This window comes from Lentzea sp. NPDC005914 (assembly GCF_040629405.1).
Classification (GTDB): Bacteria; Actinomycetota; Actinomycetes; order Mycobacteriales; family Pseudonocardiaceae; genus Lentzea.
This window is the reverse complement of the sequence record NZ_JBEXVQ010000042.1, coordinates 1-56,520: the sequence shown is the minus strand read 5'-3', so window position 1 is coordinate 56,520 and position 56,520 is coordinate 1. Positions and strand designations below refer to the sequence as shown.

54 protein-coding genes, 1 tRNA gene and 1 other RNA gene (1 of these 56 only partly in view) are annotated in these 56,520 nt (G+C 67.9%); 28 read left to right on the top strand and 28 right to left on the bottom strand.

Annotation, left to right across the window (positions count from 1 at the left end; genetic code table 11):
- The 4 genes in view from ABZ345_RS39935 to ABZ345_RS39920 are tightly spaced (at most 19 nt apart) and all read right to left on the bottom strand, a layout consistent with a single transcriptional unit that may run on beyond the window.
- A protein-coding gene (locus ABZ345_RS39935; protein WP_359860161.1) for a hypothetical protein crosses the window boundary here: on the bottom strand, positions 1-714 show its beginning. 1,155 nt of this gene lie to the left of the window's left edge; the window shows 714 of its 1,869 coding nt (coding positions 1-714); the start codon lies at positions 712-714; the stop codon falls past the left edge of the window.
- The gene (locus ABZ345_RS39930; protein WP_359860187.1) at positions 711-3,521 is read right to left on the bottom strand and encodes an ATP-binding protein; all 2,811 of its coding nucleotides are present in this window, start codon (positions 3,519-3,521) and stop codon (positions 711-713) included. The genes ABZ345_RS39935 and ABZ345_RS39930 overlap by 4 nt, the downstream gene beginning before the upstream one ends.
- 19 nt (positions 3,522-3,540) lie before the next feature.
- The gene (locus ABZ345_RS39925) at positions 3,541-4,011 is read right to left on the bottom strand and encodes a hypothetical protein (RefSeq protein WP_359860160.1); all 471 of its coding nucleotides are present in this window, start codon (positions 4,009-4,011) and stop codon (positions 3,541-3,543) included.
- Positions 4,012-4,014: 3 nt separating this feature from the next.
- Complete coding sequence (locus ABZ345_RS39920) at positions 4,015-4,293, bottom strand: hypothetical protein (RefSeq protein WP_359860159.1); 279 nt, start codon at positions 4,291-4,293, stop codon at positions 4,015-4,017.
- A 425-nt stretch (positions 4,294-4,718) separates the two neighbouring features.
- Here ABZ345_RS39920 and ABZ345_RS39915 point away from each other — a divergent pair, with 425 nt between their 5' ends.
- Positions 4,719-4,982: a hypothetical protein gene (locus ABZ345_RS39915; RefSeq protein ID WP_359860158.1), complete on the top strand. Its 264-nt coding sequence runs from the start codon at positions 4,719-4,721 to the stop codon at positions 4,980-4,982.
- Between the two features lie 39 nt (positions 4,983-5,021).
- Positions 5,022-6,506 carry a hypothetical protein gene (locus ABZ345_RS39910; protein ID WP_359860157.1) on the top strand — a complete coding sequence of 495 codons (1,485 nt, stop codon included), beginning with the start codon at positions 5,022-5,024 and terminating at the stop codon, positions 6,504-6,506.
- Here ABZ345_RS39910 and ABZ345_RS39905 read toward each other — a convergent pair.
- Together ABZ345_RS39905 and ABZ345_RS39900 are read right to left on the bottom strand one after the other, a co-directional pair.
- Complete coding sequence (locus ABZ345_RS39905; protein ID WP_359860156.1) at positions 6,503-8,086, bottom strand: DUF6345 domain-containing protein; 1,584 nt, start codon at positions 8,084-8,086, stop codon at positions 6,503-6,505. The two genes, ABZ345_RS39910 and ABZ345_RS39905, sit on opposite strands and share 4 nt — an antisense overlap.
- Positions 8,087-8,241: 155 nt before the next feature.
- Entirely contained in the window at positions 8,242-9,366 is a 1,125-nt protein-coding gene (locus tag ABZ345_RS39900) for a threonine synthase (protein ID WP_359860155.1), read from the bottom strand.
- Positions 9,367-9,480: 114 nt separating this feature from the next.
- Between ABZ345_RS39900 and ABZ345_RS39895 the strand changes: the two genes are divergently transcribed.
- Entirely contained in the window at positions 9,481-10,677 is a 1,197-nt protein-coding gene (locus ABZ345_RS39895; RefSeq protein ID WP_359860154.1) for a S8 family peptidase, read from the top strand.
- A 44-nt stretch (positions 10,678-10,721) separates the two neighbouring features.
- On the opposite strand, the gene rnpB is transcribed toward ABZ345_RS39895, so the two are convergent.
- Positions 10,722-11,102, bottom strand: an RNA gene (rnpB, locus tag ABZ345_RS39890) — RNase P RNA component class A.
- 175 nt (positions 11,103-11,277) lie between these two features.
- On the opposite strand from rnpB, the gene ABZ345_RS39885 reads away from it, so the two are divergent.
- Entirely contained in the window at positions 11,278-11,799 is a 522-nt protein-coding gene (locus ABZ345_RS39885) for an NAD(P)H-dependent oxidoreductase (RefSeq protein WP_359860153.1), read from the top strand.
- A 3-nt stretch (positions 11,800-11,802) separates the two neighbouring features.
- Here ABZ345_RS39885 and ABZ345_RS39880 read toward each other — a convergent pair whose 3' ends face one another.
- Entirely contained in the window at positions 11,803-12,915 is a 1,113-nt protein-coding gene (locus tag ABZ345_RS39880; RefSeq protein ID WP_359860152.1) for a bifunctional RNase H/acid phosphatase, read from the bottom strand.
- 61 nt (positions 12,916-12,976) lie between these two features.
- Between ABZ345_RS39880 and ABZ345_RS39875 the strand changes: the two genes are divergently transcribed.
- Positions 12,977-13,062, top strand: a tRNA-Leu gene (locus ABZ345_RS39875).
- Here ABZ345_RS39875 and ABZ345_RS39870 read toward each other — a convergent pair.
- Positions 13,041-13,907: a zinc ribbon domain-containing protein gene (locus tag ABZ345_RS39870; protein WP_359860151.1), complete on the bottom strand. Its 867-nt coding sequence runs from the start codon at positions 13,905-13,907 to the stop codon at positions 13,041-13,043. The two genes, ABZ345_RS39875 and ABZ345_RS39870, sit on opposite strands and share 22 nt — an antisense overlap.
- Here ABZ345_RS39870 and ABZ345_RS39865 point away from each other — a divergent pair.
- From ABZ345_RS39865 to ABZ345_RS39850, 4 genes are all read left to right on the top strand, one after another.
- Complete coding sequence (locus tag ABZ345_RS39865) at positions 13,806-14,096, top strand: Scr1 family TA system antitoxin-like transcriptional regulator (RefSeq protein ID WP_359860150.1); 291 nt, start codon at positions 13,806-13,808, stop codon at positions 14,094-14,096. The two genes, ABZ345_RS39870 and ABZ345_RS39865, sit on opposite strands and share 102 nt — an antisense overlap.
- Before the next feature lies 1 nt (position 14,097).
- The gene (locus tag ABZ345_RS39860) at positions 14,098-14,997 is read left to right on the top strand and encodes a DUF5753 domain-containing protein (RefSeq protein WP_359860149.1); all 900 of its coding nucleotides are present in this window, start codon (positions 14,098-14,100) and stop codon (positions 14,995-14,997) included.
- A gap of 272 nt (positions 14,998-15,269) precedes the next feature.
- Positions 15,270-16,109, top strand: a complete 840-nt coding sequence (locus ABZ345_RS39855; protein ID WP_359860148.1) for a DUF6602 domain-containing protein — start codon at positions 15,270-15,272, stop codon at positions 16,107-16,109.
- Positions 16,110-16,372: 263 nt separating this feature from the next.
- Positions 16,373-17,782, top strand: coding sequence for a pentapeptide repeat-containing protein (locus ABZ345_RS39850; protein WP_359860147.1), 1,410 nt, complete (start codon positions 16,373-16,375; stop codon positions 17,780-17,782).
- A gap of 198 nt (positions 17,783-17,980) precedes the next feature.
- Here the strand turns inward: ABZ345_RS39850 and ABZ345_RS39845 are convergent, their stop codons facing one another.
- The gene (locus tag ABZ345_RS39845; protein WP_359860146.1) at positions 17,981-19,405 is read right to left on the bottom strand and encodes a hypothetical protein; all 1,425 of its coding nucleotides are present in this window, start codon (positions 19,403-19,405) and stop codon (positions 17,981-17,983) included.
- Positions 19,406-20,229: 824 nt separating this feature from the next.
- Between ABZ345_RS39845 and ABZ345_RS39840 the strand changes: the two genes are divergently transcribed.
- Positions 20,230-20,982, top strand: coding sequence for a LuxR C-terminal-related transcriptional regulator (locus tag ABZ345_RS39840; protein ID WP_359860145.1), 753 nt, complete (start codon positions 20,230-20,232; stop codon positions 20,980-20,982).
- Positions 20,983-20,991: 9 nt separating this feature from the next.
- On the top strand, positions 20,992-21,795 hold the full coding sequence (locus tag ABZ345_RS39835) for a methyltransferase domain-containing protein (RefSeq protein ID WP_359860144.1): 804 nt from the start codon (positions 20,992-20,994) through the stop codon (positions 21,793-21,795).
- A 4-nt stretch (positions 21,796-21,799) separates the two neighbouring features.
- On the opposite strand, the gene ABZ345_RS39830 is transcribed toward ABZ345_RS39835, so the two are convergent.
- The 5 genes from ABZ345_RS39830 to ABZ345_RS39810 form a co-directional block, all read right to left on the bottom strand.
- On the bottom strand, positions 21,800-22,792 hold the full coding sequence (locus ABZ345_RS39830; RefSeq protein ID WP_359860143.1) for a hypothetical protein: 993 nt from the start codon (positions 22,790-22,792) through the stop codon (positions 21,800-21,802).
- A 103-nt stretch (positions 22,793-22,895) separates the two neighbouring features.
- On the bottom strand, positions 22,896-23,633 hold the full coding sequence (locus ABZ345_RS39825) for a C4-type zinc ribbon domain-containing protein (RefSeq protein ID WP_359860142.1): 738 nt from the start codon (positions 23,631-23,633) through the stop codon (positions 22,896-22,898).
- Complete coding sequence (locus ABZ345_RS39820; RefSeq protein ID WP_359860141.1) at positions 23,630-24,457, bottom strand: Nif3-like dinuclear metal center hexameric protein; 828 nt, start codon at positions 24,455-24,457, stop codon at positions 23,630-23,632. The genes ABZ345_RS39825 and ABZ345_RS39820 overlap by 4 nt, the downstream gene beginning before the upstream one ends.
- Positions 24,454-25,449: an Rv2231c family pyridoxal phosphate-dependent protein CobC gene (cobC, locus tag ABZ345_RS39815; RefSeq protein ID WP_359860140.1), complete on the bottom strand. Its 996-nt coding sequence runs from the start codon at positions 25,447-25,449 to the stop codon at positions 24,454-24,456. Before cobC ends, ABZ345_RS39820 begins: the two co-directional genes overlap by 4 nt.
- A 36-nt stretch (positions 25,450-25,485) precedes the next feature.
- Positions 25,486-25,692: a hypothetical protein gene (locus ABZ345_RS39810; protein ID WP_030472678.1), complete on the bottom strand. Its 207-nt coding sequence runs from the start codon at positions 25,690-25,692 to the stop codon at positions 25,486-25,488.
- Between the two features lie 64 nt (positions 25,693-25,756).
- Here ABZ345_RS39810 and ABZ345_RS39805 point away from each other — a divergent pair, with 64 nt between their 5' ends.
- Positions 25,757-26,209, top strand: coding sequence for a low molecular weight protein-tyrosine-phosphatase (locus tag ABZ345_RS39805; protein WP_359860139.1), 453 nt, complete (start codon positions 25,757-25,759; stop codon positions 26,207-26,209).
- 15 nt (positions 26,210-26,224) lie between these two features.
- Here ABZ345_RS39805 and ABZ345_RS39800 read toward each other — a convergent pair whose 3' ends face one another.
- Positions 26,225-27,526 (bottom strand): hypothetical protein, encoded by a 1,302-nt coding sequence (locus ABZ345_RS39800; protein ID WP_359860138.1) that lies wholly within the window; start codon positions 27,524-27,526, stop codon positions 26,225-26,227.
- A 67-nt stretch (positions 27,527-27,593) separates the two neighbouring features.
- On the opposite strand from ABZ345_RS39800, the gene ABZ345_RS39795 reads away from it, so the two are divergent.
- The 4 genes from ABZ345_RS39795 to ABZ345_RS39780 are packed head-to-tail and all read left to right on the top strand — an operon-like array spanning position 27,594 to position 30,106.
- Positions 27,594-28,193: a DUF1349 domain-containing protein gene (locus ABZ345_RS39795; protein WP_359860137.1), complete on the top strand. Its 600-nt coding sequence runs from the start codon at positions 27,594-27,596 to the stop codon at positions 28,191-28,193.
- Between the two features lie 59 nt (positions 28,194-28,252).
- On the top strand, positions 28,253-28,711 hold the full coding sequence (locus tag ABZ345_RS39790; protein WP_359860136.1) for a helix-turn-helix domain-containing protein: 459 nt from the start codon (positions 28,253-28,255) through the stop codon (positions 28,709-28,711).
- Positions 28,712-29,266, top strand: a complete 555-nt coding sequence (locus tag ABZ345_RS39785; protein ID WP_359860135.1) for a PIN domain-containing protein — start codon at positions 28,712-28,714, stop codon at positions 29,264-29,266.
- A gap of 21 nt (positions 29,267-29,287) precedes the next feature.
- Positions 29,288-30,106, top strand: a complete 819-nt coding sequence (locus tag ABZ345_RS39780) for an SURF1 family cytochrome oxidase biogenesis protein (protein ID WP_359860134.1) — start codon at positions 29,288-29,290, stop codon at positions 30,104-30,106.
- Here the strand turns inward: ABZ345_RS39780 and ABZ345_RS39775 are convergent.
- Positions 30,014-30,946 carry a cobalamin biosynthesis protein gene (locus ABZ345_RS39775; protein WP_359860133.1) on the bottom strand — a complete coding sequence of 311 codons (933 nt, stop codon included), beginning with the start codon at positions 30,944-30,946 and terminating at the stop codon, positions 30,014-30,016. The genes ABZ345_RS39780 and ABZ345_RS39775 overlap by 93 nt on opposite strands.
- A gap of 72 nt (positions 30,947-31,018) precedes the next feature.
- Here ABZ345_RS39775 and ABZ345_RS39770 point away from each other — a divergent pair, with 72 nt between their 5' ends.
- The 3 genes from ABZ345_RS39770 to ABZ345_RS39760 are packed head-to-tail and all read left to right on the top strand — an operon-like array spanning position 31,019 to position 37,751.
- Positions 31,019-32,491, top strand: coding sequence for a DUF2397 domain-containing protein (locus ABZ345_RS39770; RefSeq protein WP_359860132.1), 1,473 nt, complete (start codon positions 31,019-31,021; stop codon positions 32,489-32,491).
- Positions 32,488-33,678 (top strand): TIGR02678 family protein, encoded by a 1,191-nt coding sequence (locus tag ABZ345_RS39765; RefSeq protein WP_359860131.1) that lies wholly within the window; start codon positions 32,488-32,490, stop codon positions 33,676-33,678. Before ABZ345_RS39770 ends, ABZ345_RS39765 begins: the two co-directional genes overlap by 4 nt.
- Positions 33,675-37,751, top strand: a complete 4,077-nt coding sequence (locus tag ABZ345_RS39760) for a TIGR02680 family protein (protein WP_359860130.1) — start codon at positions 33,675-33,677, stop codon at positions 37,749-37,751. The genes ABZ345_RS39765 and ABZ345_RS39760 overlap by 4 nt, the downstream gene beginning before the upstream one ends.
- A 43-nt stretch (positions 37,752-37,794) precedes the next feature.
- On the opposite strand, the gene ABZ345_RS39755 is transcribed toward ABZ345_RS39760, so the two are convergent.
- The 4 genes from ABZ345_RS39755 to ABZ345_RS39740 are packed head-to-tail and all read right to left on the bottom strand — an operon-like array spanning position 37,795 to position 40,090.
- A complete protein-coding gene (locus ABZ345_RS39755) occupies positions 37,795-38,688 on the bottom strand; it encodes a hypothetical protein (RefSeq protein WP_359860129.1) in 894 nt (297 codons plus the stop codon).
- A gap of 57 nt (positions 38,689-38,745) precedes the next feature.
- Positions 38,746-39,132 carry a hypothetical protein gene (locus ABZ345_RS39750; protein ID WP_359860128.1) on the bottom strand — a complete coding sequence of 129 codons (387 nt, stop codon included), beginning with the start codon at positions 39,130-39,132 and terminating at the stop codon, positions 38,746-38,748.
- Positions 39,129-39,485, bottom strand: coding sequence for a maleylpyruvate isomerase N-terminal domain-containing protein (locus ABZ345_RS39745; RefSeq protein WP_359860127.1), 357 nt, complete (start codon positions 39,483-39,485; stop codon positions 39,129-39,131). The genes ABZ345_RS39750 and ABZ345_RS39745 overlap by 4 nt, the downstream gene beginning before the upstream one ends.
- Positions 39,482-40,090, bottom strand: coding sequence for a TetR/AcrR family transcriptional regulator (locus ABZ345_RS39740; protein WP_359860126.1), 609 nt, complete (start codon positions 40,088-40,090; stop codon positions 39,482-39,484). Before ABZ345_RS39740 ends, ABZ345_RS39745 begins: the two co-directional genes overlap by 4 nt.
- Positions 40,091-40,153: 63 nt before the next feature.
- Here ABZ345_RS39740 and ABZ345_RS39735 point away from each other — a divergent pair, with 63 nt between their 5' ends.
- Positions 40,154-41,173 (top strand): DUF2399 domain-containing protein, encoded by a 1,020-nt coding sequence (locus ABZ345_RS39735; protein WP_359860125.1) that lies wholly within the window; start codon positions 40,154-40,156, stop codon positions 41,171-41,173.
- Here ABZ345_RS39735 and ABZ345_RS39730 read toward each other — a convergent pair.
- Complete coding sequence (locus ABZ345_RS39730) at positions 41,162-41,629, bottom strand: MarR family transcriptional regulator (RefSeq protein ID WP_359860124.1); 468 nt, start codon at positions 41,627-41,629, stop codon at positions 41,162-41,164. The two genes, ABZ345_RS39735 and ABZ345_RS39730, sit on opposite strands and share 12 nt — an antisense overlap.
- A gap of 56 nt (positions 41,630-41,685) precedes the next feature.
- On the opposite strand from ABZ345_RS39730, the gene ABZ345_RS39725 reads away from it, so the two are divergent.
- Both ABZ345_RS39725 and ABZ345_RS39720 read left to right on the top strand, forming a co-directional pair.
- A complete protein-coding gene (locus ABZ345_RS39725; protein ID WP_359860123.1) occupies positions 41,686-42,891 on the top strand; it encodes an FAD-dependent monooxygenase in 1,206 nt (401 codons plus the stop codon).
- Positions 42,888-43,649, top strand: a complete 762-nt coding sequence (locus ABZ345_RS39720) for an NmrA family NAD(P)-binding protein (protein WP_359860122.1) — start codon at positions 42,888-42,890, stop codon at positions 43,647-43,649. The genes ABZ345_RS39725 and ABZ345_RS39720 overlap by 4 nt, the downstream gene beginning before the upstream one ends.
- Here ABZ345_RS39720 and ABZ345_RS39715 read toward each other — a convergent pair.
- Together ABZ345_RS39715 and ABZ345_RS39710 are read right to left on the bottom strand one after the other, a co-directional pair.
- On the bottom strand, positions 43,618-44,043 hold the full coding sequence (locus ABZ345_RS39715; RefSeq protein WP_359860121.1) for a PaaI family thioesterase: 426 nt from the start codon (positions 44,041-44,043) through the stop codon (positions 43,618-43,620). The genes ABZ345_RS39720 and ABZ345_RS39715 overlap by 32 nt on opposite strands.
- 4 nt (positions 44,044-44,047) lie before the next feature.
- Positions 44,048-44,662 carry a LysE family translocator gene (locus ABZ345_RS39710; protein ID WP_359860120.1) on the bottom strand — a complete coding sequence of 205 codons (615 nt, stop codon included), beginning with the start codon at positions 44,660-44,662 and terminating at the stop codon, positions 44,048-44,050.
- 82 nt (positions 44,663-44,744) lie between these two features.
- Between ABZ345_RS39710 and ABZ345_RS39705 the strand changes: the two genes are divergently transcribed.
- The 3 genes from ABZ345_RS39705 (at position 44,745) to ABZ345_RS39695 (ending at position 46,809) form a co-directional block, all read left to right on the top strand.
- Positions 44,745-45,197 carry an Lrp/AsnC family transcriptional regulator gene (locus ABZ345_RS39705; protein WP_359860119.1) on the top strand — a complete coding sequence of 151 codons (453 nt, stop codon included), beginning with the start codon at positions 44,745-44,747 and terminating at the stop codon, positions 45,195-45,197.
- On the top strand, positions 45,194-45,490 hold the full coding sequence (locus ABZ345_RS39700) for a hypothetical protein (protein ID WP_359860118.1): 297 nt from the start codon (positions 45,194-45,196) through the stop codon (positions 45,488-45,490). Before ABZ345_RS39705 ends, ABZ345_RS39700 begins: the two co-directional genes overlap by 4 nt.
- A 71-nt stretch (positions 45,491-45,561) precedes the next feature.
- Positions 45,562-46,809 carry a hypothetical protein gene (locus ABZ345_RS39695; protein WP_359860117.1) on the top strand — a complete coding sequence of 416 codons (1,248 nt, stop codon included), beginning with the start codon at positions 45,562-45,564 and terminating at the stop codon, positions 46,807-46,809.
- 63 nt (positions 46,810-46,872) lie between these two features.
- Here the strand turns inward: ABZ345_RS39695 and nudC are convergent, their stop codons facing one another.
- From nudC to ABZ345_RS39675, 4 genes are read right to left on the bottom strand one after another with little or no spacing between them, the layout of a single operon-like run.
- The gene (nudC, locus tag ABZ345_RS39690) at positions 46,873-47,820 is read right to left on the bottom strand and encodes an NAD(+) diphosphatase (RefSeq protein ID WP_359860116.1); all 948 of its coding nucleotides are present in this window, start codon (positions 47,818-47,820) and stop codon (positions 46,873-46,875) included.
- A complete protein-coding gene (locus tag ABZ345_RS39685) occupies positions 47,817-49,205 on the bottom strand; it encodes a pitrilysin family protein (RefSeq protein WP_359860115.1) in 1,389 nt (462 codons plus the stop codon). The genes nudC and ABZ345_RS39685 overlap by 4 nt, the downstream gene beginning before the upstream one ends.
- The gene (locus tag ABZ345_RS39680; RefSeq protein WP_359860114.1) at positions 49,202-50,485 is read right to left on the bottom strand and encodes a pitrilysin family protein; all 1,284 of its coding nucleotides are present in this window, start codon (positions 50,483-50,485) and stop codon (positions 49,202-49,204) included. Before ABZ345_RS39680 ends, ABZ345_RS39685 begins: the two co-directional genes overlap by 4 nt.
- Before the next feature lie 10 nt (positions 50,486-50,495).
- Positions 50,496-52,121, bottom strand: a complete 1,626-nt coding sequence (locus ABZ345_RS39675; RefSeq protein ID WP_359860113.1) for a DUF2207 domain-containing protein — start codon at positions 52,119-52,121, stop codon at positions 50,496-50,498.
- A gap of 339 nt (positions 52,122-52,460) precedes the next feature.
- On the opposite strand from ABZ345_RS39675, the gene ABZ345_RS39670 reads away from it, so the two are divergent.
- The 3 genes from ABZ345_RS39670 to ABZ345_RS39660 all read left to right on the top strand — a co-directional run bounded on the left by ABZ345_RS39670 (position 52,461) and on the right by ABZ345_RS39660 (position 55,795).
- Entirely contained in the window at positions 52,461-53,516 is a 1,056-nt protein-coding gene (locus ABZ345_RS39670; protein ID WP_359860112.1) for a neutral zinc metallopeptidase, read from the top strand.
- A gap of 328 nt (positions 53,517-53,844) precedes the next feature.
- The gene (locus ABZ345_RS39665) at positions 53,845-54,888 is read left to right on the top strand and encodes a neutral zinc metallopeptidase (protein ID WP_359860111.1); all 1,044 of its coding nucleotides are present in this window, start codon (positions 53,845-53,847) and stop codon (positions 54,886-54,888) included.
- A gap of 13 nt (positions 54,889-54,901) precedes the next feature.
- Complete coding sequence (locus tag ABZ345_RS39660) at positions 54,902-55,795, top strand: neutral zinc metallopeptidase (RefSeq protein WP_359860110.1); 894 nt, start codon at positions 54,902-54,904, stop codon at positions 55,793-55,795.
- Positions 55,796-56,520: the final 725 nt, after the last annotated feature.

The following is a 56,520-nucleotide window of genomic DNA, read 5'->3' as shown; positions in this document are numbered from 1 at the left end:
TTGCTCTTCTGGCGCCTCGATGAACCCCGCCTGGATCTCTGATGTCTTGGAGACCAGCGTGTTGTCGAGGAGGTTGTAGAACTGCGGCAAGGCCAAGGTGGACGTCGCCAGCCACATGCCCGCCAGCGCCCAGAGCCCGCGTTTGGAGATCGTGGCGAAGTCGCCGGTCCAGATCTGCCGGAACATCATGATCGCCAGGATCAGCGCGACGAGCCCGAACCAGCGCAGGTAGACGTTGTCGTAGACCTTCTGCACACCGTTCTTCACGGCGTCGTCCAGCGGGACCAGCAGGCCGCGGCCCATCACCGTGTAGTGCAACGCGTTCGTGGCACCGACGATGTTCTTGCCGATGCTGAACAGCTCGTTGCCCGCCCACGTGTCGATGGTGGCGTTGGCGTCCGGGACGACATTGCACTTGGTCTGGTAGACGTGCCAGACCATGCCCGCGTAGCCGTACTCGAGGTACGGCGAGCCGGGCAGGCCGTTGCCGACGGGCGGGTCGAGCGCGCCGACCATGCCCGCGCCGGGCCGTTCCGGATTTGGTGGGTCGCCGCAGGATTGAGCGTGCGCCATCGGGGCACCCAGTACCACCTGCAACGCCAGGATGGCAGCCACGACGCTGACCGACCTGGTGCGCGCTGACATGCGCACGTCGAACCGCCGCCTCGCCCAGAGCAAGGCGGCGATCGCGAGCACGATCGTCAGCGCCGTCATGCGGCGCCGTCCCGGTGGCGGTTGGTGCCGTCACCGTGGCCCACCAGATGGGCCTCGTCCTCCGTCAGTCCGAGCTCCATGTCCGCCGCCAGTTCGTCGTCGATCTCGTCGGGCACGTAGGCGGGCGGCTGCGGGGCCGCGTTGTCGTCGTCCGTCTTCGCGAGCGCGTTGGACTCGCGCTTGGCGTCCGGGGTCGTGTCGAGGGCGTTGCGCAGATGTTCGAGGTGCGGGCCGCTGAAGTCGATGCGGATGCGCTCCACACCGCCGGCACCGTCTCCGAAGATGAACTGCCGCGGCGCGCGGTCGCGTTCGGTCGCCGTGCGCTCGCCACCGGGGCGGCGGCCGAGCGACGCGATCACCTGCTCGTACCCGGCGTTGACCGGAACCTTGAGCAACCGCAACGCATCCGCCTGCGCCTGGTCGTCGTCCAGACGCCCGACGAAGACCGAGTCGAGCAGTGTCACGAAGCCCTGGATCTTGAGGAAGTCCGCCGGGATCTGCGACGACAGCAGCACGCGGACGTTCCACTTTCGCGAGTCACGCGCGAAGCGGTTCATCAGCACACGACCGGTCGGGACCTCCGAGAGGAAGAACGCCTCGTCGATCCAGACGCCCTTGCGCTGGTCCTTCGGCCGTTCGTAGATCGAGCGCTGGGTGAGCCACGCGGCGAGGTTCAGCATCTCGACACCGAGCGACTCCGCGTCCGTCCAGTGCTCGCGGCCGACGCCGTCCTTCGGCAGGTTCAGCCCCGCCATCGTGAGCACCGTGAGCCGGTCGTCGCGCACCTCGTTGTACGGGTCCTCGTTCTCCTCGGGGATCAGCAACGACATGCGCTCGCGCATCTCGTCGAGGAAGTCCGCGACGACGACGGCGTGCTCGTGGTGCTCGGACGCGTCGCGGCGCAGTGCCTCGAAGACGAGACCGGGGTGCGCGTCGAAGCGGCCACCGACCGTGCGGACGGCACGCAGCAGCACGATGCGCGTCTGCGGCAGGCGCGCGACCTCGTACGGCAGCAGACCCGTGAGCACGTCCAGCACGAGACGACGACGGGTCGCGGCCGCCAGCGCCTTCTCGCGGCGCCAGGCCCGTTCCGGGTCGTCCTCGTCGAGGAAGTGCTCGATCATCGGCTCGGCGACCACCCGGTACGGGTTGAGGATGCCGGGCTGGGCGTTGAGCAGGTTGATCGGCCGCGCGTACGGCCTCAACTCAGGCAGGTCGCACAGCGCCGAGAGCGGACCGGACGGGTCGAGCAACGTCCAGTGCGCGCCTGCCCGCAGGGTCTTGTAGACCATGCCGCCACCGAGGAACGACTTACCGGCACCCAGGCCCGCGACCATCGCCGTCAGACCCGAGGCGTCCCGGAGCTCCTGCGCCATCCACGGGTCCCACGCGACCGGGCGGCGGGTGGCCGTGACGGTCTCGCCGAGCAGGATTCCCCGGCGGTCACCGACCTCGGCCGTGGCCGTCGGAACCGCTGAGGCGGCCCACAACACGCTGCCGCGACGCAGGTACGCGCCGTTCGAGAGCGGTTCGCCGGGAATGAACTCGCGGGCGATCGCGTACTGGGCCTCGGGGTGCTCGATCGCGACCTTCGGCTTGTAGAGCTCCAGCAGCGACTGGGCGAGCCGCAGCGCCTCGCGCTCGGTCGGCCCGCTCACCGCGAGACGCCACCAGCTGCGCACCCGGGTGCCCAGCGCGGTGAAACCCGACGTCATCTCGTCGTCGATCTCCAGCACGCGACCGGCCTGGCGGGCCAGCGACTGCGGCGGTTCCAGCTCGTGCTCGTCGGTGTAGTGGCGGACCTGCGAGCGCACCTTGCTCATCTGCCGCGACAGCTCACCCGACACCTCTTCGGGCTTGCGCACGTAGATGCGGGCGGACCACTCCACGGAGGCGGGCAGCCGGTCGGCTCGCTGCACCCACGGGTCGTCGACCTCGGGGATCTGCAGGCCGTGCATCAGCCCGACGGTGAGCACCGCGACGTGCCGCTTGATGCCCGCGTTCGAGCCGGTGCGGCCGCGCACGGTCACCGTCGGCGAGTAGGGCTCCTGGTGGAAGTCGGCGGCGTCGGTGAAGGACGCGAGGTCTTCCGGTTCCCACGCGGCACCCGGCACGGCGGGCAGGTTGCGCGGCGCGGGCAGGCCCAGCGAGCACGACCTGTGCATCAGCCAGGACATCTCCTCGGCCGTCGCGGGACGGCCTTCGAGACCCGCGGAGCCGATCACCTGGTCGAGGTGCTCGACCTCGGAGTCCAGTGCGACGAGCTCGGCGTCGACGGCGTCCGGGAAGACCTTGCGCAGCACGGGGGCGGCGCGTTCGACAGCGCGGTCCATCATGTTGCGGGTCTGAACCTGGACGCCCAGGTAGACCTCTTTCTCCGCCATCGAGCGGCCCATGAGCTGCTGCTGCTCGCCGACCATGTAGTCGTCGAACGACAGCGTGCCGGGCGTGTCCGGCAGGCGCTTGACGGCGTTGTGCACGTGCGCCTCGGCCCACATGCGGATCGGGTACGGCCGCGTCGTCACCCGCAGGTGCATCCAGCGGCCCTGCAGCTCGGCGTACTGGCCGGCGATCGCGGCGATCAGGTCCTGGCGCTGCGAGTCGCTGCGGAACGACCAGCGCTGCGGCGCGAGCCGGTACCAGGCGTAGACCTCCTGGCCGGTGCGCAGCAGGTGCCCGTCGATGCTGCGGGCGGCGATCGACGGGGTGTAGCTGGGCACGGACTGCTCGCCGGGCAGGCGGCGTCCGCGCTTGGAATATGCGGCTCGGTCACGCTCACGGGGGTCGGCCGCGGCGTGCTGGGCGATGTGCTGGGCGGAGCGACGGTCACGGTCTCGCCGGCGTCCGAACACCGCGAACCTCCTTCTTACGGCTGGCTGACGTCCGGCGGGGCTGCGCCTGCTGTCTCGCCCGTTGTTTCCTGCTCAACTTGGGACGAGGCCGCTGCGGACTGACCCGGATCCGGGCGGCGCTGGCCGCTCCGCCGGTGCTTGCCGTGCGCTCTCGAGGTGCGGTGAGCTCGCGGACCCACATCGACGCCACGGCCGTGAGCGGCCGTTCGTGGCTGATCCGCTGAGTGATGAAGCGAGTGAGGATGATCGTCCCGACGAGGGCCCACGCGGTCGAGAAGAACCCGAACCCGACGCCCACCTGCCGTTCGATCGTGAGTACGACGAGAAAAACGACGATCCCGACGCCCCACGCGACGTATCGCGCGCGCCAGGGAAAAGTCGCTTTGGGCGGGCCGAGCCAGACGGCGTCGACCCGGTAGACCTCGTCGTCAGTGCGAACCCGCACGTGTCAGCCTCCGACGAACAAGCCGGCGAGCCACTTGCCGATGTTCGACCCCGCGTCGGTCGTGACCGCGAGGCCGATAATGGCCAGCGCGACGATCACACCGCCGAGGCGACGCATCACGCCCGCGTTGTCGCCCTTGCCACCACCCAGCCAGAGCAGTAGTAGCGCGACGGTCAGCAGGAGCAACGGAACGATGTTGCCCAGGATCCAGTCACGGACGTTGCTTGTGCCCGGGGCCGGCGGCTGCTGCTGAGCGAGTGTCACCAGGTCCATGGCGGTCATTAGGTACTCCAGAGTGCGCTCGGGCTTGCGCTACGAGTAGAACACGAGTTCGTCACGAGGTGTGAAGCTGTTGGTGCGGGCTGTAGATCATCTGGCCGTTCCCCCTGGGAGGAATTACGTCTAATCTGGCCGACACATCATCACTGAGGAGACGTCAGTGGGGAACACCCGGACCAAGATTCTCTCCGTCGCTGGCAATGTTCACCCGACTGCGAACGCCCTGGTCACCCACAGTGCGTGGGCCTCAAACACGCGCACGCGTACACCCATGTGAATGCCCTGATCGGCCGGTTCGCGACCCCTCCGGAACACAGTGCGGGCGCGGTCCGGAGCGACGACTCCGAGGAGATTCGCCCATGCTCGAACCTGACCTCGTGCCGGACGGAAGTGTGGACGGAATCACAGCCTCCCCTAGTGCTCCAGGCGTGATCGAGCCTACCGGGGAGGCTCCGCAATCGCGGCGCCGGGTCCAGCGGACGATCAACTTCGACCGGTCTGTGCTCGAGCGTGCGCGTGCGGCGGCGACCCATCTCGCTTCCTACGAACCTCAGGCAGGGGTCCGTTCGCTGGCCGACATCGTCAATCCGGCGGTGCTGGCCTACGTGACCGAATTGGAGGAGCTCTACAACGCCGGGTTGCCGTTCCGGCCCGTCCTGAGGATGCCCTCTGGGCGCCCGTCCAAACAATGAGCATTCACAAAATTGTGAATGCTGTGTAGCTTCTGAAGCATGTTGTGGTTCCTGCTGCGTCGTGACCGCGTGCTGTTGCCCAGCTGGGTCCTGCTCATCGCGGGCGTGGTCCTCAGCGTCACCGGGCAGTACGGCCGCATGTTCCCCACTCCCGAGGCCGCTCTGTCCTTCGCGCGTGACCTGGCGGGCAACACCGCGCTGACCGCGTTCACCGGCCAGCTGACCTCGCCGACGTTGCACGGCCTGATCCTCTGGAAGATCGGCGACGTCGCGTTCACCCTGACCGCGCTGATGGCGATCCTGATCGTGCTGCGGCACACCAGGGCGGAAGAGGAGTCCGGCCGCCAGGAACTGCTGCGCGCGACGCCGGTGTCCCGCCACGCCCCGCTCGCGTCCGCGCTGGGCCTGGCAATGGGCGCTTCGCTGCTGGTCGGCGTGCTGGTGACGATGATCGGCGGGCTCCGGTTCGGGCTCGCGACGCTCGCGCCCGGCCTGGTGTTCGCGGCGGTGGCGGGGGTCGCCGCCCAGCTCACCGAGCGGTCGTCGACGGCTCACCTGATCGCGTGCGGCACGTTGGGCGTGACCTACGGCGTGCGGTTCGCGGCGGACGGCAGCGGCGTGCTGTGGGCGCGCTGGTTCTCCCCCAACGGCTGGAGCCACCTGTTCCTGGTGTCGGGCTGGGTGCTCGTGGTGCCGCTCGTGGCCACCGCCGCGCTGACCGCGGTCGCGTTCCGGCTGAGCCGGCGCCGTGACTACGGAGCGGGTGTGGTGCCCGCACGGCCTGGGCAGGCCGGTGGTGAGGTCAGCCTGCCGTGGCGGGTGCACCGGACTCAGCTCATCGGGTGGGTGACGGCGTTCGCGCTGGCCGGCGCCACGATGGGCGGTGTCGCTGCGGGCATGCGCGGCACAGTCGGCGGCACCTCGCCGGCGATGGCCGAGTTCGTGCACCGCTACGGCGCCGGCGACATCGGGGACACGCTGATGTGGATGATCATGATCAGTCTGGGCGGGGCGGCGGCGATGTTCCCGGTGCTCGTGGTGCTGCGGCTGCGGGCCGACGAGGTCTCCGGGCGGGCGGAGCTCGTGTTGTCGACGGCGGTCGGCCGGGTGCGGTGGGCGTCCGGGCACCTGTTCGTGGCCGTGGCGGGGACCCTGGCGATGATGACCGTCGCCGGGCTCACCGCGGGCCGTGGCGACCTCCGGGTGCTGACCGCGGCGTTGCTCCAGGTGCCGGCCGTGCTGGTGGTGGGAGCGGTGGCGGTGCTGGCCGTCGGTTTCGTGCCCCGTGCCGCCGCGGCGATCTCCTTCGCGGTGTGGCTGGTGGTCAACATGTTCGGGGAGATCGTCGGCCCGTCCCTGGGCGTCGGCTACGACGTGGCGAACCTGGTGTCGCCGTTCCACTTCCTGCCCCGCGTGCTGACCGGGGAACAGCTCACCGCCGCGCCCCTGCTCGGGCTCGCGGCGGTGGCTGTGTTCCTCGGTTCACTCGGAATGGCGCGGTTGAGGGTGCGGGACCTCGGTTAGCTCGCGCCGGAGATCCGCCAGAACACACCGGTCGAGGTGTAGTCCGGGCCGACGGAACCCTTGCCCCAGAAGTAGTCGTTGAAGTTGCCCAGCGCGCCCGACGACGTGACGGGGCCCATGGTCGCCCAGCGGACGGAGGCGGGCTGGGTGTCGATGCTGGCCTGCGCCCACGCGTCGCGGACCTTCATCGGGTTGTTCCACCACAGGAACGGCGAGCGCCACATGTAGTGCCCGAACTTGCCGCCGTGGTCGGCCGAGTTGTAGCTGACCGTGGTGAAGCTGTTGATCTGGTGCAGGCCGCGGAAGGCCTGGCCCCAGCGCTGCGCCCACGTCTGGCCGCCCGTGACGTCCTCGAGGATCTGGCAGGTGAAGAGGCTCATCCACTCGACGTCGTTGTTGCCCCAGCGCGCCTCGGTGTTGGCGAGCTTGGTGTCGTTGTGGCTGGAGCAGCCGGAGAAGTAGAAGCCGGTGCCGGAGCCGTGACCCTGCCAGTAGGTGAGGTCGACGTCGTCGGCCCAGTTGGTGTCGTCACCACCGGCGGACGCGGGGTCCTTGAAGTCGCTCTCCCACGCGTTGCCGTCGAGCCAGCTGAAGTCGCGGGTGATGCCGTGGCTGCTGGCCTCGCTGTTGAAGGTGCCGATGTTGGCGGCGGTGTTGGGCAGTCCGGCGCAGACACCGGTGCCCTCGCTGCCGACCTGGGTCCCTGCGGCCTGCATCTTGAACTGCGCGTCGGGCCTCGGCGGCTGGTTCTCGCCCGGCTGCGGCAGTTCCGCGCCGACCACTGCCGGCAGCGTGATGGCCTGAGGCGCCGCGCCGTCCTGGGTGCGACCGGCGCAGCGGAACGACGGTTCGATCCTGTCGGTCTTCTCCTCGAGCGGCGGGGCCACGTAGACGTAGCTGACGTCCGGCTTCACCTCGGCGCCCAGGTACTTCTGGCAGAGCTTCGCACCGGTCGCGAGGTCGTGGACCTTGGCCGTGCCCGCCTCGCCGTAGGTGCGTGCGGCGTGGCTGACCGACGTCACGCCTTGCGCGTCGAACGACACGCGGATGTTCGCGCCCTCGCCCTCCAGCGGGATGCCGCCGAGCTGGAACGTGTAGGAGACGCTCGTGTCCAGGTTCGCCGTGAGTGCGTTGCGCCCGTTGACATCCGACAGTTCGAACGTCGTGTACTGCGCGGTGGGTGACGCGTTGGCGGGCAACACACCTGCTTCGCGCAGGCCTTCCTGAGCGCGCTTCGCCGCCTCGTCCGCGGGGATCGTCTTGATGCGCTTGATCGCCTCGAGGTCGAGCCCGGTCTGCGTGGTCGCGTTGCCGTCCTCGTCGGGTCTCCCCTGTCCTTTGTCGACGGTCGGCAGGTACTGGTAGCGCTGCTCGTCCGCGAAGGACACCGCGCCGTACTCGGATCTCTGGACGTCTTTGAGCCCGAACGCTCGTTGCAGCTTCTGAGCCTGCTCCTGGTCGAGACCGGAGCTCTTCACCCCGTAGACGGGGAGCTCCGTGGCGTCGGCGGTCGCGACTCCGACCGCACCAGCCGTGACGAGGCTGGACAAGGCCAGCACCACGGTCAGCTTGCGTTGCATGTGTCTTCCCTCCCTTGGGGACGACCGGCTGCAGGGGCCGGCCGTCTGACAGGAGGATTTGGTGTGCTGGGCCGTGATACCGAGAGTGGCTCGTTGGGGTTGCGGCACCACTCGAACGGCCGAAATTCTGTAACGCCCTAGAGGATTGCACGTACCTAGAGGCGGACACTTGGGTATTTGATGCCTGCTCCGGTGTTCAGCACGACTACTTCGTCGTTTTCGTTGAGCCAGCCGTCTTTGCGGAGTGTCCGGACGGCACTGATGGTGGCGGCGCCCTCCGGGCACAGGAAAACGCCTTCTGCCCGCGCGGTTTCGGTGCGGTCTTCCTGGATCTGCCCATCGTCCACGGCTATGGCTGTGCCATCGGTTTCCCTGATGGCCTGCAGGATGATGAAGTCCCCCAACGGTTTCGGCACGTTGATCCCGAACGCGCTCGTGAAGGCGTTGTCCCAGAACGCCGACTCGGCCGCGCCCTCGTCGAACGCCCTGACGATCGGCGCGCACCCAGTGGACTGAACCGCGACGAGCCGCGGCATTTTCCCTGTGATCCAGCCGAGTTCGCGCATCTCGTGGAGCGCCTTGTGGATCCCGATCAGACCGACGCCGCCACCCGTCGGGTAGATGATCACGTCCGGGACGCGCCAGCCGAGCTGTTCGGCGATCTCGTAGCCCATCGTCTTCTTGCCCTCGATGCGATAGGGCTCTTTCAGCGTCGAGGCGTCGAACAGATCGAGGTCCTTGATGGCCTTGGCGGCGTCGGCGATGGTGCCGGGCACGATCCTGAGCTCGGCGCCGCTCGCCTCGACCTCCTCGCGGGTGATCAGCGGGGCGTCCTCGGGCATGGCGATGACGCTGCGGATGCCGGCGCGGGCCGCGTACAGGGCCCAGGCGGCGCCCGCGTTGCCGTTGGTCGGCATCTTGATGCCCTGGATGCCGAGCTCCTTCGCCCGCGCGACTCCGACGGCCGCCCCGCGGGCCTTGAAGGAGCCGGTCGGGATGAGCGACTCGTCCTTCATGAGGAGCCGAACGCCGAACTGCCGGCTCAGCGCGGGCAGCGGGACCAGCGGGGTCATGCCCTCGCCGAGGCTGAAGTTCGGATCCGGGTTCCGGACCGGGAGGACGTCGCGGTATCGCCAGAGGCTGTTGTCCTGGGTGGGCCTGCGGACGTTCGTGAGGTCGTAGCGGGCCAGCAGCGGGCTCGCGCAGTCGTGGCAGAGGTTCTGCGGCTGGTCGGCGTCGTGGCGCAGTCCGCAGCGGGCGCATTCCAGATGGGAGAGCACACACCCATCAATACAGGACGGCCCACCCATCCGGATTACACCCGAACGGTCTAGCGCATATGGCCATTCGGATGCGAGCATCGAGGTCCCTGCTCAAGCCCCTTGAGGAGAGACATGCGACGACTCACCGCAAAAGCCCTGTTCGCGGCCGTCCTGCTCGCCGCCGCACCCCCCGCACCTGCTTTCGCCTCCGCCCAGACCAGTGGCTACATCGTGCTGCTGAAAGACGGCGTGGGTGTGCAGAGCGTGACGAACCTGGCGGGCGTCACCGTCGAAAACGTCTACGAATCGGCGGTTCGTGGTTACTCAGCGCAGATGACCCCCGCCACGGCGGCGCGGCTCGCTCGCGACTCCCGGATCGCGCTGGTGCAGCCGGACGGCGTGGCGTCGATCGCCGCGCAGACCCTGCCGACCGGCATCGACCGCATCGACGCCGAGAAGAGCCCGACCGCCAAGATCAACGGCACCGACGAACGCGTGAACGTCGACGTCGCCGTGATCGACACGGGCGTCGACCTCGACCACCCGGACCTCAACGTGTACACGGCCGGGGCGAAGAACTGCTCCACCGGCCGCAGCGCTGACGACGGCAACGGCCACGGCACGCACGTCTCCGGCACCATCGGCGCGCTCGACAACGGTTCCGGCGTCGTGGGCGTCGCGCCCGGTGCCCGCATCTGGCCGGTCCGCGTGCTCAACAACCAGGGCAGCGGCTCGTTCTCGGCCATCATCTGCGGCATCGACTACGTGACCGCGCACGCGAACGAGATCGAGGTCGCGAACATGAGCCTCGGCGGATCCGGTAGCGACAGCGCCTGCGGTTCCAACAGGGACGCGATGCACGAGGCGATCTGCCGCTCGGTGTCCGCCGGCGTGACCTACGTCGTGGCCGCGGGCAACAGCGCGGCGAACTCGTCGACCTTCGTCCCGGCCACCTACGAGGAAGTCATCACGGTCAGCGCACTGGCCGACTTCAACGGCCGGCCAGGCGGCGGCGCGGCGTCGACGTGCCGTGCGGACGTGGACGACACGTTCGCCGACTTCTCCAACTACGGCGCGGACGTGGACATCATCGCGCCCGGCGTGTGCATCCTGTCGACCTGGAAGGGCGGCGGCTACAACACGATCTCCGGCACGTCGATGGCCAGCCCGCACGTGGCGGGTGCGGCGGCGCTGTACAAGGCGACGCACCCGAGCGCGTCTCCCGCGGCGGTGAAGTCCGCGTTGCAGGCTGCCGGAACCACCGACTGGAACTCCACGACCGACCCGGACGGCACGCACGAACGACTGCTCAACGTCGCGTCGTTCTGATCGCGGCGAACGGTGCCTGGTAGATCGCCGGGCACCGTTCGTGGCGGATGAGCCGGCATGTAAGCCGGATCCTGTTCATGGGACCGGAGTCCCACTTGGCGGCCATCCATCTCGGCCTGCCGTTGCCGACAGGCTCTAGCGGCCTACCCGCGAGCATCGGGCGGGCAGCCCTCGAACGCTCGCGCAGGCCCTTTCGGGCCCTCTTGGCCTTGCTCCGGGTGGGGTTTACCTAGCCGCCCCAGTCACCTGGGGCGCTGGTGGTCTCTTACACCACCGTTTCACCCTTACCCCGGCTCGCGCCGAGGCGGTCTGTTTTCTGTGGCACTGTCCCGAGGGTCGCCCCTGGTTGCCGTTAACAACCACCCTGCCCTGTGGAGTCCGGACTTTCCTCGACGGTCTCCCGCCGCGGCCGCCCTGCCGACTCATCCGCGCCCACCAGGATATCCCAGCGTCTGGGACTGGTTGTTCACTGGTCCGGACGTTGGTTCACTTTGGGCATGACACGACGTCGCCACGTCGACTACGGCCGCGTGGCAGCAAGCCTGTGTTGCCTCCACTGAGTGCGCTTTCTCTCACCCGAGACCTCAGGGAGTGCTTGCCATGTCCGATCTGCTGATCATCTCCGGCGCACCGTCCCACACAGCGCCGACCGGCGTCGTGGTGTCGCACGTGTCCGCCGTGCTCGAGGCAGCGGGACATCACGTCTCGTTGCTCGACGTGCGCGCGTTGCCCACGTTGTCGCTGCTCACCGAGGACCTGCGCGACCCGGCGATCGCTTCTGCGGTGAACGCTGTTCTGTCTGCGGACGGCATCGTGGTCGCCTCGCCCGTGTACCGCGCCGCCTACAGCGGGCTCGTCAAGGCGTTGCTGGACCTGCTGCCGAAGAAGGCGCTGCGAGGCCGCGCGGTTCTGCCGTTGGCGACGGGTGGCAGCCAGGGCTTCCTGGTGGCGATGGACTACGCCCTGAACCCGCTGCTCGCCGCCAAGGGAGCCGACCAGGTGGTGCGCGGCGAGTTCGTGCTGGACAAGAAGGTGGGAACTGCGGAGTCGACCGCCCTGTTGAACGCGGCGGCCGACCGTTTCACCGCAGCCTTGACCCCCCGGTTGCGCCGCGCGTCCTGATCGTCAGCCGAGGTGCGAGGTGTCGTTCACGAGCTTCACCGACGCGGGACCGTCCGGGTAGAACTCGGCGATCGACACGCCCGTCAGGTCCAGGTGCATGCGGAACAGGAACTGCGGCCCGACGTCCAGCGCCTGGCGGAGAAGCGTCTTGATCGGCGTGACGTGGCTGACCACCACGAGCGTCTTGCCGCCGAACTTCGCGATGATCTCGGTCCTTGCCTTCCTGACCCTCGCGTTGACCTCGTCGAAGCTCTCACCGCCAGGAGGCTTGACGCTCGTGTCCCCGAGCCAGCGCCGGTGGATCTCGGGGTCCTGCGCGGCGGCCTCGGCGAAGGTCAGCCCTTCCCAGGCGCCGAAGTCGGTCTCGATGAGCCCCTGATGGGTGACGACCTCCAGCCCGGTCCGCTGCCCGAGCGCCTGCGCGGTCTGCGTCGCCCGCTGCAGCGGCGAGGAGATGATCCCGGCGATGCCGTCCATTTTGGACAACCGCTCCGCGGCCTTCTCCGCCTGCTGCAGCCCGAGTTCGGTCAGCTGGTGGTCCCCGCGCCCGGAGTACCGTCGCTCGACGGACAGCTTGGTCTGCCCGTGCCGAAGCAGGATCAGCCGCGTGGGGTCCCCCGTGGCGCCACTCCAGTGCGGCTGCTTGTCGCCTTCCTTGCTCGCGTCCGCCGTGGCCTCGTCTTTGGGCTGGTTCGCCTTGGCCTGGTTCGCCTTGGTCTCGCCGTCCATGGCCTCGTTGGCGAGCCGGTCGGCCTGCCGGTTGCGTTCGCGCGGAATCCACTCGTAGCTGATGGCACCGAAAGCCCTGGCCAGCCCCTGAGCCTCGCGCGCCAGCGGCTGCATGGAGGGGTGCTTGATCTTCCAGCGCCCGGACATCTGCTCGACGACGAGCTTGGAGTCCATCCGCACGACAACGCTCTCGGCGTTCAGTTCCTGCGCCGCCCGAAGCCCGGCGATGAGCCCCTGGTACTCGGCCACGTTGTTGGTGGCGACCCCGATGAACCCCTTGCGCTCGGCCAGCGTCTCGCCGGTGAGCTTGTCGCGGACAACGGCCCCGTAACCGGCCGGCCCGGGATTGCCCCGCGACCCGCCGTCAGCCTCGACGATGACCTTCACCGGCCGATCCTATCCCCGGTGCGCGGGCCCGCAGACCGTGTGCTGTACGATCAGTCCATCAGTCTGGGTGGCGGAATGGCAGACGCGCTAGCTTGAGGTGCTAGTCCCCGAAAGGGGGTAGGGGTTCAAGTCCCCTCTCGGACACCAGCTTTATCCCTAACCGAAGGCCGGATGCTCGCATCGAGCATCCGGCCTTCGGCGTTGTAGACCGTCTCCAGGCCGAGCTTCTCGTACAGTTTTTGCAGCTCATCAGGCTCGCCCCGACGTGTCATGCTCCTCACATCGCCGAGCGAATCGACCATCGCGAAGATCGCCGCGACGCTCCGTCGTCCTCCCTGCTTCGGCATGCCGTCCAACTCGGCTTCTGCCGCCGCGCGCTTCTCCTCCGCTTCGTTGATCGCCCCGACGAGCGCTTCTGGATTCACACCAGCCGCGATGGCGTCCTGAAATCGGCGCAGCTTCGCTTCTGCCTCGGTGAGCCGCTTCCGTGCGGCGGCCTGATCACCCGAACCGGGCTTTTCATCGTCCTGAGAAGCCGCCAGTGCCGAAACCGTGCTGTCAACGTTCTCGGGAGCGAAGAGCCGATCAAGCCACTCGTTGATTCGGTCGAGTGCCGCATCCTCGGGGAGGTAGACGTTCGTCGGATGCCCGTTCAGTGCGGGCGACCCTGGGACCATCGTCCGAAGTGCGCATCGGTAATAGGTCTTGCGACCGGTGGGCGTTCCTTCCATCCGTCGCGCGCAGTACCCGCACTTCACACGCCCGCGAAGCGGGTAGATCCGCTTCGTTCGCTTCGATCCACGCACCAGCTTCTTTCCGGCCGAGAACCCTCCAGCCGCTCGCGACCGCCGCAACAACTGCGACTGGACGAACTCCTCGACCGCGACGATGTGCGGGTGTGCCTGCTTTCGAGAACGCACCACCCGATCAGGAGCAGAGCGACGAAACCGAACCACGTGCCCCGCACCGACGTCATCGGGATCGAGCAGCATACGGCGAACGTGTTCGTTCAAGACAACTACTCTCTCGGGCGATGCAGGTCCGTATTCGCAATGCTGGACGCCGCAGCGTTGGATGCGACTCAATCGCGAGATCTGCTGACCCAGATACTTGCCGAAGATCATGCAGCACGGACAGAACGAGGGACCGCTGCAGGCGCCCCTTCCGAATGGTTGGGTTGAGATGTCAAGGAAGGCAACTCCGTTTCCCTACAAAGGGTTCAAGTCCAACCTGCAACATCGCGCAGTCGCGCGAGCCCTCGCGTCGTGGCGAGACAAGTCCGAGAAGGGCCTCAAGGAAGCCAGCGACTCGGCCAACTGGTCAGTCGCGAAGACATCAATGTTGCAGAATGCCGCATGTCCGATCTCCGAGTTCGACGTGGCAATCCTGGCACTCGTCTACCGCGTAGACAATCAAACGCGAGCAGCCGTTTATCATGGAGCGCAGCGCGCCCGCGACCCACAAGCCTACGACCGGCTACCCGGCGCCGAGGAGTGCGTCGGATGGACTTACGGAGATGTCGCTGCTGAGGCGAGCCATATCCGCATTGTTGCCACTGACGCATTTCCGCATGTCGTACGCACGGCGGGTTACACGGACGCGCTTCAGAAGTACTACTCAGACAACACCGCGCTAAGGCAGTGCCATCAATACAGCGGCGCCGCCCACGACCACATCACCCGCAACCTATTCCAGCAAGCGTCGCTGAATCTACACTTGGTCATCAGCGAAGCACTGCTCCGATGCGTGGTCGGCAGCGCACCTGTCGTGGTCGACCAGCTGGTATGGCTCATGGAGTTGGCCCACCGTCCGAATATCGAGATACAAGTCGTGCCCAACTCCGCTGGCCGGTTGGCGGCGGCGAGTTCGTTCAGCATCATGACGTTTCGCGAAGACAGGTTCGACGACGTCATCTACATCGAGAACCCTCACGGCGCGACGTGGCTCGAAATCGAGGAGGTGCGGGAACCGTACGCAATAATCTTCGACAGAATTGCCGAAGGCGCTTTATCCACCGAAGACACTCTGGAACAGATCGCCGAGGCCGTGCAAGCTCTCCAGGCGACGATCGCAGAGACGTAGACCGTCATAGTTTCAGCAGAGGCTGAGGCCGTGCGAACGTCGGACTTTATCCCCATGCGAAGGGGATGCTCGCATCGAGCATCCCCCTTCGCCTGTCAGCACCTACAACGAGTAAACCCGACTGCCATCCGGCGAGCCTCAACAGCGATGGCCCACTCACTGCGAGACACTTGGACTGACCGCGCTCGTACGCACCGGACAAGCTTCAAATCGCAAGCCCCCGCCAGCCTGTCGCGCCACAGACGCTCAGGTCGGATCACCTCGGAGGATCTATGACCAACCTGACCGACCGGTTCAGAGCATACGAAGCCGAACTTCAAGCCTCCTTGGCGCGAACCCGGGCCTCGTTCCAACACGCCGGAGTAAAAGGGGGTGAAGTTGAATCAAGTTTTCGAACGTTTCTTTCCCAACACCTACCTAGAAGGTGGACCGTCGGAACAGGCGAGATTGTTGATCGCCAGTCGCGTAGGTCCCCCCAAATGGACGTCGTAATATCCAATCAAGACCAACCGTTTCGGAGCGAGCAGGATACACCCGGACTAATGGTAATCGAAGGAGTAGGAGCCTCCTGCGAAGTGAAAACACGCCTGAACAAGAAAGAGCTCGCAGATTGCATAGAAAAAGGGCGCAAGCTAAAGCAGCTCAGAAACCAGCATCTAGCAGGCGACATGATTCATTCCAATGAAAGCGACCGCGCTCGCTTCTACGACCGACCGCCATATTTTGCAGTCTGCTTTGAGAACAGTGTGGCGATCGACACGGTCGGGGAAATTCTCTCGGATCTAGAACCAGTCGAAACAACCAATGGCGTCGCAATTCCGCCCATCGACGCAATATTCTTCCTTGGACTGGGATGCTTGATTAACTACGGCGACGGCGAAGGAGCGCTTAGGATACATTGGAGCGAAGAGGGAAAGAAGGCGACCGGCAGTGATATCGCAAAGGGCTGGGTTTGGATGGAATCCGACCATACCCTAGTCAACCTTCTTCCATGGCTCGACTCCTCAATGCCTATCGTCCAACGACTAAATTCAATCGCGGTCAACTACTACCAAGAGGCCGCGAATCCTATAGCCTCAATGAAGCAGTACGGCTGGCGCGCTGTCGAGTAAAGTATTGTCTAGATCAAATATCATTACTAGATCGCACAAGTGAGGATTTGTTCCACCTGTTCTCATCTTCGGGCATACGTTGGGCCACGACCCCACGGAACCACGGAGAGCAGTTCGGCCCAGTCAGGCCGGCTGCGAAGTTGTGACGTTATCGATAGTTCCACTCGACTCGCGGGCTTCAGCTCCAGGTCACACCACCACGACGCTCATCCGATACAGCGTGGCGCCACAATCGTTCATACACAGTCAGCGATGATGGGCGTATGGGTGACACACAGGATCGGCCTGTCTATCGAGTGTTATCGACGCGTGCGATCGTCGTAGCGGCATTTGCGCTGTTGCTTGTTGGCACAGGAACCGCAGCGTGGCTTCTGCTGACGTTCGGTGGTGGCACTGAGGCCGATCGGGCACGACTTGAAGCGATCAAAACTGCAGGCACAATCGTTGTGGGCACTGGCGGAGCAGCGGCCTTGTGGCTTGCCGCACGCCGACAGCAGACCACAGAGATCGCACTCCGCCAGCGGGACATCGATCAAGCCCACCAAGAGCAGGTGGCCGCGGCCACCCAAGCCCATCAGGACCGTGTTGCCACCGCGACCGAAATCGATTCGGCCGAGCGGCGCGTGACCGATCTGTACATCAAGGCAGTCGAGCAACTCGGTTCAGATAAGGCTCTAGTGCGACTAGGCGGAATGTATGCATTGGAGCGCCTCGCCCAGAATGTCCCCGACCAACGTCAGACCATTGTAAATGTGTTATGCGCATACTTACGGACACCCCATTCCTCACACAAACAATTGCCCACTGAGATCTCCAGCAATTCGCCCTCGGTGGACTCGATCCCCATTGCGGCCAACCGGCCAGAGGAAACGTCAACCACTGAGGCCGGGCAATACGGACAGGACCATCAGGTTCGCCTGACCGCCGAGAGGATCCTCTTCGCACACCTAATAGAGCGGGACTACGAACAAGAACGACCTCGTGAAACATACTGGAAAGACATCGACCTTGATCTAACGGGCGCTACACTATTCGAGGCCAATCTTGCTTCGTGCCACATCAGATCGGCCCGCTTTAATGGCGCGCACTTCGCTGGCCAGACTAGGTTCGACGGAGCGAAGTTCGACGACCAGACCGAGTTCAACGGTGCAAAATTCATGAAAAGCTCCTCCTTTGAAATGGCGAAGTTTCTTGGTGCCACCTTTTTTAGGGGAGCAGAATTCCACGGAGAAGTCGACTTCGGATGCGTGAAATTCGACCGAGAGGCAGAGTTTGACGGGTCTGAATTCCGGGCTACCGCAGACTTTCATCGGTCCAGCTTTAACGACGACGCATTTTTTTCTGGCGTTAAATTCGATGGAAAGGTCGACTTCAGCGATGCCAATATAGATGGGAACGCCTGGTTCCATGGAGCAACGTTCGGTTCTGGCGCAAGCTTCAACCGAGTTATATTCGAATGGGTCGTCCACTTCGATGGCGCCAAATTTTCCCAGAAGCCTGGGTTGAACGACGCACGAGTGCGTCTTGATGTCAACGCAGGCGACAGGATCTGGCCGGATGGCTTCACTATATCGGAACTTGGCGCCAACGAAGACTTGCAGGTTCCTAATCGCGTGGGCAGGTGGGGTCGCCTGACAGCCATTGATGGCGCCGTCACAGCTACTGATCCATAGCCGATTACTAACTCGGCGACACGCACTCGCCGTCACGGTCCAGCGATGGAATCCGTAGACTTTCGCAATCGCAGCTTCAGCAAGTCCTCCCGCTGGTGCGACTGCCGCAAGTGCCGATAAAGCCGGTCAACTAGGACTATAGACTTGTTGCGTAACCAAAGTCAGCACGATATTTCTGCCCAACCAGATACCATTCCCTCAACTTCGACCATCCTCCCCGGCAGTCGTCGATTCGGAACTATTCGAGAGACCTGCCGACCTCAAAGCTTCCTCCAGCGCAGGATAGCGATAGTAGCTATCGCCCTCATCTGCAAGTGCCTGGACCGCAGCAAGGAAGTCGACGAAAGCCTTACCTCTTGCGGGACCGAGGTGGCCGGTATTTCGATACAACGCCACCGCCAGCTCTGGCATTTGAGCTGCCTCGCGACACTGGTTGTTCGACGCCCATTTATCCAGCGCATCCTCGACGTCGCTGACTGTAAGGAACTGTGCATGCTGAACCAGGAGCTGGCCGGATTGCTCGCCAACACGATATGAACTTGCGGCCGCCAGGAACTCAATCACGATTGTCACGAAGTACGGATCTGGCCGAATCGAAACAACACTCATGCGGTGGAACTGGGACAGCTTCGAGTAAATCTCCGCTAGGGCAGGAAGTCGCTCCCGCGCGAAGGCGCTTCGCACCATCGCCAGAATGGAGGCGGCGTCAGACGACAGAGGAACCCAAGGCACCAGCAATGCAGGCGAGTTCTCCAGCTTTTGAATCAAAGCCTGCAATCTGCCCGAAAGAGTTTGATCTACCAGACTCCAGAAAAAGTCTTCGTCGCCGAGCCGTACAAGTGCCCTTAGCTGCATCCCGCCTTCAAGCCCTTGAAAGTGCTCACGTTGAGCCGCCACAGTAGCCCTGACAAGCTCCCTGTCACGCTGAGCATAGGCAGAAAGTACGATCGCACAGCGATCCGCATACTCAATCGCAGACAGCCGCCCGCCAGGATCCAGCTCGCGGAGCGCGTGCTTGGCCGCGAGCTTCGCGATGTTCGCTCTCGCTACCGTTCTCACGCGATCGAAGAATGTAGCCTGGATATGCGCAACCGCGGGAACGAATGAAGGGTCGCACGTGTAGCCCAGAAACGAATCTAGGACCTTGGCGCCTTGAGTTGGCGGATGAACGAGCAAGGTTGAAAGCGCCACCGCGAGGTGCCCGCGGGCAACCTCAGCGCGCGGCTCATAAACTTCATTGAAGCTACGCAAAGACGGGTGTGCGCAGATGTTTCGATCTTCTCGGATCCGCTCAAGCTCTCGTTGCCCGATCGAGTCGATCAACTCGAACTCTGCGGCCCTTGCCAGCAAGCTAGATTCGATGGTCTGCATCGCGCGCACACCGTCAACACTAATGCCTTGCTTCTGCGCGCTTGCGACGCTTTCACGAAACGCAATTGCACCCGCGTCACCATCGTCTGCGAGCTGTACAAGTTTGTTGATGATGTCCGCAGTTATGGCCGTCCACGTAGCTGTAATGCTTGCTCGGATCGCCCCAGCGTTGTAGCACCGCCATGACTCCTCGACCAGCGGTCGAGTGTCCGCGCTCCACACCTGGGCGACCAGGTTCTCTAGGTCGGTCACACGGCCCCCCTTACATACGGTCTTGGCAGGACTAGCGCCAGTACCCAATCGATCGTTACCTACGTGAGGCGCCGGTCATGAGTTCCACCTTCAGCGTGGCCTCAGCAGCTTGCGCACGGGCCGTGCGCAAGCTGCCGGCCATGGTTTCGCCCCGTCCCGTCCTGTGCGTAGGTCACACGTAACGAGGCTGTACTGAGGCCAAAATCGCGAGGGCGGGACGAGGTGCGTCGCCCTGTCCCGCCGTCGCTGATCATTCAGTCTGCCCAGGTAGATGCCCGATCTCAGCCGTCCCACCACCATGTCCCGCCCGCTAACGTTCGCCGGACGACTGGGACAGGCTGACGATGCACCGTCACTCCAAGCAAAGCTGTAGGGATAGAGAGCAAGTCGCTTCTCGGACACTGATGAGGAGTGGTGGGTCGATTCGACCCACCACTCCTTTTTCGTTGGTCGGCCCCGGTTCGGCTACAGCAGGTCGTCCCGGAACGTGATCGGCTTCGGCAGCACCTCGGCGTGCAGCGCGGTGGTCGTCGACCAGTTCTAGGTCGAAGCGCTCCACCGCCGCCTTGCCGGGTGCCGCGCCGTGTCGAAGTCCATGATGGCGCCGTTCACCGTGAGGGCGGACGCTCGCATTCGAGCGCCCGCCCACGCGGCTTCCCCCCTCGGTGTGGCTCCTGGCAGGGGTGACTGCCTGGCAGCATCCTGGCGCGGCCGGGCCTCGCGCGTCAGAGGGCGAAGTGCGTATGGCGGGCCGGCGCCGGCGGTGTTAATTGGGGGCTCGGCCCGCATGTTCGCGACCGGCCTTGATCGGCATACTCGTGCGCATGCCGGAGCTGCTCGCCCGCGACTACGAACGGATGCTCGACCTCGCCTTCGCACTGCTCGACGATCCCGGTGGCGATCTGCCCTGGTCGTTGGTGATGGAGGAGCTCACCGACACCTTGGGTTGCTGCATGGGCATCCTCGCCGACGACGGGCGCATCACGGCCTTCGCGCCGCACCACATCGGCGAGTTGCCGTTGAACGACCTTCTTCGCAGGTACGCGCCTGAGCACGTGCTGGCCCGCCACTACGTGACCACCGGGGATCGGACGCCGCTCGCCGTCACGGACTTCGTCAGCCAGCGGGTTTGGCAGCAGACGGGCGTGTACGACAGCGTTCACTCGCTCACGGCCGCCACGCACAACATCGCTCTGCCGCTCGCCGCGCCGGCCGGGGTGCTCCACTCCATCCTCCTCGGGCGTGCCGGGCGCGACTTCGACAGCCGGGAACGCGCGTACTTGCACCGGGTGCAGCCGCTGTTGCTTCGTGCTGACGCGCACCACCGGCACCTGCGGCAGTTTCGGAAGGCGGCCGGTGGGGCCGATCCGGCCTCGTGCGGCATCACGCCGCGCGAGCTCACCGTGTTGACGCTTCTCTGCGAGGGCCTCACGACGGCGGCGATCGCGCGGCGGCTCAAGATCGCGCCCGGTACTGCCAACAAGCATCGCGAGAACCTCTACCGCAAGCTCGGCACCAGCGATCGGGTGTCGACCGTGCTGCGAGCGCAACAGCTCGGCCTCATCCGCACCGCCTAACATCCGGACATGGCTGACGCACAGCAGGACCTTCGCGGCGCTTTCGATGCCGCTGCAAGGGATTTCGCCGCACTGGGACGCCATCTGTGGAATCCCATCGGCACTGCGGTGACCGCGGTTGCCAAGCCCGGGCCTGGCGAGCGGGTCCTCGATGCCTGTTGTGGCACAGGAGCTTCGGCCATTCCCGCCGCGCACGCGGTCGGGCCGGACGGGGTCGTCGACGCGATCGACCTGTCCGGGCCGATGGTGGACGAGGTGCGGCGGCTGTCCGCGGGACTGCCGCAGCTGCGTCCCGGCCAGGCCGATGTGACGACGTGGCCGGGCGCTGACTACGACCTGGTCCAGTGCGCTCTCGGCATCTTCTTCTTTCCTGACATGACCGCCGGTACCGATCACCTGATCAGCCGTGCGCGTCACGGCGGCCGTGTCGTGCTCACGATCTGGCGTGGTGACGCGATCATGTCGCCCGGTCGTCATCTCGGGCGTGCTGTCTCCGCTGTCACGGGGGCGGAGCCGCCCGCGCCGCGCCCTCCGCAGCTGATCGACCAGATCGGCCAGGCGGACGCGTACGCCGCCTGGCTGACCGAGCGCGGGCTTGCCGGGGTCGAGGTGACCGTGAACGAGATGCGGCTGGAGATGACCGACGAGGTGGCGTGGCTGCTCGTGCTCGGGTCGGGTTTCCGGCGGGCTTTGGCGGATCTCTCCGCTGAGGTCGTCGCGGACGTCCGCGAGCACTACCTGGCTTCGTTGCGCGCCGACGGTCTGTCCGAACTGGACGCCACGACGTTGATCGGCAGTGGCGGCCGGCCCTGACAGGTCACCTGGACGGGATCGCGTAGATCGCGCTCATGTCCGAGGTGTGCCGGCTCGCCGAACCGCGGCCGTCGGTGAGGTTGTTGGCAGTGCCCTGCACCGCGCCGGTCTCGCCGCCGAGCCACTTCACGAGCACGTAGGCGTTGAACCGCGGCACGCAGCCCGAGTCGGTCTTGGCCGTGAAGCCGGACAGCTTCAGCGGCACCACGACGTGGTGCACGTAGTAGGGCGTGTCCAGGGTGACGCCGGTGGAAGTGGTTTGGCAGAGGGTTCCGTCCGACTTCCACTGGTTAACGAAGAGCGTGTAGGCGGCCTTGGACGACTTGGACTTGTCGCAGTCGGTGCTGGTGTGGCAGATCATGTACTCGACGTCGGCGGTGACGTTCAGGCTCTTGGTTCCGGCAGGCGCGTCGAACATCGGCAAGGACGGCTGGCGGACCACCGGACTCGACTCGTCGAGCTCCAGGAGGCTCGGAACGGCGGACTGGATCGCCGGGCCGGAGGTCGGAACGATGCGCAGGGAGCCGCTGACCAGGTTCATGGTCGAGTCGTCGTAGCCCAGCGAGGCCGTGCGGATGTAAGCGGTGCAGGTGACACGGGTGGCGACGCCGGGGTGGACGAGCTCGCTGGTGGTGAGCGTCAGGTCTTCCCACTGGGGCGAGCCGCTGCCCTTGTGGTAGACGTTCTGGCCCAGCACGGCGTTCTTGCTGCCGCCCGCCCATCTGCAGACGATCTCGTTGTCGAAAAGGCTGCGAATGGTCGCGGAATTCACGCGCATCACCGCGACGACGTGTGCGGATTGGGTGGCGGCCACGTCCAGCGTGACCGAGCCGAGCTCCACGACGTTCTGGTCGGTGCGGGTGCCGTCCTTCGGCACGCCTGGACCGAGGACGGTCTGCGGTTCGAAGTTCACGCTGGTGGCGGCGGACGCCGTGGGCACACTCACCGCCAGCATCGCCATCGTGGTGGCGGCGATCAGGGACAGGGCTTTGCGCATGTCTACCTCCCGGGACACAGTGACGGGAGGGAAGTTATCGAGGCGCTCTACACGTCCCCTACAAATGCGGGGCGAGGAATTCCCGCCCCGCATGCAGAAATGCTTACAGGCCCGATTCCGGGGTGCGGACCAGAATTGCGCCGCATTCCTCGCAGCGCACGACCTCGTCCGCCGCGGCTTCCTTCACCTTGGACACCGCGCTGCGGTCCAGCTCGATCCGGCACGCGCCGCAGCGGCGGGACTGGATGAGAGCCGCGCCGATGCCCCGCTGCTCGCGCTGGCGGTCGTAGAGCTTCAGCAGGTCGTCCGGGAAGCCCTTGGCCATCAGCGAGCGGTCGGCGGTGCGCCTGGTCTCGGTCGCCTCGAGGTCGGCCAGTGCCGCGTCACGACGGCGCGTGGCGTCCTCGTAGGTCTGGCGGGACTTGTCGAGCTCGACGCGGGCGAAGGAGGTGTCGGCTTCGACGGCCTCGCGACGTTCCATCAGCTCCAGGAGGTCGTCCTCGAGGACGCCCTGGCGGCGCTGAAGGGTGGCGAGCTCGTGCTCGAGGTCGGTGAGCTGCTTGGCGCCGACCGAGCCGGACTGCATCAGCTTGCGGTCGCGTTCCTCACGGGCGCGGACCTGGTCGATCTCGGTCTCCTGGCGCTTCACGTCGCGGTCCAGGTCGCCGAGCGTCGTCTCGACGGCCACCAGCGCGTCCTGCTTCGCGCGCACCTGCTGCTCGGCCTGGGCGATCTCCGCGATCTCGGGCAGCGTGCGGCGGCGGTGCGTGACGCGCGCCAGTTCGGCATCGACCTGGGCCAGGTCGAGCAGCCTGCGCTGCACTGCGGGATCGGCTTTCACGCATGTCCTCCTACTGCTGAGCTCGTCGCACCGACGGTCCACGGGTCGGTCCGGCGGGTGGAGACGAGTACGTCGACCCTACCGCCGAAGGCCGCCCGCAGGATCTCCGCCGCCTGCTCGCACCACGGCCACTCGCTGGCCCAGTGCGCCACGTCCACGAGCGCGGGGCCACCGGACTCGATGTGCTCGCTCGCCGGGTGGTGGCGGAGGTCGGCGGTCACGTAGGCGTCGACGCCGGCCGCAGCCGCGGTCGCGAGGAAGCTGTCGCCCGCCCCGCCGCACACCGCGACCCGTTTGACCAGGCGTTCCGGGTCGCCGGCCGCACGCACGCCCTGGACGGTGACGGGCAGCGCGTCGGCCACGCGCTGGGCGAAGACGCGCAGCGGCTCGGCTTGCGGCAGTTCGCCGACGCGACCCGACCCGGTGTCACTTGACGGCTCGGCTGGTTCGAGCGGTCCGGTGACCGCGAGCCCGATGGCTTTCGCGAGGGCGTCCGAGACACCCGGCAGAGCGCTGTCGGCGTTGGTGTGCGCGCAGTACAAAGCAGCGCGGTTCCGAATCAGCTTGTGCACCAACGCACCCTTGGGTTCGTCGGCCGGAACACCGTTGACGCCACGAAGAAGCAACGGGTGATGGGCGAGCACGAGCTGCGCACCCAGCTCGACCGCTTCGTCCACAGTGGACGACGTCGGGTCGACGCAGACCAGGATTCTCGTCACGTCCTCGGCCGGGTCACCGCAGACCAGGCCCACCGCGTCCCACTTCTCGGCGGTCTTCGGCGGATACGCGGACTCCAGCACCGCGATCACGTCGGCGAGCTTCACGCAAGTTCCTCCATCACTACCCGCAGCGCGTCCACGAACACCGCGAACTCCTCCGGCGGCCGGATCGCCACGCGCAGGAACGTGTCGTCGAGGCCGGGGAACGTGTCGCAGCGCCGTGCCGCGATCCCCTTGTCCCGCAACGCCTCCCGCGTACCCTTGGGCACCCTGAGCAGCATGAACGGCGCTTTCGGCGGTACTACGACCAGGTCTTGGAGCTGCTCCAAGGCGTACGCGGCGTGCTCCTCCGCCTCTTCGGCGAAGCGCTGGGACTGCTCGAGCGCTTCCGGTTCGCAGCACGCGGTGATCGCTTCGAGCGTCAGGCTGCCGACGGGCCAGTGCGGGCGGCCGTGCGCCAGTGTGGCGAGCGCCTCCGGGTCGCCCAGGAAGTAGCCGGCGCGCAGCCCCGCGAGGCCCCAGGTCTTGGTGAGACTGCGCAGGACCAGCACGTCCGGGTCGTGCGCGAGCGATTCCGGTTCGCCGGGCACGGCGTCCATGAACGCCTCGTCGACGACGAGCTTGCCGGGAAGGCGCTTGAGGGCGGTTCTCGAGTGCAGCACCGACGTGGGATTCGTCGGGTTGCCGATGACCGTGAGATCGGCTTCCACGGGTGTGCCGCGCAGCTGGAAATCGCCGTCGAGCAGCACGTGGTCGACCGGAATTCCGGCGTCGCGGAACGCCACTTCGGGCTCGGTGAATCCCGGATGCACGATGGCGACACGGCGCGGCGAGAGCTTCGGCAGCAGCGCGAAGCCCTCGGCGGCACCGTTGAGCAGCAGAACCTCGTCAGGCGAGCGCCCGTGACGGCGTGCGACGGCCTCACGGGCGAGCTCTTCAGCCTGTTTCGAGGGGTAACGACCGAGGTCGTCGAGCGCCGCGGCCAGCCGGTCGCGCAGCCAGGCGGGCGGGCGCGGCACCCGCACGTTGACGGCGAAGTCGGCGAGACCCGGCGCGGCGTCGACGTCACCGTGGTGGCGCAGGTCTGGGCTGGTCATCGAGCAGATTCTAGGCGACCAGCTCAGACGAGCGCGTCACTGCATGTAGCGGCGGAGTTCAGTCAGGTGGCTGATCAGCTCGTCCAGCTGGAACGCGTCGAGCTGAGCAGACTCACCGGGCGGGGTGCGGAAGCAGACGCGACCCTTCTCGTTGAGGTACACCTCGAACGCACGACGGCGCCCGAGGGCGTCGGTGCACCCGATGATCTCCCGTTGCGGGGGCACGTCGGTACCTGTCTGCATGGGCGGCCTCCATGTCGTTTGTCCGTACATCTTGCGACAGCGGTTGAGCGTTACCGTGTGGCGTGTGAAGGTCGCCTTTGTCTGCACCGGCAACATCTGCCGGTCCCCCATGGCAGCGCTCGTGTTCAGAGAATGGCTGTCGCGCGAAGGATTGTCGTCTTTCGTCACCGTGTCCAGCGCGGGTACCGGTGGGTGGCACGTGGGCGACCCGGCCGACCCACGCGCGCTGAAGACGTTGGCGGACAACGGATACCCTACCGATCACGTGGCCGCGCAGGTGTCGGATCTGCACCTGGACGCCGATCTGTTGATCGCACTTGACTCCGGACACGCGCGGGCGTTGCGCCGGATGGCGGAGTCCGATCGCGTCCGGTTGCTGCGTTCGTTCGATCGGGACGCCGATGACGTGGACGTTCCCGATCCGTACTACGGCGACGATTCGGGGTTCACGGACGTGCTGGTCATGGTCGAGGCGGCGATGCCGGGGCTGATCGCGTGGGTTCGCGAGCAGCTCTGAGGACGAAACGAATCTTCAGGAAGCCGTGACCTTCCAAGCCCCGCGCACTTCGGTGATCCGATGGACGACACCGAGCGTTTCCCTGCCGCCGAATCGAGCGGCGCGGTCCAACGGATCCAGGCGGTCTCGGGCGCGTTTGCTGTTCAGCCGGCCGACGAGGTCCAACGACCTCGTCGCCACGCGCACACCCTCGTCGACGTCGCCGCTGCGAAGGTGGCACGTCGCCAGTTCGGCGAGGTCGAAGGAGCGGGCCAGCGCGTTGTCGCCGCCACGCAGACGCAGGCTCCGGCGAAGAGCGGCGACAGCCTTGCCCCACTCACCCAGCTCCGCCCAGGTCACGCCGACCGCAGCGAGAAGCTCTGACTCGTCGAAGAATTCCAGCCACTCGCGCACGTCACCTTCCGCGTGGAAGTTCTCCTGTGCCAGCGCCAGCGATCGTTCAGCCGACTCGCGATTGCTCATGACCGCGTAGCAGCGCGCCTCCCTCACCTCGAGCAAAGCGCACAGCCGCGGCGACCTCGACGCCAATGCCAGCGGATAGCCGAACTGGAACAACCTCAACGCCGCGTCGGGCGGTCCGTGGTACTGCTCCATCCGGCCCGCGCAGTAGAACAACATCGCCTGGAGGGACAGGTTCTGGGCGTCCTGCGTCAGGTCCAGCGCTGCCAGCAGGTGCTGTCTCGCCTGATCGAGGCGACCCATGTCGAACGCGGCGCTCGACGCACGCCTGTGCAGCAACGCCACCGCCTCGAACAAGGTCGGCCTGATGGTGTCACGCACCGAGGCGTTGAGCAGGCCACGCGCCCACACCAGTTGCCCCTCGACCGCGGCCAGCACGACACCACCACCGAACTGCGACTCCAACCCGGTCAGGTCGCGCAGCACGCGGTTGAGGATCTCGACGTCACCCGGCCCCACTTTGGACGGCACTGGCGTGGCCTCGACCACAAGCGGGGTTCGTTCCGCACTGCCGAACACCGGCTGACCTAGGACCGTCTCGGCTGCATGAGCGAGGAACGAGGCTCGCTTCGCGGCTTCGTCGAGCGACGAAGGCTTGGTGACCGGCTCGTACGCCAGCCCCAGATGTCCCCGCGGGATTCCGAGGCTGAGCGCGATGCGTTCGAGCAGCTCGTAGGCCATGACCTGACGACCACCGATGATGTCGGAGATCTCGGACTGGTTCTGCCTCGTGGCCAGTGCCAGCTCCCGCTGCGGAACACCGCCCTCCACGAGCAACCGGAAGACCGTCCCGATGTCGCGACGGGCCAGCGCGTCACGCATCTCGGGACGGTCCCAGTCGGCCTTGAACCTGTCCATCGACCCGAAGGTACTGCCGGGCACCGACACCGGCCGGGTTCATCGGCCAAGGTGATCGGCTGGGCCGATGAAGATCGTCGCCGGGCGGTCGTTCCGGCTGGTCGAGCGTGCCAGGATGAGATTCATGGACCTCACCGGGTGGACGTGGCTCAACGAGCCTCAGAAGTGGTCGGCCGACCCCCTGACCGTGCACGCCGACCCCAACTCGGACTTCTGGCGCCTCACCGGCAACGGCGTCGTCCGCGAGAACGGCCACCTCTACGGCACGACCCTGGCCGGCGACTTCGCCATCACGGCGACGTTCAGCGGCGAGTACGCGGCGCAGTACGACCACGCCGGGATCGGGCTGGTGATCGACGGCGAGAACTGGATCAAGGCCGGGGTCGAGGTGTTCGACGGGAAGCGGCAGGCCAGCACGGTCGTCACGCGGGGGTTCTCGGACTGGAACCTCGCGCTCACTGGGACGTTTGAGCGGTTCACGATCAGCGCCGAGCGCAAGGGTGACGCGGTGTGGGTGAAGTACGGCGTCGACGGGGAACTGCCCACCAAGCTGCTGCGCAAGGCCTACTTCCCGCCGCAGATCGAGACCAAGGTCGGGATCATGGCGGCGAGTCCTGAGGGTGAGGGGTTCGTGACCCAGTTCCACGCCGTGAGCATCACCCGATAGCGCGTTGCGTTTGCTTCGAATACTGCGGATACTTCGAATGATGGACGGGAGGGAAGTCGATGAGTTCCGCAGCACTACGAGCTGTTCAGCCTGACGGTGACGACGTCGTCACCGCTCACGCCGCACTGACCAGGGTGAAGGCGTATCTGCACAGTCACCACGACGATGAGAGCGACGTTCGCATCAGAGTCGAGGAGAACGACGACGTGCTGGTGCTGCCGCGCGGCGCCGTCGAGCTCTTCGCCCAGATCCTGGCTTACATGGCCGCTGGTCACGGCGTGTCGGTCGTGCCCGCTGATGCCGAACTGACCACGCAGCAGGCGGCGGACCTGTTGAACGTGTCACGTCCATACCTGATCAACCTCCTCGAAGCCGGCGCAATCGAGTACCGCAAGGTCGGCAAGCACCGCCGGATCAAGGCAGCGTCGCTGGTGGAGTACATGCGCAACGACGACCAGCGACGGCGTAGCGCCGCTGACGAGTTGTCGGCGCTCACGCAAGAGATGGGCATGGCCTGAGTGAGTTTCGTCGTCGTCTACGACGCCGACGTCCTCTACCCGAGCACCTTGCGAGATCTGCTGATCCGCATCGCACAGGCAGGGCTCGTTCAGGCCAGGTGGACTGACCAGATTCTGGACGAGGTGTTCAGGAACATCCACAAGAACCGGCCCGACCTCCAACCTGAGTTGCTCGACCGCACTCGGCGGCTGATGGTGAAGGCCGTGCGCGACTGCCTGGTCACCGGTCACGAACCGCTGATCTCCTCGATAGATCTGCCGGACCCGGACGATCGCCACGTGCTCGCAGCCGCGATCAGGGCCCGCGCGCAGGTGATCGTGACGAACAACCTCGAGGACTTCCCCTCGGAAGCACTGCGACAGTGGGACATCGACCCCAAGGACGCGGACGACTTCGTCAGCGACCAGATCGGGCTCGACGCCAAGGTCGTGTGGAGTTGCGTCCAGCAGATCGCGAACTCGTGGCGCAATCCACCCGGCACGTTCGCCGACGTCCTCGCGTCGCTCGAGCGCTGCGGGCTGGTGCAGTCAGTGGCCGAACTCCGGGCTCTCTGACCAGTCATCTACCGTGAAGTCGTGCGGTTCAAGTTCCTCCTCAAGCCGGGCTGGCTGGCGCTGACCCTGGCCGTCTGGGTGTTCGCGGGTGCCTGCATCTACTTCCTGTCCCCGTGGCAGTTCGGCCGCAACGACGAGCGCCAGGCGCAGAACGCCGCCATCACCAAGTCGTTGAAGAGCGACCCGGTGCCGTTCGGCGCGCAGCACGACGAGTGGCAGAAGGTGGAGCTCAAGGGCCGCTACCAGCCCGAACTCGAGGCGCTGGCGCGGCTGCGCACGGTGTTGGGCGAGGCTGCGTTCGAGGTCATCACGCCGTTCAGGACCAATGACGGCAAGACGGTCCTCGTCGACCGCGGCTTCGTGCGGCCGGTCAACGGCATCAAGCCGCCGAACTTCACCGCGCCCCCGCAGGAAGAAGTCACCGTCATCGGGCTCGCGAGGCCGAACGAGTCGAACGCCACCCCCGCGTTCGAGCAGGACGGCAGGAAGCAGATCTACTCGATCAACAACAAGGCCGTCGGGCCGGACATCGAGCCCGGCTACTTCCAGCTCATCGAGAACCAGCCGGGCGCGCTCGACACGTTGCCGCTCCCGCGGATCGAGAGCGGGCCGTTCTTCTCGTACGCGCTGCAGTGGATCGCGTTCGGGGTCATGGCGGTCGGCGGCTGGCTGTACTTCACGATTCGCGAGGCACGGCCGGGTGGCGTGCTCCACGAAAGCACCAGGAAGCGGAAGTCGATCGCCGAGCTACTTGCGGAAGAAGGCGACGACGGCGCTGGCGAGAGCGGCGCCGAAGCCGACGACACGGGACAGCTCCACGGCACGCGTCACGTGACCTGAGTCCGGGTTGCGGCCGTGGCCCAGCACCGGGCGCTCTTCGACGCCGTGCGAGTACACGGTCCGGCCGCCCAGACGGATCTCCAGGGCGCCAGCGAAAGCAGCCTCCACCTGGCCCGCGTTGGGTGACGGGTGCGCTGAGGCGTCCCGGCGCCATGTTTCCAGAGCAGCGGAAGCCGATCCGCCCACCACCGGAGCGCCACCGACGGTCAGCACCGCCGCCAGCCGTGACGGCAGCAGGTTCAGCAGATCGTCCAGACGCGCGGAAGCCCAGCCGAAGCGCAGGTAGCGCGGCGACTTGTGGCCGACCATCGCGTCCAGCGTGTTCGCGGCCCGGTAGCCCAGCAGTCCTGGCACGCCGAAGACCGCGCCCCAGAACAGCGGCGCCACGACGGCGTCCGAGGTGTTCTCGGCCACGGACTCCACGGTCGCACGGGCCAGGCCCAGGGTGTCCAGGCGGGAAGCGTCACGGCCGCACAGGGAAGGCAGCCGGGCACGAGCGGCCTCGAGATCGCCGTCAGCCAGCTCGCGGCCCATCGACGTGCCCTCGACAGCCAGCGAACTGCCGCCCAGCACCGTCCAGGTCGCCAGAGCCGTGACGACCGTCTGCGCCAACCAGTGCCGGCGAGCCAGCCGCTCAAGGCCCACACCGGCCGCCACGGTCCCGCCCACCAGGACGGCCGTGTAGGCCACGCCGGCGGCCTGCGAGTCGGCGTATACGCGCTTCTCGAGCGCGGAAGCAACCGTTCCGAATGCCGCTACCGGGTGAAATCGGCGTGGATCTCCGAACACCGCGTCCGCGGCCACGCCCAGCAACAACCCCAACGCGCGACCCGCGCCCACGGCATCCTCCCCAGCTCGTCGAAGGCACGGTAGCGCCGCATCACACCAGCGCGCGCATTAGGGTGGCCGGTCGTGGAGCACAAGCGGCTGAAGCTGTACGCCTACCTGGACGCGCGCGATCACCAGCGCACGTACCTGGCGATCATGCGGCTGTTCACCTCCACGCTGCTGGCCGACCTGTCCGCGGGCGAGGTTGCCGGAGCGCTGGCGGGTCAGGAACGAGAAGGCCGCGTCGAACCCGGCGAAAGCCGCATCGAGAACGTCATCAACCGCCTCAAGCAGCTGGTCGAGTGGGGCAACCTCGTCCAGGGCCGCCGTGAGGTCGTGGCGGCCAGCATCGCCGAGTTCCAGCACGGCAGCGTCCGGTACCAGGTCTCCAAGCTCGCCGTCCGCGTGCAAAGAGACGTCGACGAGCTGCTCAGGGTCCCGGAAGGCGCCCGCGAGGTCTCCCGCGAACTGCTGCCGGCCATCGAACGCGGCCTCAACGAGCTGGGCGGGTCGCTGAGTGTCGCCCTGCTCAACGAAGGCGACAAGACCAAGGAACTGCTGGCCGAACGTGTCACCACGCTGTTCCTGCAGCACGCCGAGCTCGCGGCGACGGTCCGCGACTTCTACGCCTATCTGGGCCAGGTCGTCACGCGCAACCACCTCGCGCCCGACGAGATCGCCGGCTTCCGGAACCTGCTCGTCGAGTACATCCAGCGCGTCGTCGAAGACGTCCTGAAGTACACGCCCCCGATCGCCGAAGCCCTCGCCGCACTGACCAAAGCGCGCTCAGAACTCCTGCGGCTCCTCAGCACCGACCTGGGCGCGAGCGTCGAACGCGCCCGCGGCCGCACGCCGGAGGACTGGCAGGAGCTCACGGACTGGTTCGTCGACCGCCCCGGCCGCCCGAGCCAGGTCACGGCGCTGCGAGAAGCCACCGCCCGCGCCATCGGCAGCCTCCTGGCCAGCGTGAAGCGGGCGACGTCCGGCGGCGGCCTGCTGCCTGGACGACGCGCCGAACTGCTGAAGCTGGCGAGCTGGTTCGACAACTCGACCCGAGAAGAAGCTCACGAGATCTACGCGTCGGCGTTCGGCCTCTACAGCGCACGGCACCTCTCCCCCGCGCCGGAACACGACTCGGACAACGAGCGCACGCCGTGGCGCGACGGCCCGGTGTGCGATGTGACGGTGTCAGTGCGGACCAGAGGCGACCGGGGAGCACGCGGCAGGCCGTCCCGGATCCTCGACGACCCGATGACCGAGCAGTCGCTGCTCGCGGAGGCACGGGAGGCCGACGAGATCCGCGCCAGGCACGTCGCGGAGCTCACCAAGGCCGCCGGAAACCTGGAGAACACCACGCTCACGCACGGCGCGTTGGAGGTCTTCTGCGAGCTGCTGACGCTCGCGATGGCCCAGCGCGACTCCCCGCACGACAACGGATCGGCCAGCGACCCCGTGCGCGGCCTCAAACTCGAGATCGCCCACGGCACGACGACGCAGATCCGCTCCGCCGCCGGGACGCTCACCCTGCACGACGCGACGGTGGCACTGAAGCAATGAACCACTTGGACAACCTCTCCGACATCGACGCCGCCAACGTGGTGCGGTGCGCGCGAACGTTGCTGCGCAGGCCACTCCTGAGGTCAAACGGCCCGGACGGCGAACTGCTCAGCCTCGTCTACCGGCACCGGGCGACCCTGCAGGACCTGTTCGCGGGCCTGCTCGGCTACCGGCTGGTCGTCGAACGCCGCTTCGCGCGCCTCTACAAGGCCGGCCCGGGCAAAGACGACACCCGCGGCGTGCTCAGCATGTCCCCACGCGGCTACGCGTACCTGGCTTTGACCCTCGCCGTGCTCACGGGCATCGGCCGCCAGACGCTTCTCAGCCGCCTGGTAGCCGATATCCGTTCCGCCGCAGTGGAAGCAGGCATCGACGCACCGGACGACGTCGCCGAACGCCGCGCGCTCACGGCAGCGCTGCGCCACCTGGTCTCCCTCGGCGTTCTGATGGAGACCGAGGGTTCGGTCGCCCAGGACCTGCTCCCCCAGGAGGCCCTGATAACGATCGACACCGACCTGCTGGGCCAGCTCGTCACGGGCCCGGTCGGCGAGGCCCAAAGCCCGGAGCACCTCATCGAACTCGCCGCACGCCCCGGCCCGCGCGGCATCGAACACGCGGTGCGACGCAAGCTCGTCGAGACCCCGCTCGTGCTCTACGCGGACCTGCCGGACGAGCAGGCCGAGTGGCTGCGGCGCAACCAGCGCAAGGAAACCGCGCTGCTCGAGCAGGCGTTCGGCCTCTACACCGAGTGCCGCGTCGAGGGCGTGCTCGCCGCCGACCCCGAGGACTTCCTGACCGACCTGTCGTTCCCCGGCGTCTCCACGGTCGCGCGCATCGCGCTCCTGGCGTTGCCCGACCTGGTCGAGGACGACTCCGAAGACCCGCCCGCACGGCACGTCGTCACGAACGAACGGCTCCGCGAGGTCTGCGCGGCTCTGGTCGAGGACTACCCCGCCGCGTGGTCGAAGCAGTTCACCGACGACCTCGACCGGTTGGTCGCCGAGGTGACAGAACTGTTGCGCCGCATGAGACTCGCCGCCCGGACCGAAGAGGGCTGGTCCATCAGCGCGGCGGCGAACCGCTGGTTGCCGTCCCCCGACGGCGATCCCGAACGAGAACAACCGGAACCCGTTGTGGTGCCTGAAGTGCCGGGCTGGTCCCTGTTCGACGAGGAGAACGTTTCATGAGCAGGTGGCGGCTGCACCGCGGCGGCGTGGTCAACATCTGGCAGTACACCGAGCAGACGTTCGACTTCTCCGGTGGCCGCGCGATCTTCCAGGGCACCAACGGTTCCGGCAAGTCCCGCACGCTGGAGCTGCTGCTGCCGCTGTGCCTGGACGGCGACCTGCGCCAGCTCGGCTCGAAGGGCTTCGACACGGTCAGCATCCGGCGTCTGATGCTGGACGACTACGACGGCGGCCCGAACCGCATCGGCTACGCGTGGGTCGAGCTCATCCGCGAGGCCGCCGACCACTCGGGCAACGAGTACCTGACGTGCGGACTCGGCGTGAAGGCGTCGAAGACCTCGCAGGCGATCACGGACTCGTGGCGGTTCGTCACGCCCATGCGCGTCGGTACGGAACTGCAACTGGCGGGCCCTGAGCGCGTCCCGCACGGTCCGGCACAGCTCAGGGACCTCATCGGCGCGGACTGCATGTTCGAGGAACCGGCGTTCCGCGCGAAGATCGCCGACGCGGTCTACGGCGTGCCCGCCGCGCGTTATGGCGACCTGCTGCACCTCCAGCGGACGCTGCGCAACCCGGACGTCGGCCTCAAGGTGCTGGAAGGGCAGCTGGAGCAGATCCTCAGCGATGCCCTGCCGCCGCTGGACCAGACGATGGTCGAGCAGCTCGCGACGTCGTTCGACGACCTGGAGTCGATCCGCGAGAACATCGTGCGACTGTCCTCTGCGGACAGTGCGCTCAGCACGTTCCTCAAGACCTACAGCGACTACGCGTTCGGCGGGCTCAGGAGTGCCTCCGAACGGCTGGAGGCCGCCGAGAAGTCGGTGACGAAGCTGCGGCGCGAGCAGTCGAAGCTCACGCAGGAGCTGGACGTCACGCGGATGGAACGCGCGGCGTCCGAGCAGGCACTTGTCGACATGGAGACCGGCGAGCAGCAGGCCGAGGAGACCATCGCGGCGCTGAAGGAGCTGCCGGCGTTCCGCGACCTGCAAGACCTCAAGACGCGCGAGAACCTGGTGGCGGAGAAGCGTTCCTCCGCCGTCGCCGCTCTCGAGACGGCTCACCGCCAGCGCGCCCAGGAAGACGCGGCCGTCGACAACGTGCTGCGGCTGCTTCGAAGGCTGGCGGAAGACCTGCAGGCCGCGGACGCGTTGAGCGACCCGTTGCGCGAGAACCTCAGGCTCGCGGGCATGGACTCCGACCTCGCGCCGGACGTGCCGCAGGTGCCGGCCGCCGAGGCCACGGTGACCACGGATTCCGTGCGCGCCAAGCCGGATCCCGAAGCCGGACCGCTGCCGATCGAACGCCGTGTACCCCCTGCCGCGGCCACCGAGGACGTGCTGGCCTCGCTGGCGTCGGTCATCGACCAGACCTCGGGCATCGCTTCCCTCGCACGCCAGCGGGGTGCGCTCGCGTTGTCGTTGCACGAGCAGGCTCTGGCACTGGACTCGCAGCACCGCGAGGTGGAGTCGTTGCGGCAGAAGGCCCGTGACGCCCAGCTCGGCGCGACCGAGTCGACCGCGCTGCGCAACCAGGAGCTGCAGGAGCTGGCCGAGGTCGTGCAGACCTGGCTGGAGCAGGTCGAGGTGTGGACGTCGAGCGGCCCGCTGCTCGACGAACGTCCCGCGGAAGCGTTGGCGCTGCCCCAAACCCCTGATCCGGCGGCGGCGAAGGCGTTGAGCGGCACGGCGCGCGAGTGGGTCGGGCCGTTGGTGCAGTTGGCTCGCGACGCGGCGCACGCGTTCACTCAGCAGCGCAGCGAACTGCGCGCACGGCTCGACACTCTCGACGAGGAACTCGTCGGCCTGCGGTCGGGTGACGAACGGGTGCCGGTGCCGGGCCAGTACACGTCAGCCGAGCGCAACACGGCTGTCGGCGCGCCGTTCTACCGCTTGGTGGACTTCACGCCGTCGCTCAACGACGAAGAGCGCGCAGGACTGGAAGCGGCACTGCAGGCGAGCGGTCTGCTCGACGCCTGGGTCACGCCGCAGAGCAACGACCTGAACGACGTCCTGGCCGTCCCGCGGGAGGCCGCGGACGGCCGTTCGCTGGCCGAGTTCCTGGTGCCCGCGGTCGAGGGCTCGCCGGTGCCGGAGTCGCTCGTCGCCGACCTGCTGCGCGCGGTGTCGCTGGACGACATGACGACCACCGGTGACTGGCGCGCGGGCGTGCTGACCGGGCGCTGGACCAAGCCGGAGGCCGAGTTCATCGGTGCGGGCGCGCGAGAAGCCGCCCGAGGCCGCCGAATCGTTGCCCTGGAAGAGGAACTCGCCGAGCTGCGCGCGCAGCTCGGCACTGCTGAGGATGAGTTGGCACGTGCGCACGAGCACGTTGCGACGTGGGAGGCACACGTCGCGGCGTTCCCCGGCGACGGCGAGCTGATCGCGAAGCACAGCCGCGTCCAGGCCGCCGAGGAGTCCGCGGCACGGTCGCAGCAGCGGACGTTCGAGCTGCGTGACGCGTTGGAGAACGCCAACGCGCGGTTGGAAGCGGCTCGAAGCGAACTGACTCGCCAGGCGGGCGATGCCGGGCTGCCTTCGGACACCGAAGCGCTCAGGCAGGCCCAAGCGGCCGCCAGCGACGCTCAGCGGACGGCCGACCTGCTCGGCGACGCGGTCAAGAGGCGTTGCCAGGGCACGATTTCCGACCTCACGGACGCCTCGCACCGCTACCACGAGGCTGTTGCGGACCGGCAGACCGCCGAGGCCGACGCCGACGCCCGGTGCATCGACTACGCGGCCCAGGCGGGAACGCTGGCCGAGCTCACCGACGCGGTCGGCGGTGAGGCCAAGGAGATCAGCGAGCAGCTCACGCAGTTGGAGAAGTCGCGCAAGAAGATGCGTGAGGACCTCAAGGGCGTCCGCGAGAGCATCACGACGGCTCGCGAGCAGGCGGCGAAGCTGGAAGCGTTGCTGGAAAGCAACTCCACGCAGGTCGAAGAGGCTTCGGAAGGCCTGGCACGCGCCGCGGCCAACTTCCAGGCCACGGTCAAGGCACCGGGGTTGATGGCCGCCGCGTTCCCGGACATGGCGGAGGCGACCGGGCCCCAGACTGATGGCGCCGCGGCCACCGGCACGTCGCTCGAAGCCGCGGTGCGGCAGGCGATCGCCGACGCGGGCGACCGTCGCGGCGGCACCGAGGCGACCGTGATCGCCAAGCTCCAGGCCCTGCAGACCTCCCTCGCCGGCAGCCACGACATCGCCGCCGAACAGCACGCGGGCCTGCTGACCGTGACGGTGACCGGCGAGGAGGGCGCGAAGCCCGTCGCCGTCGCCGCCCGCCAGGTCACGACGAAGCTGGCGGAGCAGCGCGGGTTCCTCGACGAGCAGTACCAGGGGATCTTCGCCGACTACCTGATCCGCGACCTGGCCGAGTGGCTGCGCGGCCAGATCACCGTCGCCGAGGACCTCACCAAGCGCATGAACGAGGTGCTCGGCCAGGCGCGTTCCAGCCAGGGTGTGCACGTCAAGCTGGCCTGGAAGTCGTCCAGCGCCCTCGACGACGCAACGCGGCAAGCGCTTGCGCTCGTCCGGCTGCCGTTCGGCGAGCGCACGCCTGAGCAGGACGCCACGCTGCGCCGCGTCTTCACCGAACGCATCGAGAACGAGCGCGACACGCACTCCGGCGGCTACGCGGAGATCCTGTCCCGGGCGCTCGACTACCGGACGTGGCACCAGTTCACGGTGACCGTCGCTGACACGGGCCCTGACGGCAACCCGCGCGAACGGCGGCTCAGGCAGCTCTCGTCCGGTGAGACCCGGCTGATCTCGTACGTGACGCTGTTCGCGGCCGCGGCGAGCTTCTACGACGCGGTGAGCGACGAGTTCGACCCGCTGCGCCTGGTGCTGCTGGACGAGGCCTTCGAACGGCTCGACGACCCGACCATCGCGCGCATGCTGGGGCTCCTGGTCGACCTCGACATGGACTGGGTGATCACCTGGCCGAGCGGCTGGGGCGTGTCCGACAAGATCCCTCGCATGCACATCTACGACGTGCTGCGGCCCAAGAACGGCCGTGGCGTCGCGTGCACGCAGACGACGTGGGACGGCGCGGCGCTGGACCGGATCGACCCCTAGAACGGCACCGGTCCCGCACCGTGGGCGCGGGACCGGCAGCGGATCAGTCGAGGATGAGGTCCGCCAGGTGCACGGCGCGCGTGAGCCTGGTGATGCGATCGGCGGAGACGTTCCAGGTTGTGCCCACCGGCTCCAGCGTCAGCACGACCATGATCTTGCGGTCGCCGCGCCCGTAGGTGCCGGTGGTGTGCATGGCCGGACGCGTCAGGTCGACGTCGGCGGCCGAACGCAGGCCCTCGCCCACCGGGCCGTCCTTGCCGACACCGGGGTAGGTCGGCGGCTTCGGCTTTTCGACGCACGGCGCGGGCGGGATGTCACCGAACCGCGACCACCCCTGCTTGTAGGCCACCTCGCCGTGAACGACGCTCGGCAGGCCGAACGACTGGTCGAAGCCGTCGGTCGCGCACTTCGTCGCCTGGTGCAGGTTGCCCATGATGAAATCGCGGAACTTCGGGTGTGCCTGGTCGAGCACATAACGGTAGATCTTGACGACGTCGGCCGCGCTGAGTGCCGTGTAGCCCCAGAACCCGACGTTGACCGGCGGTGCGGTGTCCTCGAGCCCCAGCTTCACGACCATGCGTTCGACGATCTTCTCCCAGCCCTCCTGGACCCAGAGCTCCGAAGCCGCGTTGTCGTCGCTCGACCTCAGCATCGGCTCCAGTCGTACCAGGTCGGCCGGCGGGATCTCGGCGTCAGGGCCGCGCTTCTCCAGGTAGTCGAGCGCAATGAGGATCTTGACGACCGACGCCGAACGGTACTGCTTGTGTTCGTCCCAGGCGATCGTGGTGCGTCCGGTCTTGCGGTCGAACACGGCGAACGCTGCCTGGGCATCCGCGGCGATCTCGGCCCGAGGATCAGCATGCGCGGGCAGTGGCGCCAGGAAGACTGCCGTGACCGCCGCAGTGACGCCTGCGGCGAGCAGCCGAATTCTCTTCATGCTTCGTAGACGCCGGTCGTGCCGCCCAGGATGCCCCCGGCGACAAAAAAAGATCACCTAGAACGGCACCTCAGTCCCCAACGCGGCGGCTCCACGTCCGGACAGTGCACGGCAGAACTCCACCGCGTCGAACTCCAGCTCCGGCCCACCGCTGCCCCACCGGCCGCCCGCCGGCCCGGTCAGCCTCAACGTGAACGGCTGGCCGTGCCGTGCCGCCCACTCGCGGACCACGTCGTCGACGAGCACGCCGTCGTGGTCCGCGGTGAGCACCATCGGCACACCGACCGCCCGCGAGATGTCGACGCGGTGCATCCACGGGTCGCGGGTCATGATCACGTCGGTGAGGAAGCCGAGCGTCCACGCCTCGTCGCGGCCGTTGATCTCCTGCGAGGCACCCATCTTCTGCCTGCGGACGAACCACGGCGTGCGGCGCCGGCCCTTCACGGCCCGAGGGGCACCTCGGCGTAACGAGCGGCGATCGCGGCCGGGCCCATGTCCGTGCGCTCGCACACCTGAAGCGCGGTCAGCGCGTCGATGAACACCCCGCCGCTCTTCTCCGCGGCCTTGACCTGGCGCAGGCTCTCGCGGATCGAGGCGGACATCTCGGCCATCCCCAGCATGTGCGCGGCCATCGCGCGCACGTCCCACCCCGGGCAGTCCGTCGGCTTGGTCCAGTCCTGCGCCGAGAGTCCTTCGAACAGCGCGACGACCCGTTCGTACTCGGTCCCGGCCAGCTCCATCGCGGTGTCGCGGTCGAGGGCGGACGTTCTGGGTCTGGTGTCCAGTGCGGCAGTCATCGTGTTCTCCTCAATGGAGGTCCGGGCAGGCCGATGTCGTCGGCGAACATGTCGATCACGCGCGGCAGCTGACGGAGCCAGCGGTCACCACCGGGCTCGTTCGCGAGCTGCCGGTCGAGCAGCCCGCCGCCGAGAGCCAGGAAGAGGTCGATGTCGGCGCTGTCGGTGATGCCGAGCCCGCGGAACGTGTCGTACAGCAGGCCCATCACCTCCACTGACGGGGCGTAGGAGGCTTCGGACGGCGTGAAGCCGGGGATGGAGTGCTGGTTCATCAGCTGGTAGCGGGCGACGTCGACGAGTGAGAAGGCGTAGAACTGCTCGGCGACCGCCAGCACCGCCTCGCGCGGCGCCTCGGGCAGGCCGGCGAGGTTCTCCTTCATCTCGGCCAGGAAGAGCGTCCACGCCTGTCCGAACATCGCGTCGTAGATCGCGTTCTTCGATTCGAAGTGCGAGTACAGCGACGGTGAGCGCATGCCGATCATGGCCGCTACCTCGCGCAACGTGACCGCGGCCAGCCCGTCGCGGCGCGCGATCTCCCACGCGGCGTCGACTATCTCTCTTCGGGTGGCCTCACGCCGCTCGGCTTGCCTATCACGATTAGGCACAACGCTCATGGTTAGGTACGGTCCGCTCACGACCGCCGCCTGTCAAGGCCTATGTTGGGCCTCGTGATCGAGTACGACCGCCCCGAGCTGGCCGAGTTCTGGCGCCTCGCCCGCGAGACGATGGAGGGCGGCGGCCGCTCGGCGTTCAGCTTCCGGGTCGAGGACGAAAGCACCGCCACGGCTCTCGGCGAGTTGCTGCGCAAGCCGGTCGCACATCCAGCTCGCCGCCAGATCTCGCTGGCACGCCTGGACGAACACATCCGCGCCCACGGCAGCACGTTGCCCGAGGTGCTGGAGTCCGTGCACGGCAAGCCGGTCGGCATGTCCACGTCCGAGGAGGCCTCGACCGCGGACGCCGTGCTGAAGTTCGCCCTGCGCGAGCACGGCCTGCTGCACGCTCCGTGGGCCGCCGAGTGGATCGAGCACGTCCGCAGGTACGGCAAGATCCCGCAGCCCGCGTTGCCGATGATCGCCAACCAGGCCGCCGCGATCCTGGCTCGACTACACCCCGAACCTCGCCAGTGGACGACCCGATTCGCCTTGGCGGGCAATGACTTGGACGACGGCCGCCCGCTGACCCGGATCGTCCACAAGGCGTTGCAGCTCATGGGCACCGACTGGGAACGCGCAGGCGTCCTCCCCGACGCCTACGGCAACCCGGTGCTGACCTCGCAGGGCTACCTGACGCTGAACGACACCCTGGAGGCGCGGGAGATCACCGTCGTCCGCAGCCCGCGCCTGCTCGAGTCCGGCGTACCCGGCCCGTTGATGGTGCTCCCGAACGGCCTGACACCGCAGGCCAAGCACCACCTCGACGGCAAGACTGTCCGCTGCCACAACGACTTCACGCCCGACGGAATCCGCGTGACCAACGAAATCCTTGCCTGGACGGGCGGAGTCGCGTGGCAGATGTCCGCCGCCGACTACCGCGAAGCAGTGGCCACGTTGATCGCACGCGGCGTGGAGCTGCCGACGTTGAACACTCGCCCGGAGACCGCGACCTGGGACCCGGACCTGGCCGAGACCATGGCCACCACGGGCCTCATCGTCACCGAGGAGCACGTCCTGCCGTCACTCCTCTGACGGCGCGAACCTCTTCACGTCCCACTGCCCGTGCCCCTCCAGCAGCTTGCGCCCGATCCGGCGCAGGTCGGCGAGGTCGCGCTCGTTCAGCAGTCCGGTGAACTCCTCGGCGACCGCCGCCCGGTACACCCGCGCCGTGACGCCCTGGCACGCCTCCTCGCCCTCACGCGTGAGCACGGCGTAGACCAGGCGCCGGTTGTCCGGCGGCTGCTCGCGCGTCACCCACCCGCGTTTGACCAGCCGCTCGACCAGCCGCGTGATGCCGGACGGGCTGACGTCCAGCAGCTCGACGAGCTCTGACATCTGCAACCGCCCGCCGTTGCGAACCAGCTGGTAGAGCGCCACGTGCTCCAGCAACGAGCACCCGGCCTCCGCCTCCATCCGCCGCCCCATCGCGGCCTTCACGGCGTCCACGCCCTGCTGCACGTACAGCCACGAGAAGATCGGCTCGGTCACACCCTCATCCTAAAACAGATTTGACGCCGCGACGTTTTCACGCTCAAATGTTGAGCATGAAAGCAACTGGGGACGTCACCGTCGTCGGCGCAGGCCCCGTCGGCCTCCTGCTCGCCACCGAACTCGCCCTCCAGGGCGTCCGCACCACCGTGCTCGAACGCCTCACCACCCAGGCCGACACCATCAAGGCCCAGATGATCAGCGGCCGCACCTACCAGATGCTCGCCATGCGCGGCTTCGGTCCCGCGATCGACGCTGCCAGCGAGGCAGAGGCCGCGGGTCTCGCCTGGCGCCCCACCGGCGCCACCGGCCACTTCGCCGGACTGTTCAAACTGGACGGTCTGCCGCTCGTCATGCTGACCCAGCAAGCGCTCGAACGAGTCCTCGAAGCCCGCGCCCTCGAACTCGGTGTGGCGATCCACCGCGGCGTCGAGGTCACCTCGCTCGACCTCGGCACCGACTACGTGGTCGGCTGCGACGGCGGCCGCAGCACGGTTCGCAAGCTCGCCGGCTTCGACTTCCCCGGCACCGACCCGACCCTCACCGGCTACCAGGCGATCGTCGACCTGGACGGCGACCTGCCACGCGGCTGGCACCAGACCCCCACCGGCGTCTACGCCTCCGGCCCGCTCAAGGGCCGCATCATGACCCTCGAATACGACGGCCCGCCCACCACGCGCGAAGCCACCCGCGAAACGCTGGAAGCCAGCCTCCGCAGGGTGAGCGGCCACGACGTCCGCATCACCGCCGTCCACACCGCCACCGTCTGGACCGACAACACCCGCCAGGCCACCACCTACCGCCAGGGCAACGTCCTGCTCGCGGGCGACGCGGCGCACATCCACTCCCCGTTCGGCGGCCAGGGCCTGAACCTCGGCCTGCAGGACGCCCTGAACCTGGGCTGGAAGCTGGCCACCGGCGACTCGTCGTTGATCGACACCTACACCACCGAACGCCATCCGGTCGCCGAGCACGTCCTGCACAACACCATGGCCCAGGTGGCGCTCACCCGCCCCGACCCGCACAGCCGCGAGCTCTACTCGCTGTTCCGCGACCTCCTGGACCTGCCCCAGGTCAGGGACCGCGTCACCGCCATGGTCCAGGGCACCGACATCCGCTACGACACCGGCTCCGAGCACCCGCTCGCCGGCACGTTCGTCCCCGGCCTCGACCTCTCCGACGGCAAAGGCACCAGCATCGCCCTCGACGGGGCCGAAGCCACCGTCCGCCCGGACGGCTACATCTCCAGGATCACCACGTGAAGATCGCAGTGACCGGCGCGTCCGGCACCCAGGGCAACGCCGTGGCCTGCCTTCTGACCTCGCAAGGCCACGAAGTCCGCCGCATCACCCGAAACCCCAAGCACCCCAACGACGTCCACGGCGACTTCGACCGCCCGGCCTCGCTGGAACAAGCCTTCGCCGACATCGACGGCCTCTTCCTGATGACCCCGCTGAGCGGCCCGTCCGAAGCAGCCCAGGGCATCGCCGCAGTGGACGCCGCCCGGCACGTCCCGCACGTCGTCTTCACCTCGGCCACCAACGCCGACCGCGACACCGGCATCCCGCACTTCGACACCAAAGCGGCCATCGAGCGGCACCTCGCCGCGAACCATCCACACTGGACAGTGCTGGGACCGGCCGCCTTCATGAGCCGTGAAGGCCCTGTCGCACTACCAATCCCGCGAACCCTGAAGTTGCATCTCATCGCGCCGGAAGACATCGCCGCCATGGCCGCACTGGCGTTCGAGCAACCGGCCCGCTTCCACCACCGCCGCATCGACATCGCGAGCGACCGGCTGACCGGCCCGGAGATGGCCGCCATCCGCAGCACCGAGTTCGTGGAGTTCACGCTCGCCCAAGCCGAGACCTACTCCTCCGACCTGGCAGCGATGTTCCGCTACTTCACCGAAACCGGCCTGGACCTGGACATCCCCGCACTGCACGCCGAATTCCCCGAGATCGCCTGGCACACCTACGCGGACTGGGTCACCGGTCGGGCCGAGCCTCGACCTGAATGAGCGTCTGCTGCCCGGCGGCGACCAGCTTCCGCTCTTCCCCTTGCACGGCAAAGACGTCGAGGCGGCACACGGTCAACGTCCGCCCGGGCTTCAGCACCGTCCCCACCGCCTCGATGTACTCCCCCACCGCGGGCGCCAGCAGGTTGATCTTGAACTCGACCGTCAGCACCGACGTGTCCGCGTCGAACACCGTGAACGCCGCGTACCCGCCGGCGCTGTCGGCGATCGCACTGGTGGCTCCAGCGTGGAAGTACCCGTTCTGCTGCGTCACCTCGGCCCGCGCGGGCAACAGGACGTGCACCCGCCCCGGCACGACCTCGCCGAGCCGCGCGCCGAGGTGAGCCATCAGCCCCTGCCGGTCGAAACTGCTCTGAATCCGCTCCCGCACGTCCACGCACTCACCCGACCATCCGCTCCACGAGCAACACCCCGCCAATGCCGATCATCATCGCCCCGCTGACCCGCGACACCACCCGCGCCACCCCCGGACGGGTGGTCAGCACAGCCTTCGCGAACACCCCGACCGCGAGATAAACCACACCGCACAACGCCGTGTGCAACGCCCCGAGCACCGCGGTCTGCGCAGCCACCGACCAGCCCGCACTCGGGTCGATGAACTGCGGGAACAACGACACGAACATCAACATCGCCTTGGGGTTCAACCCGCTGATCCCCACCCCCTTGAGCACCACCCGTCCCGGCGAGGCCGCCAACTCCGCAGCAGCATCAGGACTCGCCGGACGCGCCAGCGAACCCCAGCCGAGCCACACCAGATACGCGGCCCCGGCCACGGTCAACGCGGTGAGCAGCCCATGAGAACTCGCCACGACCACCACCAGCCCGGCCACCGCGAGCAGCGTGTAGCCGGCGTACCCGGCAACCAGCCCAGCCACCGCGGGCAGCACGAACCGTCCCCGCACCCCGGCCGCGATCGCGTAGGCCCAGTCCGCTCCGGGCGTGAGGACCAGCAACAGGTCCACCGCCAGGAACGCCACCAACGTGCTCAGCTCCATGCCCAAAAGGCTAGGAAGAATCAGCCCAAAGGTGTTCCCGTCTTTACCCAGCAGAACCCGCAACAGGGGCAAGAATGACCCCATGGACGCCGTGGACCGACAGATTCTTGCCGAGCTGCAGCAGGACGGCCGCCTGACCGTCACCGAACTGGCCGCACGGGTGAACCTGAGCATCTCCCCGTGCCACCGCCGGCTGCGCGACCTGGAACGCGACGGCGCGATCCGCGGTTACCGCGCCGTGGTTGACCCGGCAGCGGTCGGCCTGAACTTCGAGGCGCTGGTCTTCGCCACCGTCCACTGGGAGAACGAGAGCACGGTCGCCGACTTCGAACGAGCGGTTGCCGCCATCCCGAACGTCCTGCAGGCCCAACGACTCTTCGGCGAGCCGGACTACCTCCTGCGCATCGCCACGACAGACCTCACCGCCTACCAACATCTGTACGACGAGACGCTCGTGAAGCTGCCGGGAGTGCGGCGGATGAGGTCGACCCTCGTCATGAAGAACGTCGTCGACGACCGTCCACTGCCATCATGAGCGCCGTGAAACCGCACCACTGGCCACTCGTCGCCCTGGGCGTCTCGGCCGCCACAGCGATCACCACCGTGATCGTCGTGGGCAGCAAGTCGCCCGCTGTCACCATGTCGATCCTGCTCGGGATCCCGCTCGTCGCGACCTACCTCGCGCACCTGGTGTCGAAACGCGCGCCGAACAAGGTGCTGTTCGAGTTCCGCGCCGACTTCAAGCCAGGCCGGTACATCGACACGATCGAGGTCACCGGCAGCGGCCTGGAGATCATCGCGGGCACCCCGCACAAGACCCCGTCCTGACATACGGTTTCGGCGATCTCCTCGGCATCGGCACACGACAGGCGGTGCGTGGCGAGGCACCGTGGATCACGTTGAAGGATGGTCGCGCCCTTCCCGTTCCGCAGGGCGACGTGGTGGTGCTGCGGACCATCAGGGGCGATCAGGTGCTGCCGGTCGAGGACCCGGTCAAGTTCGTCGAACTGGTGCGGTCACGAGTGCCGAGCCTGTCCACCGCACCGTCGGCCGCTGTCCTCACGGACGACAACGACTCCGAGGCCGGTGAGTCTCCGCGATCCGACGGCGAGCCCACCACACCGGTGGCGGGGCCCACGTCGACACTCACCGGTCCTTCGCTCGCGGCGCGGTGGCTGGTCGGCGCGACGCTCGCGCTGACAGGAACCGTTGTGCTGCCTGAAGTCGCGCTGCTCGCCACTCCCGCGGTGCCGCGGCTCGTGCTCGCGGCCCCGCTGGTCGCGGGTGTGGTGTGGGTGCTGAACCGGAACGTGCCCTGGCTCTGGGGCCGGTTGGCGTTGCTCTCCGTGCCGATCACCGTGTTCTGCCTGATCGGCACGAAGGCATACGTCTGGGTGCCCATCCTGCTGGTGCTGTGCCCGACGCTGGGACACCTGGGAGCACGGATGTTCCGGCTGGGCGCCGGCCTCGGCCGCGAGGTCCAGGTGCGGGTGCCGCTGCGCAACGGCGGAGCGCTCTACGTGGAACACGATCGGCTGGTGTTCCGGCTGGGCGTGTCGAAGGGCGCCAAGGTCCTCACCCAGGCGTTGTGGCTGGGCGACCTCACGCTGGTGCAGCCGGGCACGTCGCCGCACCCGGAGCTGTGGCCGCTGCCCGGCGGTGGTCACAAAATGCTCGTCGCCAACGGACCGACGCTGCGTCTGGTGGCACGGCCTCAGCAGTGGCTCCTGCCGGTGACGCAGGCCGCCGAGCTCGCTGAGCTGATCCGGTCGCGCCAGGGGATGCCTGTGCAGCACACGCGGATGTCGATGGAGGAATGGCGCGAGCTGCGCCACTGGGCAAGGCGGCGCTCGACCGGGATCGCCCAGACGTCCCTCACGACCACCGCCATCGGCTGGCGGTTGTTCGCCGCGGCCGTCACCGGCACCTTCGCCTGGATGTTCCTGCTCGTGGCCGGCAAGGGCGTCACCGTGTGGGCCGGAGTCGTGACCACTGTGCTGCTGACCGCGTGGCTGGTCGCCGACTGGTGGCGCGTGCGCGGGCGGATGCGGCTCGCCGAGTACGCGATGCTGCCGCCGGGGAGCCGCGACTGGGGCGAGACCCGCCCGGACCACGCCCCGATCCACGGCTGGCAACCCTGGCGGTAGCTGCTACTTCTGCGGTGGTGGGTCAGGCAGGTCGAGATGCCCGACCATCCGCGGCGGCGCAGCCTAAGCCGCGCCCGACCAGCTCTGCAGCATCCGGAACGCGATCGACGCGCCACCGGCGAGCCCGAGCCCCGGAACACTCCCCGGAACCTCGATCGCCTGCCGCACGTCCGCCCTCGACACCCACTTGGCCTCGGCGATCTCCCCGTCGGCCAGCCGCAACGGCTCCGCGGGATCGGCCACCGCCTCGAACCCGATCATCAGCGACCGCGGGAACGGCCACGGCTGCGACCCGAGGTACCGGATGTCCCGCACGGCGACCCCGACCTCCTCGAAGATCTCCCGCGCCACACAGGCTTCCAGCGACTCACCGGCCTCGACGAACCCGGCCAGCACGGAGAACCGGCCCTCCGGCCACTCCGGACCGCGGGCGACGAGCACCTGGTCCGCGCCGTCGTGCACGAGACAGATCACCGCGGAGTCGGTCCGCGGGTACTCCTCGCGCTCACACCCGGAACAGACCGAGATCCACCCGGACTTCTCCAGCACCGTCCGCGCGCCGCACTTGGCGCAGTACTTGCCGAGCCGGTGCCACTGGAACAACGCGGCCGCGGTCGTGAACAACCCGGCGGACATGTCGTCCAAAGTGGCCCCGGCCTGCCGCAGGTCCAGCCATTGCGGCTCGTCCGTCAGCTCCGGCGGCCCCCAGGCACGGGAAGCGGGAACCGCCTCCCCGTCCTCGGCCGGCATCAGCACCGCGAAGTAGGCCACGCCGTCCTGCTCACCCAGCAGGACGGCGTTCACGGGAGGCTGGTCCCCGAACTCCACGGCCGGCCGGTCGGCCAGCCGGGTGCCGCGGTCGGCGACCAGGGTGCGGCCGCGCGTGTCGACGACGATCATGCGCGCCTTCGGCCAGAGCGCGGCGAGCTTCTCGTCGTCGCCGCGCAACGGCTCGCACCGGTCGATCGCGAACCGCGACAGCGCGGGCAGACCGACAAGATCGAAACTCACTGGAACGAGACCCCGCCGAGCGCGGACAGCTTCGGCTTCAACGTCTCGGCGTCGCCGACCAGCACACCGGTGAAGTTGCCGGGAGCGAAGAACTCCAGCGCCGCCGCGGCGACCTCTTCCACCGTGACCGCCTGCAGTCGCTGCGGATGCGCCACCAACCAGTCGAGCCCGAGGCCGAGCCCTACCAGGTTCACCAGGAACGAGGCCAGCCCGGACTGCGAGGACGTGGTGGTCAGCAGCGTGCCGATGGCGTAGCTGCGGGCAACGTCCACTTCGGACTCCGACGGCGGGACCATGCCGAGGCGCGCCAGTTCGTAGCGGGTCTCGAGCAGTGCCGCGGCCGTCACGTCCGAGGCGGTGTCCGCGTCGACCAGCAACGTGGCGCCGTGCACGGTGAACTCGGGGTGCGAACGGGCGCTGTAGGTGTAGCCCTTGTCCTCGCGGATGTTCTCGACCAGCCGCGACGAGAAGAACCCGCCGTACACCAGGTTCGCGAGCTGCAACGCCGGGTAGCGGGGGTCCGTGCGCGGAATCGCCTGCGCCGCAAGGCGAATCTGCGACTGCACGGCACCGGCGCGGTGCACCAGCAGCACGTCGCCACCGGAGACGGCGGGCAGCGGCGGCAGCTGGACGGCCTCGCCCTCGCCCTGCCACGCACCGAGCGCCTCGCCGATCTGCGCGACGGCGGCGGACGGGTCGACGTCGCCGACCACCACGATGACCGAGCCGCGCGGCAGCAACGCCTTGCGGTGCAACGCGAGCACGTCGTCACGGGTGACGGCGGCGACCTCCTCGGCCTCCGGCATCTCCTTGGCGTACGGGTGGTCGCCGTACAGCACCTTCTGCAGCGCCTCGCGCGCGATCACGTTCGGCTGCGAGCGGGCGATCGCGATGCGCTCGACCAGGCGCGACTGCTCGCGCTCCAGCTCCTCGGCCGGGTACGACGCGGACGTCAGCACGTCGCGCAGCACGTCCAGCACGGTGCCGAGGCCGGTGGCCAGGGCGTTGCCGGTGAAGCTCAGGCGCTCCGGGTCGACCACGGAGTCGAGCTCACCGCCGACCAGCGCCAGCTCGGTGTCGATCTGCACGCGGGAACGGGTGGCGGTGCCCGTCAGCACGGTGTTCGCGAGCACCTCGGCCTGAGCGGAGTGGTGCGAGCCGACACTGGAGGCCGCCGGGTCCGCGAACGGGACGCGGAGCCGCACCTCGACCATCGGCACGGTGGCGCGGCGGATCGCGATGACGCGCAGGCCGTTCGGCAGCGTGGTGTCCTCAGTGGACAGGTCAGCCGCCGCCTTCTGGAAGCCCAGCTCCGGCAACGGGCGCGGGCCGACGGCGGTGCGACCGATCTCCTCGGCGGTGCGATGGGTCTTGGCCGAGGTCACTGGGCTCCTCCGGTGGGCTTGACGAGAAGAAGGGCACGAGCGTCGGGACGCAGCGCCTTGGCCGCGGCCGACACCTCGTCCACGGTCACCGAGGCGATCCGCTCGGGCAGTTCGTAGATCAGCTCGGCGCGGCCGAACAGCAGCTCCGCCGAGCCGAGGCCCAGCGTGCGGTTCGTGAGCCGGTCGTGCTCCTTGTGCATGGTCGACGCCCAACGAGCGGTGACCTTCGCCAGCTCCTCGGCCGACGGCGGCTCCTGCGCGAGCTTCTGCAGCTCCTCGTCGATGGCCGCGACGACCTGCTCGTGGGAGACCTCGGGCGTGTGGATCGCGGTGATGCTGAACGTGTCCGGGTCGCGGGCTTCCAGCGGCCCGAACAGGCCGCAACCCGCGTTCAGGTCGATCACGATGCCCTCGCGGTGCACGAGGCGCTGCTGCAGGCGCGAGCTGTCGCCGTCGGTCAGCACGCCGGCGAGCACCAGGTACGCGAGGTAGCCGTCGATGTCGGTGACCGGGTCCGGCACGCGGTAGCCGATCGCGATCGCGGGCAGCGGGGCCAGCGCGTCGCCGTGCTCGTGCCGCACCTCGCCCTGCGGGGCCGGCTCGGCGAAGGAGGGGCGCTCGGGACGCGGCCGCGCGGGCACGTCACCGAAGTGCTTGTCCACCAACGCCTTCGTGGCTTCGACGTCGAGGTCGCCCGCGACGGTCAGCACCGCGTTCGCCGGCGAGTAGTAGGTGTCGAAGAACTCCGCGCAGGCGTCGACCGTGGCGCTCTCCAGGTCGACGAAGTCGCCGTAGCCGTTGTGCGCGTTGGCGAACGTCTTGAACAGCACCGCGGGCAGCAGGATCCAGGGGAACCCGCCGTACGGGCGGTTCAGCACGTTGAGCCGGATCTCCTCCTTCACCACGTCGATCTGGTTGCGGAGGTTCTCCTCGGTGATCTTCGGCGCGCGCATGCGGTCGGCCTCGAGGAACAGCGCCCGCTCGAGCGCCGCCGAGGGCAGCACCTGGTAGTAGTCGGTGTAGTCCGGGTGCGTGGACCCGTTGAACGTGCCGCCCGACGACTGCACATGTCGGAAGTGGGCCAGCTTCTCCAGGCTCTCGCTGCCCTGGAACATCAGATGCTCGAACAGGTGCGCGAACCCGGTGCGCCCCTCCGGCTCGGAGCGGAAGCCGACGTCGTAGTGCACGCTGACGCCGACGACCGGTGCGCTGGCGTCGGGGGCGAGCACCACCCGCAGGCCGTTGGGCAGCGTGAACCTGTGCAGTTCGGGTGAGGCCATGCGTGCCAGCCTACGGGTTCGGCGTCCGGAGCGATCGAAGGTGGCCCGCCTGGGCGAGCACGCCGTCCAGCGCCCCCAGGAACGCGGGGAAGCTGCGCCGGAAATCGGACGCGTTGCCGTACCAATAGAGGTCCTGCTGACCGAACGTGGTGAGCCAGCGCTCGGTCTCGCCGAGCACCACCGCGTACGGCAGCGAGCGCGAGAACACGAGCTCGCGGTCGTCCTCGGGAACGTCGTCGGGCGTCACGCCGTGCAGGTACCCGCGCAGGCCCCGGACGTGCACCAGCAGCTCACTTCCGCGCTTGGTGCGGGCGGGCATCGACCGAGCACCGAACGCCAGTGCGACACCACCGACCGCGACCGCGAGGCCGAACAGCGCGTTGCCGATCGTCAGCGCCAGCACGACCGTGGCGGCCACGCCCAGCACCGCGATCACGATGCCGACCCACCAGAACAGGCTGCGCTCGGCGTCGGGGCGGCGCACGAACCAGCGCTTCTCCACGACGTCGGTGTACAGCTCGTCGCGGACCCTGGCGAGGTCGAGCCCGCGGCCGCGCAGCTCCGACACGGTCACCGCGTCCGCTCCCTGCGGCAGGAGGGCTTCGTAGACGGCCTTCTCGTACCCGGACAACGAGTCGTCGGCGGGGTTGCGGCGCACGATCTGCCAGTCGTGGCCGTCGGTCTCGGCGATCCAGAGATAGTTGCGCACGGCGAGGTCGATCACCGTGGCGGTCACGTCGACCACGTCCACGTGCTCGTCGACGACCGTGCCGACCTGGCCGGGCAGCACGCCGTCGGGCGAGGCGAACGCGACACGTCCGCTCTGGTCGCGCACCAGCACGGACACCGCGCCGACCTCGCTCGAAAGCGCCGCGACGTCCCGGCCGCGCAGGTACCAGAGCAGGGCGACACCGCCGAGCAGCAACAGCAGCAGCCCACCGAGCGCGATCCCGCTGACCGGGGTCAGGGCGAACGCGGCGGCGAGGCCGGACTGCTCGACCACGACCGCGTTCGGCGGCACGACACCCGCGGACAGTCCGATCGCGACATCCACGCGTTCGCCCGCGCCGAGCTTGATCTCCTGCGCGCGCACGCCCTTGCCGTCCGCGAGGTCCGCGCTCGTGCACGGCTGCGACGACCCGACCGGGCCCGCGAGGCAGTTGACCGACGTCGGCGAGTCGGGTGCGGAGAACGTGACGGCGACCTTGTCGAGCTCGGTGTCCCAGCCGCCCGCGACCTGCCAGCGGACCTCCAGCGCGTCACCGACCGGGGCGACCGCGCCGACGACCGTGTAGGTCAGGGTGGCCTGCCCGCCCTCGAGCTTGACGCTGAACTTGTCGTCGCCGACCGTCGCCTTGCCGTTGCCCTCGACCTTGGCGTCGGTGACCTGGTACTGGCGCTCCAGGTCGTTGCCGACGGCGAGTCGCAAAGGGACGGTCCGGTTGACCGTCTTGCCGTCCGGCACGTGGACGACCTCGGTGACCGACAGCCGGGAATCGCGCTCCAGCTTCATCCGCACCTCGGTGCTGACGGTCCCTGGAAGCGGCTGCGCGAGCGCGCCGACGGCCGCGGTCCCGGTCAGCATTCCGGCCAGCACAGCGGCGGCGAAGATCGCCACTCCCCAGTTCTTCAACACGGCTGCGGACAATAGCGGAGTCCTCATATGCTCCGGCGGACTTTCGAACAGACGCCATCTGGGGGATTTTCGGCGATGACGCAACCACCGCCGCCGGGTAGTTGGCCACCACCGCGCCCGGTAGGCCCGCCACCCGTGCCCGCACGACCGCCGATGCCTCCCCGCCCCGCTCAAGGCCCGCCGCCCGGCACTCGCCCGATGGCCCCGCCGCCCGGCCCGTCTCCGTACGGACCGCCGCCCGCGGGCCGTCCTCCGATGGGTCCGCCCCGGCCTCCGGCAGGTCCCCCGCAGTACGGCCCGCCTCCCGGACGCGCACCGCTCCCGCCGCCGCGCCCGGTGATGCCGCCACCGCGACCGTCGTGGGGCCCGCCGCCTCCCGGTGCTCCCGGTGGCTACGCGCCGTACCCGGTGATGCCGCCGCGCCGCAGGAGCAGCAGCGGCCCGATCCTCGCGCTGGTCCTCGGTGGCGTGGTCATCCTCGGCCTCGGCGCGGTCGGCGTCTTCGCGGCCAGCTTCAACCACAAGGTGAAGGACTCGGGCTACTCGAACTACACGACGTACAGCCCGAGCTACGCCTACACAACGACTACCGAGGCCACGACCACCACGACGACGACTGCGTCCACCCGCACCTCGTCGACGCGGACGTCGTCCTCCACGCCGACGACTCCCGCGGGCCCGAAGGCGATCTACAAGCTCGCCGACCACCCGATCTTCACCACCGGCGTCGGCGCGAACGACTTCGCCGGGTGCCCGTTGCCCGCCATGCGCTACGACCCGGCGGGGGAAGAGGCGTTCCTCTCCGCCGCGCTGCCGTGCATCGAGAAGGCCTGGCAGCCGGCGATGAAGGCGGCCAACCTGCCCTACCAGCCGGTGGAGCTGCAGGTCTTCAGAGGCAGCACGCAGTCGCCGTGCGGCTCGCGCCGGGCTGACACGACCGCGATGTACTGCCAGGGCATCATCTACTGGCCCGCGGGCTTCTACGCGAACGAGCAGGGCGGCACCAGGCACCCCGGCGTCTACCTCGGCCAGCTCAGCCACGAGTACGGCCACCACATCCAGTGGCTGGCGGGATTCCTGAAGGCGGCGGGCCAGGCCCAGTACGACGTCGGCGGCTTCGACACGGCCAAGGGCCTGGAGCTCAACCGCAGGAAGGAGCTGCAGGCCACGTGCTTCGGCGGCATGACGCTGGCCCCCTTCTCGCACAAGAACGTCATCCCGATGGACGTCGTGAACACCGGTCTGCGTGACGCGGGCACCCGCGGCGACTACGACCGCACACCTGCAGACCACGGCAGCGCGCCCAACAACGACCGTTGGGTGATGCACGGCCACAAGCAGAACGACATCAAGGCCTGCAACACGTGGGCCGCGAGCTCAGCGGACGTGTCGTGAACCGAGACCCCGTCCCGTGCGTCTCACCATCGTGGACGGGACGCGTTAGCCCGGTCGGGGGACGCGTGATCTCGGTCCGCATATGCTCGTACCCGACCCTGGCTCACCAATGGGGGGACCTCAGGCGATGACGCAACCACCGCCACCGGGCAACTGGCCGCCGCCACGCCCGGTCGGCCCTCCGCCGATGCCCGCACCACTGGGGCAGCGTCCGCCACAAGGCCCACCACCACCTCCGTACGGCGCCCCTCCTCTGGGGAACCCGCCGCCTGCCTACGGCCCACCACCGGGCCAGTACGGCCCTCCGCCGCCCCCACCGGGCCCGGTCATGCCGCCGCCGCAGCCCTCCTGGGGCGCGCCTCCGGGTGGCTACGCGCCGTACCCGGTCATGCCGCCGCCCCGCCGCAAGAGCAACGGCCCGATCATCGCCCTGATCCTCGGCGGCGTGGTCATCCTCGGCCTGGGCGCCGTCGGCCTCTTCGCGGCAACCCTGAACAGCAAGGTCAAGGACGCGGGCTTCCAGAACTACACGACCTACAGCCCCACCTACGCCCACACGACGACCACCGAGGCCCCGACGACGACAACCACCTCGTCGTCACGCCCGTCGGCCTCCCGCACGCAGTCGGCCGAGGCGACCCCGGTGGGCCCGAAGGCCGTCTACGCCCTGGCCGACCACCCGTTCCTGAAGTCGAACTTCGGCGCCAACACGATCAGCGGCTGCGCCCTGCCCGCCATGGACTACTCCCCGGCGGGCCAGGACCGCTTCCTGCGAGCAGCCCTCCCGTGCATCGAAAGCATGTGGAAGCCAGCCCTGGCCGCCGCGAACCTGCCGTACCAGCCCGTTGAGCTGCACATAGTCACCGAAACAATGCAGTACCCGTGCGGCACCGTCCGCCCCGACTCGACCGCGCGCTACTGCCAGGGCGGCATCTACTGGACCGCCAACGCCTACGCGGCAGAACGCAACCCGAACAACCCGAACCACCCCGGCAAGTACCTCGGCCAGCTGGCCCACGAGTACGGCCACCACATCCAATGGCTCACCGGGATGCTCAAAGCCTCGGACCGCGCGCAGTACGACGCGGGAGGGTGGGATACTCCGAAGGGCCTCGACCTGAACCGCCGGATGGAGCTGCAAGCCACCTGCTTCGGCGGTATGAGCCTGGCCCCTTTGTCGCACGGCGCAGTACCGATAGACGTGATCCGAGTGGGCCTGACCGACGCGGGCAACCGAGGCGACTACGACATCTACCCGACCAAGGACCACGGCACTCCGGAGAACAACGCGAGCTGGGTGGACCGCGGCTACCGCTCGAACAAGGCCTCCGAGTGCAACACCTGGGCAGCGGACCCGGGCTCAGTTTCCTAAGAAAGGGGCGAACGTGACCCAACCAGCCAACAACAACCCGGTAATGCTCGGGGCAGTGTTCGTGCTGGTGGTCGCCTTCGTCCTCGGAATCGGTCAACTGAGCCGCCCCAGACTGGTCCCGGGCCACGCCCTGGCAGGTTCCCGCCCAGCCACCAGCCCGTCGACCGAGCCCTCAACGCCGGTCCGCCCACGCGCCGTTTACCGCCTGGCAGACCACCCGTTCCTGGTGACCGCGGCCTCGATGCCCCCGGTGACCTGCCAGCTCCCGCCCTTCGGCACCTCCGACAAACAGCTGGCCGGCTACTACGCAGCAGGCGTCGAATGCCTGGACGCAGCCTGGGCCCCGCTGCTGACCGCAGCGAACATGCCCTTCGAAAAGCCGTCCCTGGACGCCTCCCCCACCCTCAAGGACGGCCCCTGCGGAGCGGCCCCGGAATCCGACCACGCAGTGGCCTACTACTGCGGCCGCAACCGCACGATCTACATGCCCACCAGCCGCCTGCGCGACAACGGCGGCGGCGACGCCCCGGCCACCCACCTGGCCACCCTGAGCCACGAGTACGGCCACCACGTCCAGGCCCTGACCGGCCTCCTGCGCGCAGCCGACCTGAAAATCACCGACGCGGGCGAGAAGACCCCGGCGGGCCTGGAAATGTCGCGCCGAATCGAGCTCCAGGCCAACTGCTTCGCAGGCATGTTCCTGACCAGCGCCTCCGGCAAGGGCTCCGTAACCCTGAACCTGGCCCGCCAAGCCGAGGAAGACTTCCAGTACGCGGTAGAGGAAAAGCCCGAGAACAACGCCCACGGCTCAGCCTCCAACCAGGCCAACTGGGCAACCACAGGCTTCAAATCCAACTCCACCGCAGCCTGCAACACCTTCGCGGCCCCGGCCCCAGCAGTCGCCTAACGCAACGCGGCCCGCTCGTCCACCAACCGAGTAGGCGCCCCAAGGAACACCTTCAGGTCGTCCACCGCGCCATAAGCCAGGTTCAACGTGGTCATCTCGTAGTTCCACCCACCATCCCGGGGCCGAGCCCACCGATGGTTGAGCTGCCACCGAACCCACTCCCCAAGCCCAAGCCGAACAGGCGAAGGCCGCACCACCCGCCGAGGCGCGGCAACCAAGGTGTCCTGCAACTGCACGGACAGCACCCCGTCCTCCTCGCGAAGGCTGAGCTTGACGCGATCAATCGAGTCGCGCTCCTTCTCCCACTCCGCTTCAAAGCCACGCCACTCAACCTGAACCACCTCATGCACAGCGGCCCGCCCATGCGGCAACGCAAACCCCACAGGCAAGGCATTCCGCCGAGCAGCCTCAACTCCACCCCGCGAAGCCTTGGTCCACTCAGTCCGCACCCACAACACAACAACATCCAGGTCCACAACCAAAGCGAACCACCCACACGGGAGCGAAGCGACCGGTTAAACCACGCGCACCGGGCAGCCCAACGGCGCCCGATGCCGCAGGCGAGGCGACCCGAAGGCGAAGCCGAGGCAAGCTTTTCCCGTGCGCTCCGGGTGGGGTCCCGTCACGAGTCGTGCCTCAGCTCTTGCCGCGCCCGAGGAGGGGTGTCAACTCGACACGCTTTTCGTCGAGTTGACACCGCGCGGAAACAGCCGCGGCTCCCCGTG

What these genes read in the sequence shown, in the direction of transcription:
- ABZ345_RS39905 (WP_359860156.1), bottom strand. Translation starts at nt 8,086, where the DNA reads ATGCAACGCAAGCTGACCGTGGTGCTGGCCTTGTCCAGCCTCGTCACG.
- ABZ345_RS39790 (WP_359860136.1), top strand. Translation starts at nt 28,253, where the DNA reads ATGAGTTCCGCAGCACTACGAGCTGTTCAGCCTGACGGTGACGACGTC.
- ABZ345_RS39710 (WP_359860120.1), bottom strand. Translation starts at nt 44,662, where the DNA reads ATGGAGCTGAGCACGTTGGTGGCGTTCCTGGCGGTGGACCTGTTGCTG.
- ABZ345_RS39870 (WP_359860151.1), bottom strand. Translation starts at nt 13,907, where the DNA reads ATGCTGCTCGATCCCGATGACGTCGGTGCGGGGCACGTGGTTCGGTTT.
- cobC (WP_359860140.1), bottom strand. Translation starts at nt 25,449, where the DNA reads ATGACCAGCCCAGACCTGCGCCACCACGGTGACGTCGACGCCGCGCCG.
- ABZ345_RS39670 (WP_359860112.1), top strand. Translation starts at nt 52,461, where the DNA reads ATGCCGCCACCGCGACCGTCGTGGGGCCCGCCGCCTCCCGGTGCTCCC.
- ABZ345_RS39725 (WP_359860123.1), top strand. Translation starts at nt 41,686, where the DNA reads ATGAAAGCAACTGGGGACGTCACCGTCGTCGGCGCAGGCCCCGTCGGC.
- ABZ345_RS39850 (WP_359860147.1), top strand. Translation starts at nt 16,373, where the DNA reads ATGGGTGACACACAGGATCGGCCTGTCTATCGAGTGTTATCGACGCGT.
- ABZ345_RS39835 (WP_359860144.1), top strand. Translation starts at nt 20,992, where the DNA reads ATGGCTGACGCACAGCAGGACCTTCGCGGCGCTTTCGATGCCGCTGCA.
- ABZ345_RS39840 (WP_359860145.1), top strand. Translation starts at nt 20,230, where the DNA reads ATGCCGGAGCTGCTCGCCCGCGACTACGAACGGATGCTCGACCTCGCC.
- ABZ345_RS39755 (WP_359860129.1), bottom strand. Translation starts at nt 38,688, where the DNA reads ATGAAGAGAATTCGGCTGCTCGCCGCAGGCGTCACTGCGGCGGTCACG.
- ABZ345_RS39885 (WP_359860153.1), top strand. Translation starts at nt 11,278, where the DNA reads ATGTCCGATCTGCTGATCATCTCCGGCGCACCGTCCCACACAGCGCCG.
- ABZ345_RS39830 (WP_359860143.1), bottom strand. Translation starts at nt 22,792, where the DNA reads ATGCGCAAAGCCCTGTCCCTGATCGCCGCCACCACGATGGCGATGCTG.
- ABZ345_RS39920 (WP_359860159.1), bottom strand. Translation starts at nt 4,293, where the DNA reads ATGACCGCCATGGACCTGGTGACACTCGCTCAGCAGCAGCCGCCGGCC.
- ABZ345_RS39800 (WP_359860138.1), bottom strand. Translation starts at nt 27,526, where the DNA reads ATGGACAGGTTCAAGGCCGACTGGGACCGTCCCGAGATGCGTGACGCG.
- ABZ345_RS39860 (WP_359860149.1), top strand. Translation starts at nt 14,098, where the DNA reads ATGTCAAGGAAGGCAACTCCGTTTCCCTACAAAGGGTTCAAGTCCAAC.
- ABZ345_RS39745 (WP_359860127.1), bottom strand. Translation starts at nt 39,485, where the DNA reads ATGACTGCCGCACTGGACACCAGACCCAGAACGTCCGCCCTCGACCGC.
- ABZ345_RS39795 (WP_359860137.1), top strand. Translation starts at nt 27,594, where the DNA reads ATGAAGATCGTCGCCGGGCGGTCGTTCCGGCTGGTCGAGCGTGCCAGG.
- ABZ345_RS39855 (WP_359860148.1), top strand. Translation starts at nt 15,270, where the DNA reads ATGACCAACCTGACCGACCGGTTCAGAGCATACGAAGCCGAACTTCAA.
- ABZ345_RS39665 (WP_359860111.1), top strand. Translation starts at nt 53,845, where the DNA reads ATGCCGCCGCCGCAGCCCTCCTGGGGCGCGCCTCCGGGTGGCTACGCG.
- ABZ345_RS39895 (WP_359860154.1), top strand. Translation starts at nt 9,481, where the DNA reads ATGCGACGACTCACCGCAAAAGCCCTGTTCGCGGCCGTCCTGCTCGCC.
- ABZ345_RS39765 (WP_359860131.1), top strand. Translation starts at nt 32,488, where the DNA reads ATGAACCACTTGGACAACCTCTCCGACATCGACGCCGCCAACGTGGTG.
- ABZ345_RS39700 (WP_359860118.1), top strand. Translation starts at nt 45,194, where the DNA reads ATGAGCGCCGTGAAACCGCACCACTGGCCACTCGTCGCCCTGGGCGTC.
- ABZ345_RS39680 (WP_359860114.1), bottom strand. Translation starts at nt 50,485, where the DNA reads ATGGCCTCACCCGAACTGCACAGGTTCACGCTGCCCAACGGCCTGCGG.
- ABZ345_RS39910 (WP_359860157.1), top strand. Translation starts at nt 5,022, where the DNA reads ATGTTGTGGTTCCTGCTGCGTCGTGACCGCGTGCTGTTGCCCAGCTGG.
- ABZ345_RS39760 (WP_359860130.1), top strand. Translation starts at nt 33,675, where the DNA reads ATGAGCAGGTGGCGGCTGCACCGCGGCGGCGTGGTCAACATCTGGCAG.
- ABZ345_RS39810 (WP_030472678.1), bottom strand. Translation starts at nt 25,692, where the DNA reads ATGCAGACAGGTACCGACGTGCCCCCGCAACGGGAGATCATCGGGTGC.
- ABZ345_RS39705 (WP_359860119.1), top strand. Translation starts at nt 44,745, where the DNA reads ATGGACGCCGTGGACCGACAGATTCTTGCCGAGCTGCAGCAGGACGGC.